Annotated in this window: 52 protein-coding genes, 1 tRNA gene, 1 rRNA gene and 1 riboswitch (1 of these 55 running past the window's edge); of the genes, 40 read left to right on the top strand and 14 right to left on the bottom strand. The window is 57.3% G+C overall.

The genetic code is table 11. From position 1 onward, the window contains the following. Positions 1–45, top strand: partial view of a S1 RNA-binding domain-containing protein gene (locus HIJ39_RS03885; protein WP_169096907.1) — the end only. Its footprint begins 381 nt before the window's first position; the window shows 45 of its 426 coding nt (coding positions 382–426); its start codon lies beyond the left edge, outside the window; its stop codon occupies positions 43–45. 12 nt (positions 46–57) lie between these two features. Beyond that, positions 58–146: transfer RNA gene (locus HIJ39_RS03880), tRNA-Leu, on the top strand. 185 nt (positions 147–331) lie between these two features. On the opposite strand, the gene HIJ39_RS25080 is transcribed toward HIJ39_RS03880, so the two are convergent. The 3 genes from HIJ39_RS25080 to HIJ39_RS03870 form a co-directional block, all read right to left on the bottom strand. Further along, a complete protein-coding gene (locus HIJ39_RS25080; protein ID WP_420824558.1) occupies positions 332–733 on the bottom strand; it encodes a DinB family protein in 402 nt (133 codons plus the stop codon). Positions 734–1500: 767 nt separating this feature from the next. Next, a complete protein-coding gene (locus HIJ39_RS03875) occupies positions 1501–1890 on the bottom strand; it encodes a hypothetical protein (RefSeq protein ID WP_169096905.1) in 390 nt (129 codons plus the stop codon). A gap of 1067 nt (positions 1891–2957) precedes the next feature. Next, positions 2958–3476: a hypothetical protein gene (locus HIJ39_RS03870; RefSeq protein WP_169096903.1), complete on the bottom strand. Its 519-nt coding sequence runs from the start codon at positions 3474–3476 to the stop codon at positions 2958–2960. Positions 3477–4177: 701 nt separating this feature from the next. Here HIJ39_RS03870 and HIJ39_RS03865 point away from each other — a divergent pair. Then, complete coding sequence (locus tag HIJ39_RS03865) at positions 4178–4981, top strand: SDR family NAD(P)-dependent oxidoreductase (RefSeq protein ID WP_169096901.1); 804 nt, start codon at positions 4178–4180, stop codon at positions 4979–4981. 255 nt (positions 4982–5236) lie between these two features. Here the strand turns inward: HIJ39_RS03865 and HIJ39_RS03860 are convergent, their stop codons facing one another. After that, on the bottom strand, positions 5237–6580 hold the full coding sequence (locus HIJ39_RS03860) for a protein O-GlcNAcase (RefSeq protein ID WP_243239326.1): 1344 nt from the start codon (positions 6578–6580) through the stop codon (positions 5237–5239). Positions 6581–7311: 731 nt separating this feature from the next. Between HIJ39_RS03860 and HIJ39_RS03855 the strand changes: the two genes are divergently transcribed. From HIJ39_RS03855 to HIJ39_RS03845, 3 genes are all read left to right on the top strand, one after another. Continuing rightward, entirely contained in the window at positions 7312–7893 is a 582-nt protein-coding gene (locus HIJ39_RS03855; RefSeq protein WP_169096897.1) for a GNAT family N-acetyltransferase, read from the top strand. Between the two features lie 315 nt (positions 7894–8208). Continuing rightward, the gene (locus HIJ39_RS03850; protein ID WP_169096895.1) at positions 8209–8691 is read left to right on the top strand and encodes an RNA polymerase sigma factor; all 483 of its coding nucleotides are present in this window, start codon (positions 8209–8211) and stop codon (positions 8689–8691) included. Between the two features lies 1 nt (position 8692). After that, entirely contained in the window at positions 8693–10039 is a 1347-nt protein-coding gene (locus HIJ39_RS03845) for a WD40/YVTN/BNR-like repeat-containing protein (RefSeq protein ID WP_169096893.1), read from the top strand. 236 nt (positions 10040–10275) lie between these two features. On the opposite strand, the gene HIJ39_RS03840 is transcribed toward HIJ39_RS03845, so the two are convergent. After that, complete coding sequence (locus tag HIJ39_RS03840) at positions 10276–11553, bottom strand: adenylosuccinate synthase (RefSeq protein WP_169096891.1); 1278 nt, start codon at positions 11551–11553, stop codon at positions 10276–10278. A 91-nt stretch (positions 11554–11644) separates the two neighbouring features. Between HIJ39_RS03840 and HIJ39_RS03835 the strand changes: the two genes are divergently transcribed. Continuing rightward, the gene (locus tag HIJ39_RS03835; protein ID WP_169096889.1) at positions 11645–12547 is read left to right on the top strand and encodes a LysR family transcriptional regulator; all 903 of its coding nucleotides are present in this window, start codon (positions 11645–11647) and stop codon (positions 12545–12547) included. 110 nt (positions 12548–12657) lie between these two features. On the opposite strand, the gene deoC is transcribed toward HIJ39_RS03835, so the two are convergent. Then, on the bottom strand, positions 12658–13329 hold the full coding sequence (deoC, locus tag HIJ39_RS03830) for a deoxyribose-phosphate aldolase (RefSeq protein WP_169096887.1): 672 nt from the start codon (positions 13327–13329) through the stop codon (positions 12658–12660). Positions 13330–13433: 104 nt separating this feature from the next. Between deoC and HIJ39_RS03825 the strand changes: the two genes are divergently transcribed. The 9 genes from HIJ39_RS03825 (at position 13434) to hutH (ending at position 26370) form a co-directional block, all read left to right on the top strand. After that, positions 13434–14609, top strand: coding sequence for a pyridoxal-phosphate-dependent aminotransferase family protein (locus tag HIJ39_RS03825; RefSeq protein ID WP_169096885.1), 1176 nt, complete (start codon positions 13434–13436; stop codon positions 14607–14609). 3 nt (positions 14610–14612) lie between these two features. Beyond that, positions 14613–15668 (top strand): mannose-1-phosphate guanylyltransferase, encoded by a 1056-nt coding sequence (locus tag HIJ39_RS03820; protein ID WP_169096883.1) that lies wholly within the window; start codon positions 14613–14615, stop codon positions 15666–15668. A gap of 37 nt (positions 15669–15705) precedes the next feature. Further along, positions 15706–16590 (top strand): UTP--glucose-1-phosphate uridylyltransferase GalU, encoded by an 885-nt coding sequence (gene galU / locus HIJ39_RS03815; protein WP_169096881.1) that lies wholly within the window; start codon positions 15706–15708, stop codon positions 16588–16590. Positions 16591–16755: 165 nt separating this feature from the next. Further along, on the top strand, positions 16756–18897 hold the full coding sequence (locus HIJ39_RS03810) for a SpoIIE family protein phosphatase (RefSeq protein ID WP_243239319.1): 2142 nt from the start codon (positions 16756–16758) through the stop codon (positions 18895–18897). A 31-nt stretch (positions 18898–18928) separates the two neighbouring features. Beyond that, positions 18929–20296 (top strand): tRNA lysidine(34) synthetase TilS, encoded by a 1368-nt coding sequence (gene tilS, locus HIJ39_RS03805; protein WP_169096879.1) that lies wholly within the window; start codon positions 18929–18931, stop codon positions 20294–20296. A gap of 80 nt (positions 20297–20376) precedes the next feature. Continuing rightward, complete coding sequence (ftsH, locus tag HIJ39_RS03800) at positions 20377–22194, top strand: ATP-dependent zinc metalloprotease FtsH (protein ID WP_169096877.1); 1818 nt, start codon at positions 20377–20379, stop codon at positions 22192–22194. A 44-nt stretch (positions 22195–22238) separates the two neighbouring features. After that, positions 22239–23537, top strand: a complete 1299-nt coding sequence (yfmF, locus tag HIJ39_RS03795; RefSeq protein WP_169096875.1) for an EF-P 5-aminopentanol modification-associated protein YfmF — start codon at positions 22239–22241, stop codon at positions 23535–23537. Further along, positions 23527–24825, top strand: a complete 1299-nt coding sequence (gene yfmH, locus HIJ39_RS03790) for an EF-P 5-aminopentanol modification-associated protein YfmH (RefSeq protein WP_169096873.1) — start codon at positions 23527–23529, stop codon at positions 24823–24825. Before yfmF ends, yfmH begins: the two co-directional genes overlap by 11 nt. 15 nt (positions 24826–24840) lie before the next feature. Then, positions 24841–26370, top strand: coding sequence for a histidine ammonia-lyase (hutH, locus tag HIJ39_RS03785; protein WP_169096871.1), 1530 nt, complete (start codon positions 24841–24843; stop codon positions 26368–26370). Here hutH and HIJ39_RS03780 read toward each other — a convergent pair. Next, positions 26340–27164, bottom strand: a complete 825-nt coding sequence (locus HIJ39_RS03780; protein WP_169096869.1) for an HAD family hydrolase — start codon at positions 27162–27164, stop codon at positions 26340–26342. The genes hutH and HIJ39_RS03780 overlap by 31 nt on opposite strands. 66 nt (positions 27165–27230) lie before the next feature. Between HIJ39_RS03780 and HIJ39_RS03775 the strand changes: the two genes are divergently transcribed. Next, entirely contained in the window at positions 27231–29612 is a 2382-nt protein-coding gene (locus tag HIJ39_RS03775) for a PD-(D/E)XK nuclease family protein (protein ID WP_169096867.1), read from the top strand. Further along, positions 29599–32022 carry a UvrD-helicase domain-containing protein gene (locus tag HIJ39_RS03770; RefSeq protein WP_243239318.1) on the top strand — a complete coding sequence of 808 codons (2424 nt, stop codon included), beginning with the start codon at positions 29599–29601 and terminating at the stop codon, positions 32020–32022. Before HIJ39_RS03775 ends, HIJ39_RS03770 begins: the two co-directional genes overlap by 14 nt. 16 nt (positions 32023–32038) lie before the next feature. On the opposite strand, the gene HIJ39_RS03765 is transcribed toward HIJ39_RS03770, so the two are convergent. Further along, positions 32039–32677, bottom strand: coding sequence for a deaminase (locus tag HIJ39_RS03765; protein ID WP_169096863.1), 639 nt, complete (start codon positions 32675–32677; stop codon positions 32039–32041). A 123-nt stretch (positions 32678–32800) separates the two neighbouring features. On the opposite strand from HIJ39_RS03765, the gene HIJ39_RS03760 reads away from it, so the two are divergent. The 6 genes from HIJ39_RS03760 (at position 32801) to HIJ39_RS03735 (ending at position 37597) form a co-directional block, all read left to right on the top strand. Beyond that, positions 32801–33838, top strand: coding sequence for a hypothetical protein (locus HIJ39_RS03760; protein WP_169096861.1), 1038 nt, complete (start codon positions 32801–32803; stop codon positions 33836–33838). 59 nt (positions 33839–33897) lie between these two features. Then, complete coding sequence (locus tag HIJ39_RS03755; protein ID WP_338055065.1) at positions 33898–35070, top strand: MFS transporter; 1173 nt, start codon at positions 33898–33900, stop codon at positions 35068–35070. 67 nt (positions 35071–35137) lie between these two features. Next, positions 35138–35983 (top strand): dihydropteroate synthase, encoded by an 846-nt coding sequence (gene folP / locus HIJ39_RS03750; protein WP_169096859.1) that lies wholly within the window; start codon positions 35138–35140, stop codon positions 35981–35983. Next, positions 35970–36329 carry a dihydroneopterin aldolase gene (gene folB, locus HIJ39_RS03745; RefSeq protein ID WP_169096857.1) on the top strand — a complete coding sequence of 120 codons (360 nt, stop codon included), beginning with the start codon at positions 35970–35972 and terminating at the stop codon, positions 36327–36329. Before folP ends, folB begins: the two co-directional genes overlap by 14 nt. Beyond that, positions 36319–36822 carry a 2-amino-4-hydroxy-6-hydroxymethyldihydropteridine diphosphokinase gene (folK, locus tag HIJ39_RS03740; RefSeq protein ID WP_169096855.1) on the top strand — a complete coding sequence of 168 codons (504 nt, stop codon included), beginning with the start codon at positions 36319–36321 and terminating at the stop codon, positions 36820–36822. Before folB ends, folK begins: the two co-directional genes overlap by 11 nt. Further along, positions 36791–37597, top strand: coding sequence for a biotin--[acetyl-CoA-carboxylase] ligase (locus HIJ39_RS03735; protein WP_169096853.1), 807 nt, complete (start codon positions 36791–36793; stop codon positions 37595–37597). The genes folK and HIJ39_RS03735 overlap by 32 nt, the downstream gene beginning before the upstream one ends. Here the strand turns inward: HIJ39_RS03735 and ribH are convergent. The 5 genes from ribH to HIJ39_RS03710 all read right to left on the bottom strand — a co-directional run bounded on the left by ribH (position 37576) and on the right by HIJ39_RS03710 (position 42493). Further along, positions 37576–38043 (bottom strand): 6,7-dimethyl-8-ribityllumazine synthase, encoded by a 468-nt coding sequence (gene ribH, locus HIJ39_RS03730; protein ID WP_169096851.1) that lies wholly within the window; start codon positions 38041–38043, stop codon positions 37576–37578. The genes HIJ39_RS03735 and ribH overlap by 22 nt on opposite strands. A gap of 19 nt (positions 38044–38062) precedes the next feature. Beyond that, positions 38063–39274, bottom strand: a complete 1212-nt coding sequence (locus tag HIJ39_RS03725; protein ID WP_169096849.1) for a bifunctional 3,4-dihydroxy-2-butanone-4-phosphate synthase/GTP cyclohydrolase II — start codon at positions 39272–39274, stop codon at positions 38063–38065. Next, a complete protein-coding gene (locus tag HIJ39_RS03720; protein WP_169096847.1) occupies positions 39271–39888 on the bottom strand; it encodes a riboflavin synthase in 618 nt (205 codons plus the stop codon). Before HIJ39_RS03720 ends, HIJ39_RS03725 begins: the two co-directional genes overlap by 4 nt. Next, positions 39869–40999 (bottom strand): bifunctional diaminohydroxyphosphoribosylaminopyrimidine deaminase/5-amino-6-(5-phosphoribosylamino)uracil reductase RibD, encoded by a 1131-nt coding sequence (gene ribD, locus HIJ39_RS03715; protein WP_169096845.1) that lies wholly within the window; start codon positions 40997–40999, stop codon positions 39869–39871. The genes HIJ39_RS03720 and ribD overlap by 20 nt, the downstream gene beginning before the upstream one ends. A 71-nt stretch (positions 41000–41070) precedes the next feature. Continuing rightward, positions 41071–41215, bottom strand: a riboswitch (FMN riboswitch). A gap of 42 nt (positions 41216–41257) precedes the next feature. Further along, on the bottom strand, positions 41258–42493 hold the full coding sequence (locus tag HIJ39_RS03710) for a molybdopterin molybdotransferase MoeA (protein ID WP_169096843.1): 1236 nt from the start codon (positions 42491–42493) through the stop codon (positions 41258–41260). Between the two features lie 131 nt (positions 42494–42624). Between HIJ39_RS03710 and HIJ39_RS03705 the strand changes: the two genes are divergently transcribed. Further along, positions 42625–43410, top strand: a complete 786-nt coding sequence (locus HIJ39_RS03705; RefSeq protein ID WP_169096841.1) for a type III pantothenate kinase — start codon at positions 42625–42627, stop codon at positions 43408–43410. Here HIJ39_RS03705 and HIJ39_RS03700 read toward each other — a convergent pair. Further along, complete coding sequence (locus HIJ39_RS03700; protein WP_169096839.1) at positions 43373–44233, bottom strand: GNAT family N-acetyltransferase; 861 nt, start codon at positions 44231–44233, stop codon at positions 43373–43375. The two genes, HIJ39_RS03705 and HIJ39_RS03700, sit on opposite strands and share 38 nt — an antisense overlap. Before the next feature lie 60 nt (positions 44234–44293). Between HIJ39_RS03700 and HIJ39_RS03695 the strand changes: the two genes are divergently transcribed. The 15 genes from HIJ39_RS03695 to HIJ39_RS03625 all read left to right on the top strand — a co-directional run. Further along, positions 44294–44989 (top strand): AIM24 family protein, encoded by a 696-nt coding sequence (locus tag HIJ39_RS03695; RefSeq protein ID WP_169096837.1) that lies wholly within the window; start codon positions 44294–44296, stop codon positions 44987–44989. A gap of 57 nt (positions 44990–45046) precedes the next feature. Further along, a complete protein-coding gene (locus tag HIJ39_RS03690; protein ID WP_169096835.1) occupies positions 45047–45898 on the top strand; it encodes a hypothetical protein in 852 nt (283 codons plus the stop codon). A 40-nt stretch (positions 45899–45938) separates the two neighbouring features. Next, positions 45939–46634 (top strand): ribose-5-phosphate isomerase RpiA, encoded by a 696-nt coding sequence (gene rpiA, locus HIJ39_RS03685; protein WP_169096833.1) that lies wholly within the window; start codon positions 45939–45941, stop codon positions 46632–46634. A 337-nt stretch (positions 46635–46971) separates the two neighbouring features. Continuing rightward, a complete protein-coding gene (locus HIJ39_RS03680; RefSeq protein WP_169096831.1) occupies positions 46972–47727 on the top strand; it encodes a nucleotidyltransferase domain-containing protein in 756 nt (251 codons plus the stop codon). Positions 47728–47804: 77 nt separating this feature from the next. Next, on the top strand, positions 47805–48593 hold the full coding sequence (locus tag HIJ39_RS03675; protein ID WP_169096829.1) for an enoyl-CoA hydratase/isomerase family protein: 789 nt from the start codon (positions 47805–47807) through the stop codon (positions 48591–48593). Between the two features lie 45 nt (positions 48594–48638). Next, positions 48639–49895, top strand: coding sequence for a hypothetical protein (locus HIJ39_RS03670; protein ID WP_169096826.1), 1257 nt, complete (start codon positions 48639–48641; stop codon positions 49893–49895). Between the two features lie 109 nt (positions 49896–50004). Beyond that, on the top strand, positions 50005–50991 hold the full coding sequence (gene dusB, locus HIJ39_RS03665) for a tRNA dihydrouridine synthase DusB (RefSeq protein WP_169096824.1): 987 nt from the start codon (positions 50005–50007) through the stop codon (positions 50989–50991). After that, entirely contained in the window at positions 50982–51551 is a 570-nt protein-coding gene (locus tag HIJ39_RS03660; RefSeq protein ID WP_169096822.1) for a helix-turn-helix domain-containing protein, read from the top strand. Before dusB ends, HIJ39_RS03660 begins: the two co-directional genes overlap by 10 nt. A gap of 74 nt (positions 51552–51625) precedes the next feature. Beyond that, positions 51626–52099 (top strand): transcription elongation factor GreA, encoded by a 474-nt coding sequence (gene greA, locus HIJ39_RS03655; RefSeq protein WP_169096820.1) that lies wholly within the window; start codon positions 51626–51628, stop codon positions 52097–52099. 19 nt (positions 52100–52118) lie between these two features. Beyond that, positions 52119–53591: a lysine--tRNA ligase gene (gene lysS / locus HIJ39_RS03650; protein ID WP_169096818.1), complete on the top strand. Its 1473-nt coding sequence runs from the start codon at positions 52119–52121 to the stop codon at positions 53589–53591. An 85-nt stretch (positions 53592–53676) separates the two neighbouring features. Next, positions 53677–54576: a quinate 5-dehydrogenase gene (locus tag HIJ39_RS03645; protein WP_169096816.1), complete on the top strand. Its 900-nt coding sequence runs from the start codon at positions 53677–53679 to the stop codon at positions 54574–54576. Between the two features lie 12 nt (positions 54577–54588). After that, complete coding sequence (locus HIJ39_RS03640) at positions 54589–54930, top strand: SCP2 sterol-binding domain-containing protein (protein ID WP_169096814.1); 342 nt, start codon at positions 54589–54591, stop codon at positions 54928–54930. A 3-nt stretch (positions 54931–54933) separates the two neighbouring features. Further along, entirely contained in the window at positions 54934–56286 is a 1353-nt protein-coding gene (locus tag HIJ39_RS03635) for an APC family permease (protein WP_169096812.1), read from the top strand. Positions 56287–56362: 76 nt separating this feature from the next. After that, complete coding sequence (locus HIJ39_RS03630; protein ID WP_169096810.1) at positions 56363–57454, top strand: glycosyl hydrolase family 18 protein; 1092 nt, start codon at positions 56363–56365, stop codon at positions 57452–57454. Positions 57455–57596: 142 nt separating this feature from the next. Then, positions 57597–57671 (top strand): 16S ribosomal RNA (locus HIJ39_RS03625); the annotation flags it as partial.

The raw sequence follows: 57671 nt of genomic DNA, 5'->3' as shown, positions 1-57671 counted from the left end.
CTTCGCCGCAATACCGATTCGAAGCGTGGAGGACGAGGGGCTTAATACTCATAACAAGCCGGGATGGCGGAATCGGCAGACGCAGAGGACTTAAAATCCTCCGATCCGGAAGGGTTGTGCGGGTTCAAGTCCCGCTCCCGGCACCATTTTTCAAAACCCACCTGATGGCGGGTTTTATTTTTTCCTCAAAATCGGCAATGCAACGCCCTTTTGCGGCGCTTGTGAACCGTTCCTATTGCTCCCCCAAACTTCCCGACATCCCAATTTTTCTCTGAACACTGGCCTTTACTTTCAAACCACGCCAATGAAAATATGGTTCCGCCTTCTGCCCTTAGGTCAGTGACCAGTCTTGTCGCCATGAAATGGGTAGCGGTATGCCTTGCTGTTTGAGGGCCACGTACCATTGCCCTTGATGGAGGCCCTCATGTTGTATGGCTGCGGCACAAATTTCGTCTGCACTCAGCCGATTTAGACCAAACTTCACAGATTCGTCACAGGCTCCTGCAAGCCTTTGAGCGAGTTGTTCGCGACTGCGTCGGAGTTCCGTAGCGACGTGAGCATTATCAGGTAGAAATCGTCCGGGAAAGGATAAAATGCCCGTTTCTAGGGCGTCACGGTAGACGTCTCGTACGCGAATCATGTGGAAAAACAAATTTGCTGGAGATCCCAGTTCGGCGATAAGACGGGTGGACCACTGAGACTCATGTATGACGTCCAATAATGCATCAGTCATTTCCGCTGCATATAGGAACCCTTTATGCCTCAACTCTGACTCCTCCAATTCCTGTGGTATTCTTCAGGGTTGCATTCTTGGTGTCCGCGTGGCATAACAATAACAGAAGAACTCTCGCTCTGCGTCAACAGAGCGGGAGGGATGGCAGCACTTCCGCGGTGAACGGAAGGAGACCCTGCCGAACGCCGATTTAGAGCGAAGATAACCATCTCCTCAGTGGAGGTGGTTATTTCTTACGATTTCGCGGAACCACCAGCACGACGAACATGGGAAGAATCCATAGTGTCCAGTGCATGGGCGTGCCCCCTTCCCGGCGCAAGATTTCGGCCGCTGCCGGGTCTCCACAGCAGAATCCGCGCCGGAAAGTCATCGGGTCGGGTGACATCCACCCCGATTATAGGAGACAAGTCCGGTGGCGTAGCGAATAATCGTTCGACATCACATCGGAGCAGGGGATGCCTCTGGAGGGTGAGCGTTGCAGTGTCAGGTTGACGTAGAGCGACGTGACAACGCGATCCAGACGCTCGCTTTGGGTGTTTTTGGCCTGATTTACGTCAGATCAGGCGAGCGTCACGGTCTCGGTCTCCGGGAGACCGCAATAAAACGTGCGCCATACGCTCAGCGTATCGGGGTCTCTCGTGCCCGTGTCCCGCTCCCGGCACCAATTTTGCAAAAACCCGCACCAAGCTCTTGATAGCGGGTTTTATTTTTCCCCAAAACGACTTTTGCGGTGGAGGATGGGAAACACCTCGGTCCAACCGCCAGCGTCAAAACATCGCCCCTTCGTCAGGGTTATCATCCAAAATGCTAGCAACGGCCGCCTCTACTTGAGCGTCCGTAGCCATTGTGGCCTTTTGCAAGACTTGGAGAGCCTGTCGCAAGTCCTTTTCGTCGGGGCGCTGTTGTGGCCATCCTGTCACGTTTCCCTTTGCCCACGCTATAGCCAACCTCTCCAAGAGGGGTATTTTCTTCCTTCTCCCCATACGCAAAAACTGTTCAATTGTTTGCTCGAACTTCTCATCTGACACGGGTTCAAGCTCGCGAAACAGCATCCCCACTGACCGCAATTCTGCTTCATCGACAAAATCGTACGGCCAATCGGGATGCATGCCTCGGATGTAAATCATCATGAAAGTTCCAAACGTAAAGAAATTCACTCCAGTCCCCCTTGGTCTGCTTGATGGCATGGTTCTGTTCACCTCAGATTTTGTTTGGTCGGTCTTCCCTGTCCAGGCATCGCCGCTTGCATTCTGCCGACCAGCATGGCATAACAATAACAGAAGCACTCCCGCCCTGCGCGAACAGAGCGGGAGGGATGGCAGCACTTCCGATGGTCACGGAAGGAGACCCTGCCGAACGCCGATGTTTTCGCTGATAACCATCTCCTCAGTGGAGGTGGTTATTTCTTGCCAATACGCGGAACCACCAGTACGACGAACACGGGGATGATCCACAATGTCCAGTGCATACGCATAGCCCCCTCTCCGGCGCAAGATTTCGACAGGCTGCCGGGTCTCCGCAGCAAAAGATCTGCGCTGGAAAGGTCATCGGGCGGGTGACATCCAACCTGATTATAGGAGACGACCCATATCGGGTGGGGAATAATCGCTCGACAGCACTCTAAGTCGGTTCGCGGGGGCTGTATGCGAGCGTAGCGCGTTCGTTTTTGCAAAACCAGATGCGTGGCCCCGGTTTATACGCTCGCTTTGGTTCACTTTGGCCGTTTTTACGTCCAGACGTCAATGGATCGGGCGAGCGTAGTACGACTCTTTGGCGCGAAAGAAAAGCGTGAGGGTTTCATACGCTCAGCGTATGGCGGGGCTTTCTATGCATGGCGGGCTCCCGGCACCAATATTTTTCGAACCAGCACAAGCTGTAAGATGGCGGGTTTGTGTTTTGCCCATAAACATCACGACGAAGGTCATTTGGACACAACGGATGATTATCCTCCTTCGGCGCGTCGGGTGGTATGATATCTTGCTGCTTCAACGCGACATACCTCGCCTTGATGGATTCCTTCGAAGTTCGAAAGTCAATCCACCGCCATACGCTGAGCGTATACGTGCGTTGCTTAATCGAATCGGGCTCCCAGCACCACTTTTCGTAACCCGCCAGATGGGGGGTTTTGTTTTTTGAATTTGGCGTGCCGGTGTGCAATTGAGGGAGATTGCTCATCGCTCAGCAAAGCCGTCTCCGCTCGTCCGGTCGATCACATCTGAACTCCTCAATCGAACCCTATGCGGGTAAGAATCTTTCGAATTTCCTCGGTGCGAGTCAGGACAAGGTCGTACACGGCCCGATACCTTGTGTTGCGAATGGCCATAAGAAGTGCGGTTGCTTCGCGCTCGCCCAGCAGATGCAAGAGAGCATCGTATTCTTCATAACAGACGGCAATGTGCCCATAAGTCGACTCCTCACTTCCTGCGCCGTCTGGAAATTCGATGGGCAGCGACGGGAATTCGGACCTCATAGCACTTATCAAGTCGGTTCCTCGAACCCGAGTGGTCACTTTCCAATGCATCTGCTCATGCAAATACGTGGGAAGAAGCGGTTCTGGAGCATGCCGACGAAGTGTATTCAGGGTTAACACAGGGTGGCTATGCGGAACAACGCCTTGTTCAATCCGAATGAGGCGGGTGAACGTATACGGGGACAAGTTGTATCGATAGATCAAGCCCAGAAGGCACTGGGACGTCTCCACCTCGCGGGGTGTTCCGTGAGCCAAGGTAATTTGAAGGTCCACTATGCCACCTCCACGCCGTCATTCTGTTCGCGGAAGATAAGATGATGGTCACCGTCTCATACTTAAAAAGTGTACTGAGGGGAGATGCACTTGCATTCTCTCAACCTCCGTGGCATAACAATAACAGAAGAACTCCCGCCCTGCGTGAACAGAGCGGGAGGGATGGCAGCACTTCCGCTGTGAACGGAAGGAGACCCTGCCGAACGCCGATGTTTTACCTGTGAGAATAACCATCTCCCGACGGAGGTGGTTATTTCTTACGATTTCGCGGAACCACCAGCACGAAGAACACGGGAAGAATCCACAGTGTCCAGTGCATAAGCGTGGCCCCCTTTGCGGCGCAAGATTTCGGTCGCTGCCGGGTCTCCACAGCAGAATCCGCGCCGGAAAGTCATCGGGTCGGGTGACATCCACCCCGATTATAGGAAACGAGCCAGGTGGGGTGGGGAATAATCGCTCGACATCACTCTGTATTCATGTTCGAAGGGCCGCTTGCGAAAGGGACGGCTAAGAGAATCGGCGGCCGCTGGCAATCGCAGAGGAGCCATTGATGGGACTCTTGGCCCCATTATCCGATCATTAACCTGGCGAGTCATCGCGGGAATGAGGGTTGACAGTCGAGGATATAATGGGCACAGCGATATACAAATGATCCTCACGAATAAGCGGTTGAGAGCCGTCTGTATTGGCTGGGGGTGTCTATGGACGTTCGGGAAAAGGTTGTTGTCGTGTCGGGTGCGTCCAGTGGTATCGGGCAAGCGATGGCGGTAATCCTGGCGGCTAAGGGATCGAAAGTCGTTATGTTAGCCAGGCGGACAGACAGACTCATGGCCATGGAAGCCGAATTGAAAGCGGCACATCACGAAGTGCTGGCGGTTCCAACAGACGTTACAAACCGCGACCAGGTCAACCGGGCGGTTGACCTGACCCGGGAGATATTTGGGAGAATCGATGTGGTCGTCAATAATGCGGGGATCGGGTACTTTGGCACCGTTGAAAAATTGCCCATCGAAGACTTCCGTCATTTGATTCAAACCAATGTGTATGGCATGTTGAACCTGATTCAATCCTCCATACCGTCCCTTAAGGAGACCCATGGAACGATTGTCAATGTCTCATCCGTCTTAAGCAAGCGGGCACTGCCGTTCCTGTCGGCCTATGCGAGTACCAAAAGTATGATGAACGCATTAGCGGATGGGTTGCGCCTGGAATTACGGACTTATGGGGTACACGTTCTCACCTATTGTGCACCTGAAACAGAAACGGAGTTTCATGCGACCACGAAACATGAAGCGGGTCTGGATCCAACCCCTGGCGGTTACCGTAGAAAGGCCTCGGCACGCGATGTTGCCGCACGAATCGTGCAGGCGCTGGTTGAAGATAAACGGGAAGTGGTCGAATCGAAAACCCTGGAAATCCTGAATTGGTTCGCTCCGAAATTTTTGGACGCCATTTTTTATAAAAGCATGGTTCAAAAGGTATTGAAGTCTCAGCCCCCTCTTTAAGGGGGTTGATTGGCAAACCTTGAAGCCCGGCAATGGGATGTTCCCATTGATCGCCGGTGGGTTGAACTGCGGAGGGTCGATTGAATACGCTCATATCCGAAAGCTAGACCGTGTTCGTGTCATTTCCCCGTAATGGGGCCAATTTCCAAAGACGGTGATTAGTCCAGGAGATGCCGCGCGTGCGCTTTTCGAGATGCTCGCGGCAGCCAACTCAGCTTGCACACGGTTTTGGACCACATATATGAGCTTAACGGCCTACCGACGACTCTTGGCCCACTGCATAAATGTGATAATGCTTCCTCCAATTTTGTACGGTGAGGCCTCCACAGTATGAATCTGTTGGGACAACCGGGCTCGATTGGTTGTGCTCGGATGCTGAAGCACGGCAATGGCATCGAGTCCCCCTTGTCCTTCTTCCCCGAGCTTGGTTAGCCATGGCTGAATTTCGTGAAGCAATGCTTTGTTCGTGATTGTGGGGGGCAATGTGCGTGGGAGCCGAGCGAGTCTTGCGAACTCCGTCTCAAGCGCTTTTGTTGCCGAATTTTTGGACGAGGTTGACGAAGCGTTTTCGTATGCCGATATCAGGGATCGCATTGGCGAGTAGCCGCTCGGATTCAAAATGCTAGCCGTGTTGAATGCAGCAAATGCCTCAAACAACTGCGGGTTGGTGACGCCTGGCATGTGTTGAATGGCGTTCTCCCAGGCAGTTTTGGGGTGATAGCCGGTGGGATCCTGCAGATAGTCGGCAATGGTCTGAAGCGCCAGTTGCGAGGCGTATGGCTGAATCATGGGATTACTGATATAACCCGCTATATTATTTTGGAGTGACCCGCTTCTCCCTTGTAGCGGGCCCATCATCAATTGAGGGCGTCTGCCCACATCATAGGTATAGTCGTTGACGGGGTAATTGTCCCAGAGAATGGGCTTTCGTCCAATCAGTTTGGTAACCGCCTTTGCTTGTGCGCTGTTAATGCTCTTGTTGAGGACCCATTTGCCCGTCCAGATAACTTTAATGGTCCGCTTCAAGGTTGACCGCAATGTTTGCCAATAGGGACCGTCGGTTAGGCCATAGTATGATGTCGGGGCCAGCCAAAGCTGGAAATTCGGATCATTGGCCCGTTCATCCGCGTCAATCTCATTGGCCAACTGCATTTGAGCCCTGGCGTAATCGTGCCCGTCAACCCTTTGGTCAGCAGGCTTTAAGGTGGTCTGGATGTCGTCAAATGACAGCATGAACGTGTTGACTCCAATCGATCGGAGCTGATTAATTTTTGCCTCCAATGCTTTGCGATCGGAGGGGGAACTATAGGTGATGGACTTCCGGACAGCAGCCGTTGATGTTCCCGTCATGCCAGGCGATATGGAATAAACGAATCGAATATGGTCTCGTTTAGCGTCGTTCACCAACGTCCTCATTTGGGCAAGTTTAGCTGGCGGATAGGGTAAGCGCCAATCCATTCGCTGATACGGGTCGCCTTTAGGGGCGTACACGTACGTATTCATATTTTCCTGTTGCATAAACCTAAATAAATTGATGCGTTCTGGATTGGTCCACGGATGTCCATAGAAACCTTCAATAACGCCGCGAATAGGGACCATAGATGTCGTTCGAGCGGACGAAGCCGATGTCGAGGCTGAACCGCTCGATGCAAGAGAGGCTTGTTTGGCATAAGCTTGCAGGTGTCCCGTCCAGCCACACCCAGCAATAGACGTGGATCCGAGTACGATTATGGCGACGATGCCGAGCGATTTGTCCATGATGTCCTCCTAAATGACCATATCAGGTCTCTGGTGGCCCAGCGCCATGAATCCCTAGCCTTACACGAGAATAACGCCAGCTTGCCCAAGAGGTCACGGACGCTGTTCCGGAACATTTTGGAGACCACGCGTAGGTGAAGGCGTACGCTGCCGAGGATGCCTTGGTCGTCGTTATCGCTATTCGGTGCGATATAGTGAAAGCGTGCGGGGGGCAACAACGCCAAGTTCGAGCTAAGCTTTCTCGAGATCCTTGGAGGCTGATGCGCTGTTTGCCAGCCTTTGGGGAGGCGCCATAGACGGAGTACCGGGGGCAAGCTGCTATACGGCCTTATTGCACGCCAGGGGCCAACGCGCTCGCGAACACGGGCATCCTTACGTCACCGTGGATGCAAGAACGATGCGTAGGCCGATCCTGTTGAAACAGGACGTCATGTGACTTGGCGTGGCCTTGGGCTGCCAATCGCCAGAATGATTGCCAACTGTAAACGGATCCAATCCATTGAGCGCAGACGGGTTTTGGGTTCACCTTGTTTGCGGTGTCGTTTCTTCCGAACGAAAGAGGTGACGGGCTTGTGTTGGACAAGACATTACCGTATTTCAACGTGATTATGAAACGTCGTGCGGGGTTGCCTATCGAAACGTGGGCCCTACCCCCCAACTTTTCCTTGAAATGGTTTGTCCCGGGAGACGAAGTTCGGTGGGCGACCATTGAGACGTCAGTCGGGGAGTTTTCCACACAAGAGGAAGCTCTTAAATACTTGCGTCAGACATATCTTCCGGATGGCGATGAACTCTCACGGCGATGCCTGTTGGTGTCCGCGGCCAACGGGGACGCGGTGGGTACGATTACAAGTTGGTGGAACATGACGGAAAAGCGGCGGGATCCGGCGATCCATTGGTTAGCGGTCCGACCCGAATTCCAGGGACTGGGTCTAGGCAAGGCGTTGGTGTCAGAATGCCTCAAGCGGTTGACGAGGTTGGAGGGCGACCGAGATATTTTTCTTCACACCCAGACATGGAGTCACCGGGCGATCGCAATTTATATAAAAGCGGGATTTGGGATCGTCAAGCGGGGCTCGTTTGGCAATTATCCCAATGATTACGACGAAGCCATGCCGGTGTTGAGAACGGTTTTGCCGTCCTTAATGAGCTAAGTGGTCGCTCTAATGGCCGTAGCGGGTTACGCCATCGGAGGCTGGCGACGGAATGGACCGCTTCCACCGATATACCACACGAATGCTCACAAAATTCGACCAGATGGTGCGAGGGTTTTTCGCTCAAGTCAAAGGTGTTCCCCGGACGGGGGCGTCTTCCGCCGGCGCCGGGTTGCACCGGAGCGGTGAAAGGCCTTGGCTCCCATGGCTTTCACCATTTACCCCTCGTCTCATCGGTTTTTCATGCCATTAAATTTTTTGTGGGTCATAACAAAAGCCGGGTTGGTGGAGTTCTTGGAGCGAGGGGGCAGCGCTATGGGGCAGCAATCGGAACCATCGGACGCCTCGCTTGAGTGGTGGGTGGACACATGGGGAGACCGATTGGTCCGGTATGCCTACGTCATGACCCGCGACCACCATTTGGCCCAGGACGTAGTACAGGAAACGTTTATTAAATTGATGGTCTTTCAGCGCCGTTATCCCGAGCGGGTTGTCGTACCCGGATGGCTGTTTACCACGGCCCGCCGAGTGGCCTTGACACTATTAAGAAGGCGGCCAGAAGTGGCGGCTGATGTCGTCGAATCGTCGGGCAGTGATGCGCATATTTGGATTCCGCCGGCGTTTCGCGAACTTGTCGATACGCTGCCTCTCCTCGAACGCGAGTGTGTCTGGTTGTTTTATTATGCGGACTGGCCTACGGAACAGATTGCCCGGCATCTGGGCTGCAAGCCGGGGGCCGTGCGCGGCCGGCTGTTTTCCGCCCGACAACACCTTCGGCAGTTATGGGAGGATGAGTAGCATGGCTAAACGGTGGACTGATGACGAGCTTCGGCATGCGTTTGACGAACTGCCCATGCCGACCCAACCCATTCTGAACTATCGCCCCGGCACTACCTCCTCAATTAGCCACTTGCATTCGGCGCGCCCCTCCCGTTGGTATCTCCCAGCGGCGGCAGTTCTGGCAATCGGGATGATTGGACTTCCGGCATGGATTCACCGGACCCAGGCGGTTGGCAAGCCGACCATAACGACAAAGTCCAGGCGAGAATCCACGCTTTTGCCATGGCGCCCTTTAGGGCTGGCCGGGTTCGATATGGTTACGCCAACCGACGGTTGGGGATTCGCTATGGAAGGCACCAACGTATATCGGACGGCATCGGGGGCGAACCGGTGGGTGCAGGTTGGCCGACTGAAACCCACCCCTGGGGGCCAAGTCACAGACGATGCACTGAACTCGCAACAGGCCATCGTTGTCAACGATTACATGCAGCATCACAAGGCCTATGTTCGGGTCGCATCGACCCAGGACGGGGGCCGGCTTTGGGCCTACCACAAGGTGGACGTTCCGGGCATCAACCTCATGAGCGGGACCGTGTTTGCCGGTTCCATGTCCAGTGCCTGGGCCAACATGCGCGATGGCAGTTTCCTCATATCCTCGGCACCCCGGACAGCAAAGGATCCATTGCCTCCGGGAAAACTCTATGTGACTCGAGACGGGGGAACCACCTGGTCGAGCGTTTCCCTCCCCCGGCCATTGCGAAAAACGTTTGGGCAACTAACCATGTCGACATCAAATCGGCTTTGGGTAACGACTAGACGAGAACTCTTTCGTTACAGTCTAAGCCACCATACTTGGACTCCGGTGAGCTTCGGAAGCGCTATGGTGATGGGACCTCCGAAATTCTGGAATGGAGGACAGGACGGCGCTGTCCTCACCAAGGGTGCTGTGGGGCTCAGCGTGCGTACCACCAAGGACGGTGGAACGCGCTGGTCCAAAGGGGTCACGATTCCCGGGATTTTTCACGGGAAGTTGTTCGTAGCTAACGGTAGGGATTGGTGGGTATGGAGTGTCTCCGAAGATCCCTCGGTGCACACATCCGGGAGGTTGTTGGCGACTAACGACGCAGGCCGGGTGTGGACCCCTTTGGGGGTTCCCAAGGGCCTCCCGATTAACTTGATCTTTTCAGGCGCCCAATTCCTGGGGTCACAATTCGGGGTGCTGGACTCGACCGTCTCAGCCTCTAACCCTCTACCCGTATACTATGTGACCCATGACGGAGGGCGGGACTGGTCCCAGCTCAAGCCCGAAGCCCGTCTTTCCGAAAAGCAAATGGTCACAACCAATGGTGTGTCGCTCGGGAATTAGGTTGGCGCCGATAAGCGATCAAAGAATAGCACCCAAGCCAGAGCTATGTCTAAGGCTCAAACCGGTATGGTGTTTAATGATTGGACCGGTAGCGAAACAGGTGGCGCAGGGCAATGAAGCCTAACACCACGATTCCTAGACCTAAAAATGCCAGAATAAAGAGCAACGACATCACCACGGTGAGGGTGCCACGTCCCTCGGCGTTCTATGCTACCTGCGGCAACAAGCTGGCCTTTCTATGGGCGACGGATCACCTGGTCGCGCTTGGGTCCCACGGAAATCCAGCGAATTGGGGTCTCCACAAGGGTCTCGAGCCGTTCGACATAGGTGCGCGCGGCGAGGGGCAAGTCTTCGTACCGGCGAACGCGTGTGATGTCGGTCTTCCACCCTTCCAGCGTTTCATAAATCGGTTCTGCTTGATCGAGATTGCGAGAGGGGAATGCCGTGGTTTGCTTGCCGTTAATCCGATAAGCGACGGCGACTGGGATGCGCTCCCAATGACTCAGGACGTCCAAGTTGGTAAGGGCCAGTTCCGTCGCGCCTTGAATTTTCGCACCATAGCGGGTGGCGACCGCGTCGAACCAGCCTACCCGCCGCGGCCGACCGGTAGTAGCGCCGTATTCGCCGGCATCCCCGCCGCGTTCTCGTAAGGCCTGAGCGGCTTCACCAAAAAGTTCGGTGACAAACGGCCCCGCTCCGACGCAGCTCGAGTAAGCCTTTGTCACCGCGATGATACAGTCGATAGCTTGCGGAGGTATACCTGCTCCAACGGTGGCATAGCCAGCTAGGGTCGAGGATGAGGTGGTGAAGGGGTAGATGCCATGGTCGGGATCGCGCAGGGCACCGAGTTGTCCCTCTAAAAGAATATGGCGTTCGTCGTCCAAGGCTCGCCGAAGAAGTTCCGTGGTATCTGTGACGTAGGGCTTCAACGCATGTGCCCATTGTTCCAAATCCCGTGCCACAAGGTCAGACTCTAGTGGGGGTTGACGGTACGCAAATTGCAGGAGGACGTTTTTCAGCTCAAGGGAGTGCGACAATTTGGCCCGCAATGAGATGGGGTCAAAGAGATCCGCCACGCGTATTCCAATTTTGAGTGCCTTATCCGCATAAAAGGGCGCAATGCCGGAGCGCGTCGATCCGAACTGTCGGGCTCCAAGCCGTTCTTCTTCCGCGGTGTCGAGTTGCACATGCGCTTCAAGCACCACCTGCGCTCGATCGGAAATAGCCAATTTCGGGGCGGCAAGACCTTGTTTGAGAAGATTGTCCAACTCAGCGACCAGAGCTTTCGGGTTTACGGCCACCCCCGGCCCAATAACATTGGTTACGTGGGGGTAAAAGACGCCTGATGGCAAGAGATGGAGAGCAAACTTGCCGTACGGATTTAAAATTGTATGTCCCGCATTGTTTCCGCCTTGAAACCGTACCACCACGTCGGCTGTTTCCGCCAAGTGGTCGGTCATCTTTCCCTTGCCTTCGTCGCCCCAATTCGCACCTACCACGGCCGTCGCGCTCATGATAATCCTCCTCGCAAATGAATCCGGAACCAGTATAAATTTCCCCGGTGTATAATTGAAATTAATAGATCTATGAGGAGGCATAAGTTGAATGAATATAAGCAGCCCTTTGGAGCGTTATCGGATTTTTGTTGTCGTGGCGGAAACCGGCAGCTTAACTCGGGCAGCCGAGCGCCTTTATCTTTCGCAGCCGGCAATCAGTCAGGCCATGAAGAAATTGGAGGATGAGGTGGGCAGCCCGCTTTTGCTTCGGGGATCGCGCGGGGTCCGGGTCACTCCGGAAGGAGCGGTGTTGCTGGATCATCTTCAACAAGCCTTTCAACTTATTGACACGGGGGAACGGCATGTGGCTGCCATGCAGCGGCTAAACCGGGGCGAGGTTCGCATCGGCGCTAGCGATAACCTTTGCCGGCACTACCTGCTTCCCGTCTTGTCGGACTTCCATCGTAACCATCCCGAGGTCCGTCTTCATGTGACTAACCGGACGTCCCTGGAAACCGTTGAATTGCTGCATGCAGGCCAAATCGAATTCGGGGTTGTCAACCTTCCCATTATGGATCCAAGGCTGGTCGTTCACTCGGGTCCCGCGCTGCATGATTGCTTTGTGGTGGGCGAACGGTATCGCCATTTGGCGCGCGCGATGATGCCTCTTTCGGAATTGGCGAAGCAGCCCGTGATGGTGCTGGACAAGGGGAGTGTGACCCGATCTCGGATCGAAACGTTCTTAGAAGAAAATGGTGTCTCTCTCCGTCCGGAAATCGAACTGGGGAGCATCGACTTGCTAGCCGCCTTTGCGCATGCGGGGTTTGGGGTAGCGGCGGTGGTCCGGGAGTTTGTGGAAAAGGAGCTGATAGAGCAACAGCTCTTTCAGCTCCACCTTGAGCCCGAAATGCCGATACACCACGTAGGGCTGGTTCGCCTCCCCGATGTTCCGTTATCCCGGGCCGCCGAAGCGTTGTTTAACAATCTTCAAGACGTTCGCTTTCCTACCTAGCAACGGCGCAGAAACGGCGCCTCCGCCCCTTTTGGGAATCTTGTCCGCTAGGCAATTAATGGTTGGCGGGTCGTTGCATTGGCGCGGGAACGAGCCGTTGGACGGTCGTATTAACTTTGCTGGGCTGGCGCTTCAGCTAAAACTTGGCCCGTCTTGGAGAGACCAATGCGGGTCGCTCCCGCTGCAATCATTAGAAGCGCATCGTTGTACGTGGAAACGCCGCCCGACGCCTTGACGCCAATATCGGGGCCTACGGCTTCTCGAAGAATGCGCACCGCCTCGACGGTGGCCCCGCCAAATCCAAATCCGGTGGAGGTTTTCACGGTCTTGGCCCCGGCTCCCACAGCTAGTTGAGCCCCTGTTCGCATTTGCTCCGGGGAAAGGCGCCCGGTTTCCAGAATCACTTTGACTGGAATGGCTTTGGCGGCATTCACGACCGCTTGAATATCCTTTTCCACCTCCTTATGGCGGCCTGAAAGGAAGAACCCCAGATTCCACACCAGATCAATCTCATCCGCACCAGCGGCGATCGCCTCCTCTGTTTCGGCAACCTTACATGCGGTCAGCGCCTGACCGAGAGGGAATCCGACGGTCGAGGCAATGTGTAAATCGGTGTGGTGTCCGCGTAGTTGGCTGACTAAGGGGACATAGGCGCTGTTGACGCACACCGCGTAGGTGTTCCATGTCAAGGCATCTGCAACCAGTTGCTCAATGTCGCGAACAGTCGCATCGGGCTTCAATAGCGTGTGGTCTAAAAAACGTGCCAGTTCTTGGCGTGTCACGGTCTCATCTCCTTAGTGTCATTATACCGATTTCGCCCTTACCTACGCCTCTTCGCGAGTCATGTTAAAATGGGGGCATTAATGGGTCGAAGGGAGATGGATGGATGGCAGGGGTGTTGCCGGAACGCCTGCTGTTGGCGCCGGGGCCCTCTCCGGTGTCCGAGGCGGTGCGCCAAGCGATGGCGCGCCCGGTGCTGGGCCATCTGGACCCCGCCTTTTTGGCGCTAGTCGACGGGGTGCAGGACAAACTGCGGCAGGTCTTTGGAACCACAAACCGGCTGACCTTTCCCGTATCAGGGACGGGCAGCGCTGGCATGCAGATGAGTTTGGTCAACTTTCTTGAGCCGGGCGATACGGTTATTGTGGTCGAACAAGGCATTTTTGGGCAGCGGCTAGCAGATGCCGCACGCCGCTTAGGCGCTGAGGTGGTGTCTCTCTCGGTCCCTTTCGGGGAAATCGTGTCGCGCGAACAGTTGCAAATTGCGTTGCAACAGCATCCGGAAACCCGCTTGGTAGCGGTGGTGAAAGCCGAAACCTCGACGGGAGTGCTGCAGCCCCTGGAAGGATGGGCGGACCTCGTCCATCATCACGGGGCGCTGCTGCTCGTGGATGCCGTGACCGCTCTTGGGGGGATTCCTGTCGAGGTTGATCGGATGGGCTTTGACATTGTCTTTTCCGGAACGCAAAAGTGTCTCGGAGCTCCGCCGGGGCTAGCTCCCATAACGGTCAATGACCAGGCTTTAGAGCGGCTCCAGGAGCGAACTATGCCAGTTCCCAGTTGGTATTTTGACCTGTCTGCGATTGCCCAGTACTTAGGTCGTGCCCGGGCATATCATCACACGGCGCCCATCAGCATGATCTATGCCCTGGATGCGGCGCTGGATCTCATTCTCGACGAAGGTTTGGATGCTGTCTTCAATCGACATCGGCGGGTGGCAGAGGCGCTTTGGGCGGGGCTCGAGGCTATGGGCTTGCAGCTGATGGTTCCTGTGTCCCATCGCTTGCCGACGGTGGCGACGGTTCGAGTCCCCGCTGGGGTGAATGAGGCCCAGGTGCGCCGGCGACTGCTTGAAGATCATGGGATTGAGATTGCGGGTGGGTTGGGCCCGTGGGCTGGAAAGATTTGGCGCGTTGGGGTTATGGGTCAGGGCGCACAGATTGCGCATATGATGACCCTATTGACCGCCCTCCGGTCGGTGCTGACCAGTGAAGGCCATGATGTGCCCTCCGGATTGGGAGCGCTTGAAGAGACATACCACCAGAAAGTAGGTCAGGCTTAAAGGATGGCGCGTTGGTTAGTGATTTTGGCAGGCGGCCGTGGTGAACGGTTTTGGCCTTTATCTCGTGTGATGCATCCCAAACAATTTCTGACCCTGGTTGGCGAGCGAAGCATGTTGCAGTCCACTCGCGATCGCATTGCCTCCGTCATTGATGACCAGCACACTTTTGTGGTCACAGGCATGGACTATGTAGAAAAGGTCTCGCAAAATCTCCCCGAGGTACCCCGAACGCAAATTCTCGGAGAACCCCGGGGATGCAATACAGCGCCCTCCATCGCGTGGGCGGCTGAGCTGATTTATCGCCAAGATCCCGAAGCCGTGATGCTGGTGTTGCCGTCAGACCATGTGATTCAAAGGGCGGACCGTTTCCGTGCTTTAGCGATGCGGGCGCTGGCGATGGCAGAAGAGCATGGCGGCTTCTATACCTTTGGCATCGTGCCCACTCATCCGGAAACCGGCTACGGCTATATTGAGCATAATGGCTCGGCTTTTAGTCAGCCTGACGTCATGAAGGTGGCCCGGTTTGTTGAGAAGCCGCCACGGGACGTGGCCGAGCGCATGGTGGAGAGCGGCCGGTTTTACTGGAATTCGGGGATGTTTGTCTTCCGCGCCGAAGAGTTTTTAGCCTCGGTACGCGAGTTTCTCCCCACCCTAGCGCAGGCGATTGAGGTGCTAGCTGACGAACCCGAAAGGCAAGGGGAGATTTTCGACGAATTGCCGGCCATCTCCGTGGACCACGGAATTATGGAGAAAGCCCATCAAGTGTACGTGTTGCCGGCAGAAATCGGTTGGGACGACGTGGGCACTTTCGCGTCCCTAGCGCGCTTGTTGCCGCGTGACGAAGAGCAAAATGCAGTTCGGGGCAATGCGGTGTTTGTTGAAACGGAAAATGTGACTGCTATTACAGATGGCCCATTGTTGTCGTTTGTGGGCGTCAAAGACTTGTACGTGGTTGCCACGCATGATGCGGTTCTTATTTTGGGGCCGGATCGAAGTCAGGATGTACGCAAGGTTGTTCAGGCGCTGCGCGATAACGGTAACCACGACCACTTGTTGTAAGCCCAGACATGACGATGGATGTGAAAAGGAGGATCCCATGACGCGTGTGCACAAAGCGGTGATTCCAGCGGCGGGGCTCGGGACTCGGTTTTTGCCGGCCACTAAAGCGCAACCGAAGGAAATGATCCCAATTATCGACACTCCGACCATCCAGCTGGTGGTGGAAGAAGCGGTGCAATCCGGCATCGACGACTTTCTGGTGGTGATTGGTCGGGACAAAGGTTCGATTGAAGATCATTTCGACCGGGCGCCGGAACTCGAAGAGTTCCTTCGTGAACGCGGCAAGGATGATCTCTTGCACGTTGTGCAGAAGGTGAGTGCCCTAGCCAACTTGCACTTCATTCGCCAAAAAGTGCCGATGGGTCTAGGCCATGCAGTGCTTGCAGCACGGCGCCATGTTGGTGATGAGCCGTTCGCGGTGCTTTTGGGGGATGACGTGATGGTGGGGCACCCGCCCATTTTGGCGCAGTTGTTGGCGCATTGGAAGCCTGGGCGTTCGGTCGTAGCGGTCCAGCGTGTTCCGCGTCAAGAAGCTTCGCGTTACGGGATTGTCTATGGCCAAGAGCAGACGGACGGTACAGTCAAGGTGAGCCATTTGGTCGAAAAACCGCCTGCCAGCGAAGCCCCCGACAACCCCCTGGCAATCATGGGCAGATATGTTTTGGATCCGGCCGTCTTTCATCTATTGGCCGACTTGCCGAAGGGGGCGGGAGGGGAAATTCAGCTGACCGATGCGCTGGATATTTTAGCCCGGGAACATCAGTTGATTGCGGTGCCCTATGTGGGCAAGCGCTATGATGTGGGAGAAAAACTCGGCTTTGTCAAAGCAACCATCGAAGCCGCATTGGACCGGGACGACATGCGGGACGATGTCTTACAATACCTCCGGGAACTCTTGGCCGATTCATTATTGCCCGAGTAACGACCGAGTCGATTCGGCCTCCTCGCATCCCTCGGCTTTGCGCCGAGGGTCTTTTCTTTGCGGCTGGTGTCGAGAACCTCTGGAAACGCTCTACACATTCTGCCAATTTCATCCGACCGTGATTGGTAAATTAAGGATGACTTTAGACAGCGCAGGAGGACGTCGATGGCGGGCGAGGTCGTGAGGATGAACGATAACCGGTGGATTAACCAGCAGTCGACAACTGGTGCGGCATCGCGATGGAAAGAGCGAATCGGCGTGGGAGTCGCCGGAGCCATCTTTGGACAAGCCATGCTCTATCATCATGCGGCACCATTTGTCGCAATTTTTTCCTTGATGGTTTGGCCCAAGCGGCGCCACTGGTATGCACCCTTAATGTTGGGTGGGCTGGCGGGCACGCTTTTGGCGGCAGGGTGGCTATCGGCCGTGGTGTTATTGGCATGGGGGTTGGTTGTGCCCTTGCCCTGGTACCGACCGGGATGGCAGTTTCTGCGATGGCCGCTGCTAGCGCTGGGGGCAGCAGGCCTGTTTTTGGCCGGCCATGCGGGGACATCCTACACGTTGATTGTTGCGGCGCTGGTTGCGGCCGGCTCTATACTGCTGTTTTTCTTGTTGTCCCGCGAGTTGGAGCGGGTTCTGGTCGGTGATGTCGATCGTCGCACGTTGGTGTTGGCATTGGCCTCGTTAGGGTGTCTCATCGCAGGATTAGCGGGTTATCAGATTTTTGATGTCAATCCTAGTCTTTTTTTTGGCGCGCTGGTGATGCTGTCGGCCACCGCCATTCAAGGTCCCGCCGGAGGAGCAGTGGCCGGCGCTACGCTTGGGGTGACGCTTGCGCTTCGCGGGGGTTCCGCAGACGTTATGGTCGGTATTTTGGTCGCCGGGGGGTTCCTGGCTGGGTGGCTAGGCACCAAGCACTGGCGTTGGGCCTCCGTGGGCCTTGTCGCTGGGGTCTTGCTTTACGCGGTCTTCATTCAGATGCCCAGCCCGCTGAAACCCTTTTGGGTATCAATGGCAGGGGCAGCCGCCGTTTTTCAGGCGGTGCCGGATAGCGTAATCGCAATCGCCCGGCGCTGGGCGGAGTCGTTCGCCGGGGTTAATGCCCGGGACCTATTGGGGGAGCGAATGACCAAAATCGCCGATGTCATGCGGGAAATGGCCCGTGCCTTTCGGGTGGATGAAGAGATTCAAGCGCCAGAAACGCAGTTGGTGCAGTCCGTGGTGGAGTCGGTTTGCAAAAAGTGCTCGTTATATCGCTCGTGCTGGGAAGATGAGTTCTATCGTTCATATCGCGGGCTCATGGACTTAAGTGCCAAGGCGGAGGACGCCGTGGTAACCGATGAGGACTTAGAGGGCGATTTGGCTCGGCGCTGCATACGCCCGGACGCCGTAGCCCATGCCACGAATTTGGCCATGAATCGGGAAAAGGAGCGGGCAAACTTTGCGTTGCGCATCAAGGAGAGTCGTGCATTGGCCGAACTCCAGCTCACAGGATTGGCGCAATTGGTGGCCGAAATGGCCCAGGACGTCCAAGCGACGCCCACAGTGAAGCGCCGCCGCTGGCGCGTCGAACCCTTGGGATATCGCGTGGGCGTTGCCAAAAGGCCCCGCCGTGGGGGGGTCATTAGCGGGGACAGTGAGCTCATCTGTGATTTGTCACCCACCCGAGTGGTGTTTGGCATTTCCGACGGAATGGGAGTGGGACCACGGGCCGCTTGGGAAAGCGGCGCGGCCATGTCGCTGTTAGAGCAGCTCTTGATGGCGGGGTTCTCCCAACCGCTGGCGGTGCGGGCGGTCAACAGCACGCTGTTGCTGCGATCGGTAGACGACCATTTTGCCACCTTAGATTTGTTGCTGCTCGACCAGGAAGCGCGTCAGATGGAGATCGTCAAGGTGGCTGCCTCCCCGACCTTCATTCGTCGGCGCGGCCACGTATTTGAAGTGCGCGGCCATAGTCTTCCGGTGGGAATCGTGCAAGATGTCGCCATCGATCCGATTACTCAACCGGTGGAACCCGGCGACGTGGTCGTGATGGTGACCGATGGGGTTATGGAGGACGATCAGAGGAGCGGGGAAGCGCGACTCAAACGCTTCTTAGAGCAAATGCCGGTGGGGGACCCGGAGATGATGGCTGAGGCTCTGTTGAGCTTCATGTTGGGGGATAGCCAGGATGGACGTGATGATGCCCTAGTCATGGTCATCGTTATTGGGGCGCCGTCGTCCGTCGCGCCATATGCCGAGCAGGCGGACAATGGGGCGGTGCCTGAGTGGCAGCGGATTACACCGATATCGCTTCGGCGTGGGTGAATTTGTGGGATAGATGGTCTATAGTCAAGCCATGATGAAACATCCCCTCGAACGCCAGTTTTTGCAAATTGCTCGAAGCCTATGGAGGCCCGGGATTCCGTTGGCGGTCGCTGTCAGCGGTGGCATTGATTCGCTCGCGCTTTTTACCCTCTTGGTGGCCATCCAGGAGGAGCACGATGTTGACCTTCGTCCTGTGCATGTAAACCACCAGTTGCGCCCGGAGTCTCAGGAGGATGCCCACTGGCTCAAGGACTTCCTGATGCATCGGTTCGGCTGCGGACTCACGGTGCTCGCGGTCGACGCCACCCCTCAACCAGGCGAAAGTATGGAGATGGCTGCCCGACGCGCTCGATACACCGCCCTGCTGAAGCATCTTGGAGAGTTGGGTGAGGATGCGCGCCTGGCCACCGCCCATCAACGCGATGACCAGGCGGAGACCGTATTGATGCGCGCTTTAGTAGGAACAGGCATCGGTGGGCTGGGAGGCATTCATCCTACCCGCGGGCCGATTGTGCGCCCCCTCCTCAATGTGCCCCGACAGCAATTGCAAGCCTACCTGCAGGACAACAATATTCCTTGGCGCGAGGATCCCACAAATTCGGATCCTGGCATGTTGAGAAATCGCATTCGGCATCATCTTATGCCCATTATTCGAACCGAGGTGAATCCGCGGGCCAGCGAGGCATTGGCACGGTTGGCAGAAGATGCTCGACGCCAGCAAGAGGGACTGGATGCGGCATTGGACCGGTGGTTGAGCGGGCAGGTATGGGAGGATTCAGAGCACCTGCTGGTAGATGTCGAATGGCGAAGCTGGCCAACGGCGTGGACCTTGCGGATTTTGGAGCGATTCGCAGAGCGGCAGGGGCTGCGACTGTCACACCAGCACCTGGAGGCAGCGCTGGCCGGATCAACCTCCTGGCCACGTGGTTGGCAAGTTGAGCACCGGAATGATGGGCGCCTCCAAGTCTCCTCGGGACAACCGACAACAACGGATGCATGGGGTCGGCCGATGCAGCTGTCGGCAGATACTGTGGCCAATTTCTCCGGATTTCGCATTCACACGCGGAAAGTGCCAGCAGAGAAAGCGCCGCCGGGATGGACCGCCATCTCCGGGGCGTGGCCCGACCTTTGGGTGCGCGCGTGGCGGCGCGGGGATCGGATGCAGCCTTTAGGGATGGGCGGCCATAGTAAAAAGTTGCATGATATGTTTGTGGACGCCAAAGTTCCTCGCGATTTGCGGCCCCGATGGCCGGTCTTGGTGGGCCATCCCGACAATGGCCCGATTCTCGCCGTGCCTGGCATTCGGGTGGCGGAAGCCGCCCGCTTTCGTCCCGGGGATACCATTTGGCTGGTGCGCGTGGATGCTCCCAGTGGCTTTCAGGTCAAGCGCTCGAGGTAGGGCGAGGTCTCGAAAAAAATTGCGTATGATATAATGTAGAGCGACATTTCTTTCGCCAAATTTGGGGTAAGGAGAGCCAGATGACCAATCGGTGGGTACGCGGTATTCTGACCGCGATTTTTGCCTTGTTGCTGATTTCCACGCTCTGGGAATTGACCAGCGCGCCGGGCCGTGGAGTTGCCCAAGTATCCTATTCCCGTCTTCTCTCGTTGGCCAGCACCGGTCAGGTGGCGAAGGCGGATATTAACCCCCAAACCCATGTGGTGACGGCGGTGACGACCGGTAATAAAAGCTTTCAGACGGTTTACGCGACGGGAGGAACGGCATCCTTGGCCGATGCCTTGGTTAAGGATCGCGTCGTCGTCAGTATTACGCACCCGGCCACGACATCGTTCTGGCTGTCTCTGCTCTCAAACTTTTTGCCGCTGCTGGCTATCCTGTTCATGCTGTACTTCTTCCTGAGTCAAACCCAAGGGGGCGGCGGCCGAGTCATGCAGTTTGGTCGGTCGCGGGCCCGACTACATAATGCGGATGAGCGCCGTCGGGTCACCTTTGACGACGTGGCGGGTGTGGAAGAAGAGAAGCAAGAGTTGGCCGAAGTGGTCGATTTTCTACGGTATCCGAAAAAGTATCTTGAATTGGGTGCCAAGATTCCCAAAGGGATATTGCTCTCGGGCGCTCCCGGAACGGGTAAAACCTTGTTGGCGCGGGCGGTGGCTGGTGAAGCGGGGGTGCCTTTCTTCTCCGACAGTGGTTCCGATTTTGTGGAAATGTTCGTTGGCGTTGGAGCTTCCCGCGTGCGCGACCTCTTTGACCAAGCCAAGAAGAATGCCCCATGCATCATCTTCATTGACGAAATTGACGCCGTCGGGCGGATGCGCGGAGCGGGATACGGCGGCGGCCACGACGAGCGTGAACAGACCTTGAACCAGTTGCTCGTGGAGATGGATGGCTTTGGGCCTAATGAGGGCATCATCGTTATTGCGGCGACCAACCGTCCCGATGTCTTGGATCCTGCGCTCCTCCGTCCCGGCCGCTTCGACCGGCAGATTGTGGTGCATCGTCCGGACGTCAAGGGACGGCTGGAAATCTTGAAAGTGCATACCCGTGGGAAGCCCTTGGATGCGGATGTCGACCTAGAGCTTATTGCCCGCCGCACCCCCGGTTATACCGGGGCTGACTTGGCCAATCTGGCCAATGAAGCGGCGTTATTAGCCGCGCGGGCCCACCAGCGCACCATTCACTTGAAGGATTTTGAGGAAGCCGCCGAGCGGGTGATGGCGGGGCCGCAAAAGAAGAGCCGGACCATTTCGGAAAAGGAAAAGCGTGCCGTGGCGTTCCACGAGTCGGGCCACACCTTGGTGGGGATGTTGGTAGAGCATGGCGACCCAGTGCACAAGGTGACGATTATTCCTCGCGGCATGGCCATGGGCTATACCTTGCCTTTGCCTATTGAGGATCGGTATTTGGTGACCCGCTCGCAGATTTTGGATCAGGTAGCCATGGCGCTTGGCGGTCGAGCTGCTGAGGAATTGGTGTTCGGCGAGGTTTCGACCGGCGCTCAGAATGACTTGGAAAAGTCGACCGCCATGGTGCGGCAAATGATTACTGAGTACGGTATGTCTGAGGAATTAGGACCGATGACCTATGGGCAGCGTCAGGACCAAGTGTTCTTGGGCCGGGATATTGCCCGCGAACCCGACTACAGCGAAGAGGTCGCATCCGCCATTGACCGCGAGGTGCGCGATATCGTGACGCAGCAATACCAGCGGGCACGGCAGATTCTCAGCACGCATCGCAGCACGCTCAATCGGTTGGCACTGGCCTTGATGGAAAAGGAAACGCTGTTGGCCGATGAGTTAAAGGCAATTGTCTGGGGCAGCGGTGTCACCGTGTAGTAAGACGGCGCCCTGGAGGGAAGAGTAGCCAAGGGGGCGATGATGTGGCCTGGTCAAAGACGGACCTGGATACCTTCATAGGTGAATGGAAGCAGGGCATGGGGTCCTACGTTTACCCCACTAAGCGTTTCAAGACAGTCACAATTTATGCCGCCTGGATTCGGGAGTTGGCCGTGTCCGATCGCGCCCAAGGCGCGATTTTGCCGCACATGCTCAGGCGTGGCACCCGCGCGTGGCCGACGCGTCGAATCATGGAGCAGCAGTTGGAATCGCTCTATGGCGCAAGTTTTCGTGCCGATGTAGGGAAGCTCGGTGACAAACAGCTGTTGTCCTTTCACATCACGGTCGTGGATGGCCAGTATTTGCCGGGAAAGCCCGACACCGTGATAAGCGCGCTAGACTTCCTGTCGGAAGTGATTGACCATCCTCGGTTGGTGGATGGCGCCTTTCCGACGGACGCGGTGGAGCAGGAAAAAGTTTTAGTGAAACGGCAGATATCTGCGCTGATTAACGACAAGGGCCAATATGCGCTATCTCGGCTCATTGAACTGGTTGCCGACGGCGAACGCTTCGGATTAAAGAAACTGGGCACTCCCGCCGAGGTGGATGCCGTGACCCCAGACCAGTTGGTGACGCTGCTGACGGAGAGCCGCGAGTCCAGCCCATTTGTATTCCTGGTGGTTGGAGACGTCGATGCCGACCGGATTCATCAACACATTACGCAGCGCTGGTCGCGTTCTTACCGCCGCGACGTGTCGACCATTCAGCCGTATCGGGGCCAGCACCAGGGCCATACCGTCATTGAGCGTCAGGATGTGCGTCAAGGCAAGCTTAATCTCGCCTATCGCACCCAGATTACGGCCAAAGATCCGGACTACCCGGCACTTGTGATGTACTCGGGCATTCTGGGCGGTTTTTCACATTCCAAACTTTTTATCAATGTGCGGGAAAGGGCCAGTCTGGCCTATTACGCGTATTCGCGGGTCGACCCCGCGTTGGCCTTGATGATCATCGGCGCCGGGATCGAGTTCCGTGACTACGAGGCGGCGCGCCGCATCATTGAGGAACAGGTTTCTGCCATGCGTTCAGGGCACATCAGCCAGGAAGAGATGAGTTTCACGCTTAAAGCTTATGAGAATGAAATCCTGTCGGAGGAGGATGGTCCGGGACAACTCATTGGGCGGCAATTGGAACAGATTCTGATTGGCGGAGGTCTGTCCGGACCGGAAATGATCCGGGCTCTCGGCCAGGTGAGGCCCGAGGATATTGTGCGGGTCGCCCAGCGGGTGGAGTTGGATACAGTCTACTTTCTGACCAGCGAGGAGGAGGGGCATGCAGAGTAGGGCGTTGACCTGGGCGGAAATTGGCGAGCGACCGGTACGTGAGCAATTGGATTCAGGGTTGACGATTTTCGTGTTGCCGAAGCCCGGTATGAAGAAGACGTACGCCACCTATGCCACCCATTATGGGTCGATCGATAGCCATTTCCGTCGCCCCGACACCGGCCAGGAGGTGCATGTGCCAGACGGCATTGCCCACTTTCTTGAGCACAAAATGTACGAGAAGCCGGAAGGTCGGGATGTATTCGAGCGCTTTGCCGAATTGGGTGCGTACACCAACGCCTATACCGAGTATACGTCGACTACATTTCTGTTTTCTGCCACCTCTGAAATCGATGCCTGTCTGGAAACGCTGGTACGATTGGTCGAAGAGCCCTATTTCACCCCCGAGAATGTGGAGAAGGAAAAGGGCATCATCGAGCAGGAGATTCGCATGTATCTTGATATGCCGGGCGATCGCCTGCATTCCAACCTGATGCAAGCGCTCTATCAAAAGAACCCGGTGCGGCTCGACATTGCGGGCAGCGTGGAATCCATCCGGACGATTACGCCCGATGACCTTTATGTCTGCTATCAGACCTTCTACCACCCGAGTAACATGGTATTCTTTGTTGCCGGCGACGTGGAGCCGCGCCACATTATCGATCATCTGGCACAACTGGAAGCATCGCGTCAGCTGAAACCGAGCGGTTCCATCGGACGCCTATTTCCGGAGGAGCCGCGTGCCGTTCAGGACAAGCGCATCGAGAAGAACATGCCAGTGGCTGCGCCGCTTTTTCTCATGGGATATAAGGATCCAGCCGGTCTTCGGGGAGCGGAGCTCTTGCGCCGGGATATCGTGATGGGGCTGATGTGGTCGCTCCTGTTGGGACCGAGTTCCCGACTCTTTAATGATTTATATCAGGCAGGACTCATCAATGAGCGCTTTTCTGCCCACTACAGCAGCGCGGAGGCGTATGCCATGAGTGCCTTGGGGGGCGAGACGCCCGATCCCGAAAAGCTAGAAGCGGTGTTGCTCGAACGCCTAGCCACGGAGCCGTTCAACGTTGACGACTTGGCTCGCTTAAAGCGCAAGGAGCTCGGTGAGTTTGTCGGACTGTTCGAGAATCTGGAAGATTTAGCGTACGCGTTCAATGCGTATTACTTCCGTGGCGTCGATTTAAGTCTTATCCCGGAGATGTTAGAGTCGGTAACCCTCGACGATATCGAGGCAGCGCGCCGGGACCACTTACGGGAGGAAAGTCGGGCGGTTTCCCTGGTAAAGCCATTAACACATCAAGGCGGGTCATAAGAGAGGGGATGCAGGGTGGAATTTGTTGCGTTAACGGGGGAACATCTCGCAATTGATGCGGTCTATCAAGTGGCCGTCCATCATCAACCGGTTAGCCTGACTCGAGAGGCCGCCACAAAGCTGGCGGCCTCTCGCTCTATGGTAACGCGTTATTTAGATGAAGGGCGTCGCATCTACGGCGTGACCACCGGCTTTGGCCGATTTAGTGATGTGGTCATCGAAGACGGGGATCGCGCTCAATTGCAGCTAAATTTAATCCGCAGCCATGCGGCTGGGGTGGGTCGTCCTTTTCCAGAGGATGTGGCCCGAGCCATGCTGCTGTTGCGAGCCAATGCTCTGGCACGGGGAAATTCCGGGGTTCGACCGGTAGTGGTGGAACGCTTGCTAGACTTCTTGAATCGTGGAGTGACGCCCATCATCCCGTCGCAGGGATCCGTGGGAGCGAGTGGCGACCTGGCGCCTCTGGCTCATTTGGCACTGGTACTGGTGGGCGAGGGGCAGGCCTGGTTCGACGGTCGGCAAATGGCGGGAGACGAAGCTCTTCGCGCGGCTGGGCTGACCCCCTTGGTTCTCGAGGCCAAAGAAGGACTGGCGCTGATTAACGGAACGCAGGCCATGGGCGCCATGGGTGCGCTGCTAGTCAAAAGGGCCCGAACTTTGGCAGACTGGGCTGATATTGCCGGCTCGTTGTCGTTGCAAGTCTTACGCGGCATCCCCAAGGCTTTCATGCCTCAGGTATTTGACGTGCGGCCGCATCCGGGATTGATCACGAGCGCCCAAAATCTCCGCCAGCTGCTGGAGGGGAGCCGCTTGACCACCGAGCCCGGGGAGCTTAGGGTTCAGGATGCCTACTCGCTTCGCTGTATGCCACAAGTGCATGGCGCCAGCCGAGAGGGCCTCACGCATGTGGGTGGGGTCGTGGAGCGAGAAATTAATAGTGCTACCGACAATCCGCTATTCTTTCCGGAGATAGACGAGGTCGTGTCGGCGGGCAATTTCCATGGCCAACCGCTGGCGGTGGTATTGGATTATCTGGGCATTTTATTGGCGGAATGGGCCAACATCAGCGAACGTCGCACGGAACGTATGGTTAACCCGGCGTTATCCGGTCTTCCGCCTTTTTTGGTGAATCAGGGTGGGCTCCATTCGGGTATGATGCTGGCTCAATATACGGCGGCCAGTTTGGTATCCGAGAACAAAGTGTGGGCCCATCCCAGCAGCGTGGACTCCATCCCGACATCCGCCAATCAGGAAGATCACGTGTCCATGGGTACCACGGCTGGGCGGAAAGCACTTGTCATCCTGGCCAACGTGCAGCATGTTCTAGCCATCGAGCTCATCGCAGGGGCGCAGGCCGCCGATTTGCTGGGACCCGAGTTGCTATCCCCGGCCGGCCAGGCCATCTATGGGTTTGTGCGGCAGTTTGTCGCGCCCTGGGATGAGGACCGCGTATTGGCTCCCGATATCGAGCGCATGGCGCAAGCGCTCTTAAGCGACGCCGGCATGGCCTTGACTCAGGCGCTGCTCAGCGGAAGCGACAGATAACGGGGAAGGGCCCATAAGAGGCCTTCCAACACGGGCTCAGGATTACCTCGGCTGGTGACAAAGTCGGCTTCGGCTTGGGCCAATGGATTGCCGTCTCCGATCGCCACTGCTCGACCAGCCCAAGCGAGCATGCGTACATCGTTGGCGCCATCGCCCAAAGCCAAGACATCGCGAGGGTTAATGTCCCATAGACGGCATAGCTCTTCCAGCGCCTCCACCTTGTCGACGCGTGGAGCGCAAATGTTGACTTCACGATATCCGACGTGAGGAAACACCGTAAGCTCGTAATCATCGCCCCGCATGCCAAATCGGGCAATGAACTGGTCGACCGCATCAAGACCCGACAGAAAAATTTCAAGAGGATCGGTACTTAAGCTGTCCGCCAAATTGGGGATCAGCCGATCTTCAGGTCTCATCCAACATAGTTGGTGCGCGAGATCGAACCGATTGTACACGACTGGCTGGTGAGCTCCGAGATAACAGCGCACCATCACCTGAACCTCATCCGCCCACGATACAAATTGGCGCGCTCGGGAAGCCGGCACTCCATGGCGATACCATTCTCGTTGTTGGGCGGAGTCATACCCATACGCGCCGTTATGGGTGATGATGGGACCGACCAGGCCTAGGGCGCGCTGAATGCGCAGCACGGTGCGCCAACTGCGGCCGCTTGCCAGGATCACCATCACGCCCTGACGGGACAACTCTACCAGGGCTTGCGCCGATTTGGGACGAATGCGGGCCTCGTGGTCCAACAACGTGCCGTCCAAATCACAGGTGATTGCTCGTATCATTTCGCCCACCTCCAAGGCAGGGAAATCCCGCCGAATTCGCGAATGGGTGCATGGAGGTTTCATTTCGTGCCATTGTTATGCTACCAAGGGTTATTGTCCAACGTGCATCAACATTTTTGGAACCGCATGCGGACTCTTCCCGAACCCATCGCCCGCGCCAGCGTGGTGCTGGTTCCTTCGCGGCCGCTCGCCGCGTCCTTGGGCTCGCGTGTCGGCGACGGACCGCCCATTAGGGCTTTAGACGATCGGCTGGAACAAGTCCTTCCTCAGCATATCATGCGCCTTCCCCAGGGAGCATGGGAAATGTTGTCGCACGCCATTCCCGACGATGTGCTTGACAGCCGACACCAAGCCGTACCTGGGTTGACGCGGACCGCGTTGACGGTTGTGCGACAGGGTCGACAGCAAGGTATGCCGCCCTTTCGCGCGCATCCGGACGATACGTTGCCGTGGGACGCCTTGTGGCGACATGTCGACGAGCGCCTTTCGGGGTCAGCCTGGGATGAACTCCGCATGTATGAGTATGCCGCTCGGAGTGCCAAAGTGCCTACGGCAGCCGATGGCATCGTTTTCCTATACGGGTTTAACCGAATTGCCCGACCGTTATGGGCATTAATCCGAGAATGGAGCCGACGCGTCCCGGTGGAATTGTGGGCGCTCAGCCCACTGTGGGATGGCATCAGTAATGAACGGGTCAAACGCTTTTCAGGACGGATCGAGATGCTGTCCCAACCAGGGCCCAAGCGGGCGTTTGAAATGGTGCCCGGGGATGCGTTTCGGGGCGTGGCTCGGGTCATGATCGAACGCGGGGTTGGGGTCGACGACGTGGTGGTCGCGGTAAGCGATGCCCGTGATATCCGTCCCATCGCCAGGGCTTTTGCTGAGGCCCATCTCATTGCCCAACCGGTTGCCCAACCGCCGGAAGCGAAAGCGCACTGGGAGCTTCTGCTACGCCTGTCGCTAGGACGGGCCACCGGCGGCGAACGCAACTATTGGGAAATGGTCGCCCCAGCACTTGGATGGGCTGTCGAACTCCCCACCGTTTTGGCCGATGAGCTTCTCCAATGCCGTGATTGGCAGCAGGTCATCCGGTGTATGGAAGACCTGGCGCGCCACGACAGCGCATGGACCTTTCTTGCTGAAGAGGCTAAGTGCCTGGCCCTGTACGACACATGGGGGGTACCCGTATCGGCCGAATCGCTTTTTGAGGCGCTTGGCCAGCTAGTATTTTCGCAGGCCCGAGACCTTCCGATTATGCCATTTGAGGAAGCGGTTTGGGTGCCGTCGGCTGTGCTGGCAATTGCGGGCCGTGGACCGGTCCCCAGACCCCGGCATCATAGCCCCTTTGACCATGAGAAAGCTCTTCGGGACTGGCTGCCTGACTCCTGGCCGGAGAGTGTTGACGCGCTGCTGCTGCAAGCGCTGAAAGAGGATTCCGGAATCCAGTGTTGGTGGATGGTAGGCCAGATGCCCGAGGACTCGGATTGGCGAGGACAACCCGATGATCGACGCGCTTCCGATCGGGTCAGGGCTTGGTACCGCGATTGGCGGGAAGAAGCCCGATTTACGGCCTACCAGGGGGTCGTGTCCGGTGACGCGGTTGCGGAATTGATTCCAACCCGTTTTTCGGCCTCGGCCCTCGAAGAGTTCGGACGTTGCCCAACCAGCTTTCTTTTGTCGCGGCTGATAGGGGCGCGGGCTCGTCAGGAGAGTGGGGTGGAGGTGGATCCGCGGCTCGCGGGCCAATGGGCGCACCGGGCGTTGGAAATTCTCGTCCGCCAACGCGGCGCGCTGACGCGGACCACCGTCGCTCAAGCGGTTCAGCAGGCCATGGACGACAATCCCGCTCCTCCAGGTGTGGCCGAGTTTCATCGCCGCTACCAGCGGGACCGCTTGGAGTCGGAACTCTATGAGGCCTTTCTGCGCGATGGATGGGATCCCACGGGCACGTCGGAGGTAGAGGTCACCTTGAACTGGGATTTGATTGTCCCCATGACGGGCCGTATTGATCGACTGGACTTTCTTCCCGATGGCAGCATGCGCGTGATTGACTACAAAACCGGCCATCTGGTCAATCCATCGCGTATCCATCCCGCTCACCTACAGTTGGCGCTTTACTGGCTGGCAGTCTATGAGCGGTATCAACGGCCTCTCAGAGCAGAACTGTTCGGCGTGAGCCAGATGGCGGGATATCAGCATCGGGTTTTAGAGGTGGATGACCCTGAGGCTCTCAAGGAAAAGGTAGAGCATCTCTTAAGCGGAATCCGCGATCGGATGCACCAGGGGCTCTTTCTCCCACTCCCCGATCCCCGGGGCAACCCTTGCCGTGGCTGCGATTTTCGGGACGTGTGTCCTGCATCAGTGGCCGAGTATGCGCGCCGAAAGGGCGCGACTGGCGCCCAAGAATATCGGTCGCTTTGGGAAGGGGATGAACATGGAAACGATTGATCGCCAGGAACGCGCCGCGGCCGTTGAAGCCACCTTTAATGTATTGGTGGAGGCCGGGGCGGGCACAGGCAAAACGTCGCTTCTCATCAACCGGGTCATGCATGCCATTGACCGACACGTGCCTCTTTCCCGCATGCTCTTAATTACCTTCATGGAAAAGGCAGCCGACGAGATGAGGAGCCGACTTCAAGCCCGGTTGCTGGCATTGGGAGAAGGAGCGGATCATCAGGATGCGGTTGAAAGGGCGGTCGAGAGCGCAGCCATCACCACCATCCATGGCTTCTGTTATCGTATTTTACAAGAGTTTGGCCCCGACTACGGGATACCGATTGGCTTTCAGGTCCTCGATGAAGTGGAAGCAGCGCGCCTCTGGGAGGAGACCTTTCAAGAGTGGGTGCAAGATTCCCAATTCAGCCCCAAGGTGCTGGATCTCTTGCATGCCGGTATCACATACCCGCAGCTGAAGTCCTGGGCCCGGCGAATCAGCCATTGGCGCGAAGTGCCCGTGGTGGAGGGCGAATTTCCCGAGTTGGCGAGCTTTGTGCGCCGATTTGCGGCCGAAGCGCGGGCATTTTATACCCGTGCGTTGGAGGACGCAGCCCCGGACGATGCAGGGCGGGGGCAAATTCTGGCTATTGCCCGGGAATTCGATTGGCTGGAGCAGGTGGACCGGCGGGAATGGCCGCGTATGCTGGCGCTTTGGACCCGGGGATTAGGTCCCAAGGGAAACCAGAAAAATTGGGCCCACCCAGAGTGGTTAAAGGAGCAAAAGCAATGGCTGAAAGAACTCAAAGAAGCGCTCGGCTTACTCCGCCAGCAAATGGCTGACGCATACCTCAAGATGTGGCTGGACTTGGTCGGGAGCCAGTTCATGCCGCTTTGGCGCCGAGCACGCTTTGAGAAATTGGCTTTAACGTATGACGACTTACTGATCGAGGCCGAGCGCATTACTCGCGAGCCTAAAGTGCAGGCAGCGCTGTCGCGACGGTTCTCCCTGGTCATGGTTGACGAGTTCCAGGACACCGATCCCTTGCAGGCCGCCATTGTCCGGCGACTGGTAACGCCGCCGGGTTCAACGGCTTTAAGCCCTCACGATCAGGGGCGCCTCTTTTTAGTGGGCGACCCGAAGCAATCGATCTATCGTTTTCGCGGGGCAGACGTTGAGACATATGCGGCAATGCGCCAGGAACTCTCAACCACCGGCGGGCGCATTATCCCTATTTGGCAAAACTTTCGATCCAACGCCGCTATCCTAGCTTTTGTCAACCGTTGGTTTTCTGATCGTTGGCCTTCCCAACCTGATTTGGAGCGGCCCTATGTTCCGCCGTTTCAGCCATTGGCAGAAACCTTTCCCGACGACGGGCGTGAACGAGTGCGGGTGATCCAGTGGCCTCAAGCACGCAATGCGCGCGACACACGTCGTATGGAAGCGCTTGATATTGCCGAGCGCGTTGCGATGGCGGTGGCGGAAGGATGGCCCGTGCGGACAAAAGACGGTCAGCGCCCGCTCACCTTTCGGGACATCGCACTGGTTGTGCCGCAAAGAACGGAGATTGACATTTACCGCCAAGCCCTCCGAGAACGGGGAATTCCCGTTTCCACCCAAAGCGGCCGTTCCTTCTTCCAACAAGATGAGGTGCGGGGGATGGCTCATCTCTTCCGGGCACTGGAAATGCCTCAGGATTCGCTCGCGGTGGTCGGGTGGCTGTTGTCGCCGTGGGTGGCCATGAGCCATGAGGAGCTGCTTCAGCATCGGCGCCTGGGTGGTTCATGGGACTATCGCGAGACTCGGGTCGGATCCCCGGAGGTGCGGGAATGGATGGCGCGCTTAAACGCCTGGCACCGCGAATTTTGGCGGGTTGATGCGGAAGACGTGATCATAAGGGCCCTTCATGCCAGCCCATTGGTCACGGTGCTCCGGGAGCGGGAGGACAAGGCGGCGTTGGCCAATCTGGACAAACTCCGAAGTCTGGCCCGCGATTTGGGTGATCGCTGGACCATTTTTGAGTTCACGCAATGGCTCTATGAGCAAGTCCACGAGGGAGTGCCGTTCGAGGAGGCGCCGGTGGCGCAAGACGATGACGCCGTGGCGATTTCCACCGTCCATCAAGCCAAAGGGTTGGAGTGGCCGCTGGTCATTGTGGCCAATTGGAAGCCCAAGGAAACCTATTTGGAGTCCGGCATTCATTATAATTCGCGTTTGGGCCGGGCGGCGCTTAAACAGGATCCCTGGCAGAGTCGGGACTGGGATCTCTTGGAGGCCGATCACCGGCTCCGTGAGGAGGCGGAAGGGGATCGCCTGCTCTATGTCGCCTTGACCCGGGCAAAAGATTATCTCTGGTTTTACGCGGCGTTTCTTGATCCCATCGGCGAGGGAGAGAAAGGGGTGTCCATTGGCGACCCGTCATGAAACGGATGCGCGCGGTTTAGAGGTTCGGATGGGCGGTGGCGACGGCGACCAGGAGAGCGTCAATCGAGGATGATTGGCGTGCCAGGGCATCCAGTGTCCCGTTCCGAAACCACTGGGTTCCCAATCGGACGGCGGGCCGGTCGTCCTGGGAAAAGGCGGCCAAGAAATTCTCCTGGCGATGGCCGCCGACGCGCAGAATGTGGGCGGTCATCAAAGTAAGGGAAATAGCTTGCACCACTGGCTCCGGACCTACGACGGTGATGCCCTTGCGGTGCATGTAGGCATTTTGGGTGAGCAATCCCAGTGATCCCGCCTCGCGGTCACGAGCGCCAAACATGACCCGACGAATACCGGACATCACCAGAGCTCCGGTACACATGGGGCACGGCTCAAGCGTAGTCATCAAGGTTCCCTCGGCCATTTCGGCATAGGCTTCGGGAGGTGCTTGGAGTAGCACATTTATCTCTGCATGGGCAAGCCGCGTCCCCACGATCCCTCCCGATGCGGTGTTGGACGTCTCGAAAATACGGTTGCGGCCGCGATATCGAATAGATCCGTTGCTGTCAACGAAGATTGCCCCGACGGGAACCGACCCCATGCGATAGGCTTCCCAGGCCAATTCCAAGCAGTCCTGCCAATGCCCCGAAATATCCACCGAGTGCCCTCCTTGCGACCATGGTACCATCGGCATCCCACCCCCGCGAAGCATTAAGACGGGACAGTCCCGCACGTCTAACCAAGGCCTGGCCGCATACCTTCTTGATGAGGAGGGATCGCCGTGCGAGGCCGCGTTCGCTTTCTTGCCGTTGGCGTGGCGCTGTTGGTTATTGTGGTTCTATTATCCGGATTCCGTCGAGTGACGGTCACGCAATTTGAGCCGGGTCCCCTGGCGGTGAAACTCCCCTTCGGCAGGACGCCGGATGCCGTGGGCCGCGCCGTCGGCATCGACGGGAGAGTCTACGGCCCCCTGACATTTGCCACCAATGGGCATCTGACGGTGATAGCGGATACCTATCGGCAGCGTTTGCTGCTCATCGAAAATGGGCGGATCACCGAGGTGCCCACGCTCAATCAACTGGTTGAAGATTTGCAGGTTAGCCGGGACGGCGATGTGCTGGTGGCGGACAATCGCCGGCTGGCAATTTGGATGCTAAGCCATGGACGCCGGAAAAAAGTGGTGGAGTTTACGCATTCCGATGGATACACAGAGGCGCTGTGGCATCTGGGCCTCGGCAGGGGGCAGAAACTCTATGTAGAAATGGTGCGCTTCGGGCACGGAACATTTGCAGCGCAATTGGATGAATATCTTTTGACCGGGCGCTTCGTGCGGCGCTTGGCTGAATCGAAAGGGGGACGTCAGGAACCACTCACCCCATTGTCTGATAGCCTGATTGGGGAACCAGTGCGAAACTTTCAGGTGGCCCCGGATGGCGATCTGTATGTGGAGCCAGCCTCGCTATCTTCGACCACCCGCACCATTACGGTGTACAACCCCGAGGGCCGATTTATTCGCAACGTGGCATTGCGAAGCCCGATTGCTATCACCCACAGCGATCTCTTAGGTGTTAGCCGACGGGGTTGGATTTATCTGGGGGTGAATTTAGCCAGCCGTAATCACGCCCAGGTGCTGGTGGCCAATGGTGACGGCCATATGGTGGCGGATTTGCATGTGCCGGCAGTGGACGTCTATGCTGCCACCTATGGGCGGGTCGTGCCGTCAGGCGTCTTGTATCTTGACCAAAGTACCAATAAACAGTATCGGTTGGCGACCTATCGTCCTGTGACGCGGCGGGTCTGGCGCTGGGGTGGCTTTTAACCTCCGGTGCTTCCTTGCGGTATGCTAAAAGGAGCAACATCTGCAAGGGAGGCTCATTGGTGTTGAAACATTTTCCGCCCGCGGTATGGGCGACCGCCTTTGCCACCTTTGTGGCCTTTATGGGCATTGGCGTCGTCGACCCCATCTTGCCCCTCATTGGTCGGGAGATGGGGGCCAGCCATGCTCAGGTGGAGTGGCTGTTCACAAGCTATATCGCCGTGATGGCGTTGGCGATGTTGGTTTCAGGCGTGGTCGGAACCCGCCTCGGCGGCAAAAAAACCATGTTGTTGGGGTTGGGTTTGGTGGTCGTTTTTGCCACCTTGTCCGGCCTATCGCCGTCAATTGGATTTTTAGCCACGGTGCGTGGCGGCTGGGGTCTGGGCAATGCGTTTTTTACCTCCACGGCGCTCTCGATTATTGTGGGGCTTTCGACGGGAGGGATGGGACCGGCGATTACCCTGTACGAAGCGGCGCTTGGACTCGGGATCGCCACGGGACCGTTATTAGGCGGACTGTTAGGGAGCTTCTCTTGGCGTTATCCTTTCTTTGGTACCGCAACATTGATGGCCATCGGGTTCGTGGCCACGCTGGCCCTGGTGCGCGAGCCGCCACGGCGCGAGGCGCCCCGTACCGCGCGCGACATTTTTCGCGCGCTAGCCTACCCAGCGGTCTTGGTGAACGCGTTGATCGGGCTCTCGTATAGTTACGCATTCTTTACCATTTTGGCCTACTCACCGTTGACACTGCCCCATTTGTCAGCGATTTCGCTAGGGCTCACCTATTTTGCCTGGGGCGTGCTGGTGGCTTTCTCGTCCGTTGTTGTGGTGAACTGGTTGCTCAGGCGAATGCATCCGCTGCGCGTCCTTGTGGGTAATTTGGCCTGCCTTACGCTCTTGCTGGTGCTGGCCGGATCACTACCCCGAAGCCATTTGCTGGTCATCATTGTGGTCACGGGCTTTTTCTGTGGCATTTCCAACGCGGTCTTCACGACACTGGCGATGGAAGTCTCCCCTTTCGCGCGGTCGATTTCATCGGGCGCGTATAACTTTCTTCGCTGGGCCGGCGCGGCCATTGCCCCAGCATTGTCCGGATGGGTAGGTCAGACCGTGGGGCTCACGATTCCTTTTTACATTGCTGCGGGGGTTCTTTTGATGGGGACCCTAGCGCTTATCCCGGCCATGCGCGTGCTTGGGCCGGCCTTGGAGCATCGGGAGCAGGAGGCGGTACCGTAAAAGACTGCATCGGTTACCGGCGGAGTGTCCGGCGCGCACTATGACATGTCATTGGGAGGGTTCACAATTGCAACGTCGATTTCATTTTCGCAGCGGTGAATGGATGCTTGGAGAGAAGGTCTATATTCTCGGCATTTTAAACGTCACTCCGGACTCGTTCTCCGACGGATCTCCCTGGCATGGCGATCCCGCCTATCAGGTGGACAAGGCCGAAAGACTTGTTGCCGACGGCGCCGACGGTCTTGATCTGGGGGCTGAGTCCACGCGTCCCGGCTATCAGTCCATCGCACCGGAGGAGGAGTGGGCACGGCTAAAACCGGTGCTTGCTGCCGTTCGTCAGGCCTTACCCACGGTTCCTCTGTCAATTGACACCCACAAAGCTTGGGTGGCGGAACGGGCGTTGGATGCAGGTGCCGACATCATCAACGACATTTGGGGGTTCAGCCGGGATGTCCGAATAGCGTCCGTAACGGCCCGATATGGAGCCGGGGCTGTGCTGATGTACAATGAGGACGCCAATCCCCGTCAACCGGTGGATGGGGAGCGGATCCGGCAGTTCTTCCTGGCCCAATCGGCCGTCGCCCGGGAGCAAGGCATCGGCGCCGAAGCGCTGCTCATGGATCCCGGGATTGGCTTTCGCATAGAGGGCGATGAGAGCTGGCGGGTTCTCCGTATGTTAGACCGCTTTCGGGGGATTGGCGCCGGTCTCTTGGTCGGTCATAGCCGCAAGCGATTCTTGGGACAAGCTGCCGGAATATCCCAGGCGTCGGACCGCGACGGGGTGACGGCCGTTTTGTCCGCCTTGTTGGCGGCTGATGGGCAGGTCGATGTGCTGCGGGTGCACAACGTCGCCCAAACGCGCCAGGCGATATCGATTGCTAAGCAATGGAGGCGCTTTCGTGGGGGCCATTAAATTGAAGCAGATGCGGTTTCACACGTGCCACGGGGCTTTGCCGCACGAGCAGCACGTAGCTCAAGAATTTTGGGTGGATGTGGCAGTAAACTTAGATTTGCGCCAGGCAGGCGAGACCGATCGCCTGCAGGACACGGTGAATTACGCGGCCATGGCCCGGGCCGTCGAAACCATCATGATGGGGCCGCCTGTGAAGCTGTTGGAGACCTTGGCCACACGCATCCATGCGGCCATTTCGGAGCAGGATCCGCGTATTCGGCGGGTAGAGGTGCGTGTCACCAAAGTCGACCCGCCGATCGGGGTACCCTCTGGCGGGGTTGAGGTGGTGGTGGGGGATGACGGTTAAGGCCTATGTAGGGATGGGATCCAATTGGGGAGACAGCGCCGCGCTTCTCGCTGCGGCCGAAAAAGCGGTAGCGCTGTTAGGTTGGGGCGCTCGCACCTCGTCTTGCTACCGGACAGCACCCGTCGGCGGTCCCAGCCAACCCCCCTACCTCAACGCGGTCATGGAACTTGAAACGGCATGGCCGCCGGACGAACTGCTTCGCCTGTTGCTCCGGATTGAAGAGCGCTTTGGACGGCATCGCCGGGTGCGCTGGGGACCGCGATATCTCGATTTAGACCTCATTCTCTATGACACATGGGTGATTGATACGCCGAACCTCCGCGTTCCCCATCCGCGCATGCATGACCGGCGGTTTGTTCTAGAGCCATTAGCAGAGCTGGCGCCCGAGCGCGTCATCCCGGGAAAAGGGACGGTGCGGGCGGCGCTTAAGGGAGTATTAAACCAGGAGGTGGACCAAGTCGATGGCTGTGTCTTCGCGTATGCAGGCGATTGAACGGGAACTCCCCACGGTGTGGATGGGACATCCCACCACCGTGTTGGCGTCGGTCGATTCGACCAACCGCTGGATGAGAGCGCAATGGAACCAGGGGACGGTCCAGGCGGGCGCGGCGGTCTGGGCTGACGAGCAAACCGCTGGTCGCGGCCGACTGGGGCGGGAGTGGGATTCCCCCGCAGGGCTTAATATCTACACGTCGATTTTGTGGACACCGGACAAAAACCGGCTAACCGGCATTATGAGCCTGGTGGCGGGCATTGCCTTGGTCCAGGCGGTTCGCAACCAGATGGGGCTGGATGCGCGCCTTAAATGGCCCAATGATGCGGTTGTCGGCGGCCGGAAGTTCGGGGGCATTTTGGTTGAAGCCGGACACGAACCTCAACCCTGGGCCATCGTGGGGTTGGGCATCAATGTCAACGGAGAACCCAATCCGCTCTTTTCCCACGCGACGACGCTGGAGAAGGCTCGGGGTCGGGGGATTGACCGGGAAAGTCTTTGGGTTCACGTGATGGGAGAATTGGAGAAAGCCTATACCGACTGGCAGGCTCGGGGCGAATCGTGGGTGCAGGCGACTTGGACAGCATGCAATGCCACATTGGGCCAAACGGTTCGCGTTGAGCGTCCCGGCCACCCCGCTTGGGTGGGGGTCGCCGAGGCGCTGGACACGGATGGTGGCCTTTGGGTCCAGGGGGACCAAGGCCGCCAAAAGGTCATTTCCGGCGAGGTGAGCGTACGGCTTGCCGATGGCCGTTATGCACCGGAGAGATTTTGATACAACGTAAGCATTTCGACCGCCGCCATGGCCGCATCGCTGCCCTTGTTGCCCGCTTTTCCCCCCGCCCGGGCTTCGGCTTCTTCCGGCGTGTTGCAGGTTAAAACACCGAAAATGACCGGCTTTTGCCCGCGGGCGGCAAGATGGTGGACCCCGTTGGCCACTGCTCCGGCGACGTAATCAAAATGCGGGGTCTCGCCGCGGATCACCGCTCCGAGCGTGATGAGGGCGTCATAACGATCGTGCAGGCGTGCTGCCGTTCCGGGGATTTCAAAAGCACCGGGAACCCATATGACGTCGATGGCACTTGGCGGAGCACCTAAACGCCTCAAGGTCTCCAAGGCGCCGTCCAACAGGTTCTGAGTAATGGTTTGGTTGAAACGCGCCACAATCACAGCGACACGCGCGTTTGGGGGAAACCCCCAGGTTCCTTCAAATGATGACATCATCGGCCTCCCAAAATGACTAGATGGTGGAAATCCAATGGCCCATCTTGTCTCTTTTCGTCTTCAAGTAGTGTTGGTTTTCGGGGTGTTCTCCCACCTCAATAGGGACGCGTTCGACGATGCGAAGGCCGTAGCCTTCCAGCGCGTAGTATTTGTCGGGGTTATTGGTGAGGAGCCTCAACTCACGAATGCCCAAGTCCCGAAGAATTTGGGCGCCAACCCCATAGTCGCGCATATCGGGCGGGAAGCCGAGGGCTAAATTAGCAGCCACGGTATCCATGCCGGTTTCCTGCAGCGCATAGGCCTTAATCTTATTGGCCAATCCAATACCACGGCCTTCCTGTCGCATATATAAGAGACAGCCACGGCCTTCCTCGGCAATCTGGCGGAGCGCCTGATCCAACTGCTCTCCACAATCGCATCGCAAGGAGCCAAAAACGTCGCCCGTCAAGCATTCCGAATGCACACGCGTTAATACCGGCGTCCCATCCGCTATGTTCCCCATGGTGAGAGCCAGGTGGGTCGCACCGTTTAGCTTTTCCGTATAGGCGACCGCCCGAAAAGTGCCATAGCGGGTCGGCAGGGTAGTCTCCGCGTCACGGACGTAGAGCGTCTCCTGGGCTAACCGGTACCGGATGAGATCTTGAATGCTAATCAACACCAGATGGTGGGTCGCGGCAAATTCCGTAAGATCCGCCAACCGCGCCATGGTGCCGTCCGGTTTCATAATTTCGCAGATCACCGCGACCGGTTCGAGACCGGCGAGAACGGCCAGATCCACGGCCGCCTCAGTGTGTCCGGGCCGGCGCAGCACCCCGCCGGGTTTCGCCCGGAGCGGGAACATGTGGCCCGGGCGTACTAAATCTTCTGGGCGTGACGTGGGATTGGCCAAAACCTGCACGGTCTGCGCGCGATCATGGGCGGAAATTCCCGTGGTGGTATGATGGCGTGCGTCCACGGAGACCGTGAAGGCAGTCTTCATGGAGTCTTCGGAGACCTCTACCATGGGAGGCAATTGGAGGCGGTCCAACCAGGCAGCATCCATGGGAACACAGATGAGTCCGCGGCCGTATTGCGCCATAAAATTAATAGCGTCCGCGGTGGCATGGCGGGCGGCGATAATAAGATCGCCCTCGTTTTCACGTGATTCGTCGTCGACCACAATAATCATTTGGCCCGCTTGAATGGCCCGAATGGCCTCCTCGATAGATTGGAAGGGATAATCGCTCATGGACGCTCCTCTTTTCTGCCGCTATAGGGGGCCAACAGATGTTCCACATATTTTCCCAGCACATCGAATTCGATGTTGACCGAGGCATTCACTATCCAATCACCAATGGTGGTGTGCTCCCAAGTGTGGGGGATAATGGTGACTTTCACCCAATCGTCGCTGCGCGCCACAATAGTCAGGCTCACCCCATCGAACGTGATGGATCCTTGGGGCAACACCCAGCCCGCATACCTCGGCGGATACGCCACCTCGATGTGGTGGGCGTCGCCTTCTTCGCGGATGGACCGTACAGTGCCCCGTGTATCCACATGCCCTAAGACCCAGTGCCCACCCAACCGCGTCGCCGGCGTGAGGGCACGCTCAAGGTTAACGCGGCTCCCCGGCGTGAGATGCCCCAGCGTGGTTAGATTCAAGGTGGTCGGGCTGACATCGACTTCGAAGGCCGTCTCATCTTGTTCAACCACGGTAAGACAGACGCCGTTGACGGCAATCGACTCGCCCAGATCCAGATGGGCGGCTAGAGACGTCTCAATGATCAAGCGCCGAGATATCCCATCATTTTGGACGGTGTTGGCGCGAAGGCGCCCAATGGATTCAATTAGTCCGGTAAACATCGGTATCCTCGTTTCTAACAGAATGAAATCGGGCCTCGTAAACGATATCGGGACCGAGACGACGTGTGTCCTCCATGGTGAGTCGCGGTGCCGTGCCCAAATCAAAGCCGGGACCCGCGACAGGACTCGGGGCCGACTGGCCACCCAGAATCAGGGGAGCCAGGTAACCCACCCATGCGTCGGCCAGTTGATGCTGAATGAAACTGGCATGAACGGTGGGGCCACCTTCCACTAACAGGGAGAGGATGTGGCGGTCGGCCAAATAGCCCAGCACCTCGCTCAGGTCTAGCAGGCCGTCCGGGTTGCGGCCCACCATGACTACCTCGCCTCCGGCGCTGAAGATGTCTCGTTCCCAAGAAGACGGCGCGTCTTCACTGGAAAATACCAGCGTCGGAGCATGGGACTGGTTCTGAAACACCTGGCTGGTAGCGGGGATGCGTCCACGACCGTCCAGCACCACCCGCACGGGATCATGCCCATTGCGGCTCCCGCGATATGTCAATGAGGGATTGTCAGCCAGCACGGTGGACGATCCCACTAAAATAGCGTCGTGGGTGCGCCGGAGCTCATGCGCATGCTGAAGGGCTGCCTCTGAGGTGAGGTACTTCGACTGACCGTTCACAGAGGCGACCTTGCCATCCAGCGTCATGGCCGCCTTGAGCGTCACCCAGGGGCGATGGCGTTGACTCCAGGTAAAAAAAGCTCGATTCAGTTCCCAAGCTTCCTCAGCGCCGTCGCCCACTAAGACCTCCACACCGGCCGCTTCAAGTCGCTCGACGCCGCCTCCAGCGACATACGGGTTGGGATCCACCGCCGCTACAACCACTCGCTGGACACCGGATTTGATAATGGCGTCCGTGCAGGGTGGGGTTCGCCCGGTATGGTTGCACGGTTCCAACGTGACATACAGGGTGGTGCCATGCGCTTTTTCGCCGGCCTTTTTAAGGGCAGCGGCTTCAGCATGGGCACTGCCAGCTTTTTTGTGATATCCTTCGGCCACAATTCGGCCCTGATTGTCAACCAGCACGGCGCCGACCATAGGATTGGGAGAAGTATGGCCCAATCCGCGCTTGGCTAAAGCCAGTGCTCGACGCATGTAAGAGCTGGTCATCACATCACCACCATCAAAAAAATCCCCCGTTCGGGGGATGGAAAGATGTTGAGACAGACTCCGACAGAGCCGCCTACCTTCTCCCATCCAGACTGTACTGTCGGCGCCGGAATCTCACCGGTCTCCTGCCTTTTCGGCTCGCGGGCTACTCGTTTCCGAGATTACCGCCGGTCGGGAATTGGCCCGTTTGGGCCTCACCACGCCCCGAAGGTATTGTTGTCACGTTTCATCTTATACTATGTCGACTCCCGCAAAACGTCAACGGGAACGAATATGGCTGACCGACAATAGCATGGCGTCGAGGGTTTCTCCCGCCCGATATGGGCCGGTGTTCTCGGGTACGATCATGAGTGCGTCCACGTCTTCCCATGAGCTTTGTACGGCCGAGCCTTGATTGGTGTGGGGCCACAGCATCAGATGGCCTCCTTGCATGATGAGACGGGAGCGAACGTACTGGCGTCTATCTTCCACATGGGGAAAATCGGTCGAAAGCGGCAATCTCACCACGGGTCGTTGCCAATGCGCATCACCCAGCATAGTGCGGATGAGGGGCCGGACAAACAGCTCAAACGTGACTAGTGCCGATACCGGGTTTCCGGGTAGACCAAGAATGGGTTTGCCCAAGACTTGGCCATAGGCTAAGGGTTTTCCGGGTTTTAGGTTAACGCGCCATAAGCTTAACTGCCCTAACGATTCAATCACAGGCTTGACGAAGTCAAAATCGCCGACGGACACACCGCCGGAACTCACCAGCACATCGCATTCCGTTGAAGCGCGTGTGAAGAGCTCCTTGATGGCCTGGGGATCGTCGGGTGCGCTGGGATATAAGAGCGGATGGCCACCAGCTTCTTGAATAGCCGCCATGATGGCGTAGCCATTGGAGTTGCGAATGGTTCCCGGAAACAAGGGCTCGGATGGCTCGCGAAGTTCGTCGCCTGTGGACAGAATGCCGACTTTGGGCGGGGCCGCTATCGGGACGCGGCTTTGGCCCACCGACGCTAAAATGCCCACGATCGGCGGGGTGATGAACATCCCCTTCTTAAGAACAACCGCTCCTGCCTGCATGTCCTCGCCTTGACGGCGAACATGGGCTCCCGATGGCGCGTCGCGAAGAATAACAACGCCATTGCCCCGGTCTTCCCGGGTCCACTCGATCGGTACCACAGCATCCGCCGTGGTCGGGACGGGCGCCCCGGTCATTATCTTATAGGCGGTGAGGGGTTCCAGCGGGGCGTTGACCGGGTGCCCCGCCCGAATCACATCCAGCACGCGAAGGCGCACAGGGTGTTCTGGCGAGGCATCTTGGACGTCTTGGCTTCGGACCGCATAGCCGTCCATGGAACTGTTGGTAAAGGGAGGAATATCATGATCAGCCCGCACGTCTTCACCCAATAGACATCCAAGAGCTTCGGAAAGCGTTCGCGTCTCCTTACGGTCAAGCGGACCTACACCCTCCAGAATATGTTTTTGCGCCTCTTCCACGGGCATAAGCATATGAGCCCCTCCTCCCGTTGTTGAATTCTATTTTATCAAAGGGAATCTGGAGTTGGCATTTCCAGCAAAAAGCGGGCGGCGGTGAAATGAAGTGTGATAGCATAAGGCTGACTTGATGGAGGAGGGGCAACGTGCCGCGCTTGCTTGCAATTGATATCGGCAATACCCATATCAAAATTGGGCTTTGGGACAACGGCCAATGGATTGAGGAATGGCGGTTGGCGACTGACTTGAAGCGTACACCGGATGAATACCGTCTATTCGTGCGGGGATTGTTGCTGGAGTCGAAGGTACAATGGGTTGATCGCGCCATTGTGGCGTCGGTCGTTCCCCTCCTGACGCCGTTTTTTCTTCGCGTGTTGGAAAGCGTCAGTCAAAGCGCGCCTGTGGAGGTTGTGCCACCGGGCTACGGGCTCGGCGTCGACTATCCGCCTCAGAATTTGGGCCCGGATCGCTTTGTCAACGCATTGGGGGCCTGGCGGCTGGCCCGACAGTCCGTTGTGGTGGTCGATGTCGGAACCACGGCTACGGTGGATGCGGTGGTTGACGGCGTCTTCGTTGGCGGTGCGATCGCGCCGGGGCCGCACTTTTTGGCCCAGGCTTTGGCTGAAGGGACGGCCCGCTTGCCTCACGTGACACCGGCCATCGAGCCCTGGATGATTGGCAAGAATACCGAGCAGGCCATTCGTGCCGGTGTGGGGCAGGGGTTTGCGGGCATGGTCAAATCGCTTATCGAAAATACCCGTCAGAGCATTGGCGCGGCAGCCCCCATCATTCTCACTGGGGGATGGGCGGCTCGACTTCAACCTCATCTTGGCTTGGCAGTGCGTCTCGAACCACGGTTGACGTTGGAGGGCTTGCGCTTTGCCAATGACTGGCTTACAGGCGGCGAAATTGAATCTGGTCCACATCGGTGACAGGCCGATAGCCGAGCCGTTGGTAGATGGAGTTGGAAGTCGGATTAGCAAGATCGGTGAACAAGAACACGTGATCGTAGCCCGCCTTGAGCAAGGTTTGGGTGAGTGAGCCGACGACTTGAGAGCCATACCCCCGAGCCCGGTGCGCTGGCGGCGTGTACACAGGACCCACACGGATGCCATGACCGGTAGGGCCGCCGAATCCGGCCAAACTAACCCACCGTCCGTCGACTTCCCACAACCAGTACCCCCCCTTGGGGAAGCCTTCCCGGATTTTCTTCTCGACAAGTGTTGGAGCCTCTTCGGGGTCACTTTCGGGCATGGCCTCTTCGATGAAGGCTCGAACACCAGGGACGAGGGCGTCGATGTCGGCTGCGGTCGCTAAGCGTGCCGCGCCCGCTGTCCTTTGTGGGGGGACAACGGTGTCGGCCTGATATATACGCTCGCGCATGGCGAGTTCCGCTTTGACCCCCGCTGCCCTGCTGATCCAGGTGTCGACAAATTCAGCCACGCTGTCCCGTGGGCCCAGGACGCCCGGCAGCAAGACCCCTGATTGAATCAAATGACGTGCGAGTACAGAAGCCGCCGACGGATGGAATCCGAAGGACAGAATGAGATTATGGGCGGGGTCGGTTTTTAAGGCGACAAGACAGATCCCATCTTGGTTCTCGACCCAGGCCATAATTTCCGGGGGGCAATCGACGTGACTTCGGCTCAAGAGGCCGAGAATAAGATTGTTGGCCGCCTCATGCGCACGCAAATAGGGGACGGCTCGTAGCTGGAATCGTGCCAGATCGGTTTCGCGGCGAACGAAATAAGGCATCCGCTTCCTCCTTTATCAGGATTATAGTTGAAATGAGGCCTCGGAAAGGATGGTTAAGCGATGGAATTTCGTGAATTGCCGGGCGAGCGTGGATTGCGTTCCCTAGATGATATTGAGTTCTCTGTGCGCGGGAGTCTTGCGCCTGCGGTCGAATGGATATTGGATGGTTCCTATACGCTCTTTTTTGAGCACTATGTGTTAATGTACCGCGACCCGAACGTGGCGATTTCGGGTTCCATTCCTAAGGGAGCCATGAAGCGGATGATCGGCAAGATGCCCATCATTTTGGCCCGCGCATCCGGACGGGGGCGAGTAGCCCTTGGGCGCGGCGCTGCGGGCGAAATTGTCGGCGTGCCCATTGCGCCCGGCCAAACCTTGGAAGTGCGTGAGCATCAATTCCTGGCCGCGACCGACACTTTATCCTACGGCTTTACCCGAGTCCGTGGATTGGCCAATCTGCTCTTTGGGGGGAACGGTTTCTTTGTGGACACCTTTCATGCCGGGCGCGAGGCGGGCGTGGTGTGGGTGCACGTACATGGCAATGCCATTGAGGTGGAGTTGGGGCCCGGCGAGCATCTGGACGTCGAGCCTAGTCGATGGTGCTATAAGGATCCGTCAGTAAAAATGACGACTGTACCTATCAACGTTTCGGCCGGATTGTTCGCTTCGTCCTCCTTTGCCCTCAACCGCTTCACAGGACCGGGTCGCGTGGGCCTTCAGACTATGGGAGTCTATCTTGAGACCGACTCCCCGTGAAACACAATCGGCAATGTGCCCGTTATGCCTGCTAACAAAAGTGGAGGGGCGCATGCCATGAGGGTGGGACTTTCGGTGATATTAGCGATGGGCATCAGCGTGCTGTCACTGGCCGCGCCAGGTCCGTCCGAAAAGCCCAGTGGCGGCGGATCCAAGACCGTGACCCTAGTTCTAAGGAATGCGCACGGGAACGCCGGCGTGAAACCTCATCCCATTTTCGGTGTTACCACCATCCAGGCTCCATTGTACCCACATAGCCGCATATCGCGCCAATCGTGGCCCCCGGGTATGGGACAATCGCTGTCTGTCTCTCCCTATGCCCGACAGGGTTCAACCCGCGTTTGGTCAGCGCCGAAATCGCCCAAAATGGTGATGCGGTGGTACCGGACATATTTTTCCGATCATGGCGACATGGCAATTTCCTACAGTAGGGCTGAGAATGGCCGCGGGGCGGAAGTTGAGGACATAACCTATGCCAAGAACGCGGACAGCGCGCTCACCTGGGATATCGCCTTTTATCCTGCCAGCCCCCATCAAACGCTCTACGTCATTACCGCCATCGATCAGGTGATCCCGCCTCGACCACGAAACACCCTCATTCCAAAGGACATCCGTCGCGTGGCGGGCATGATTCATGAAGGGGGACGAATGATACCGATCCGCACCGCCAAGCGTTCGAAGATCGCGGCGTTGGTGCGGGTGCTGAATCAGCCGCGTTCCCCCTATGCGCCGTTTAGCGCACCGTTCATTCGCGACCGCGCCTCGTTGAAACTATATCCAAGCCACGGTCGCGTCATCACGGTGTTGGTGGATAAAGGTTGGATTGTCTCCATCCAGGGCATCGCTCTCTCCAACCCGCACTCGGGACGTCTTTGGCAAGCTGTGGCGGCTCTGTCCTCGGGGGGATAAGTGCTACAATGGCGCCAAACGCGGCAATAGGGGGATAGCGATGGAGGATCCATGGCATCGTGCCAAAGAGGCATTGGGACGGTGGGCTGCTCAGCAAATTCAAGATGTGCGCATCCTAGGCATTGGGTCTGGCAGTACCGTGTCTGCCTTTATTCAGGCGCTGGCCCGTTATCGTCAAGAAGTTCCCATGCCGTTGACCATCACCGCCGCGTCCCATGCCAGTGAAGAGCAGGCGCGTCAGCTAGGACTTGATGTGGTGCCCTTAGAGAGTCTCGAGCACGTGGATCTCGCGGTGGATGGAGCCGATGCGGTTGACGCGCATGGTGCCCTGATTAAAGGTGGCGGGGCAGCATTAGTGCGCGAGCGCCTGGTTATCGCCGCCGCCCGTCACACCATGATTCTGGTCGATTCCTCGAAGGTGATGAATGCCTTCAAACGGGTGCGCCTGCCCATTGCCATCATTCCTTTTGGCTGGCGGCAGACGCTCTCGCGCCTGAACGGCTTGGGCGTCGGTACGGCTTCGTTAAGGCGAAAAGGAGAGGGTCCCGTCGTGACCGATGACGGTCTTTACATAGCCGACTTGGCGATCGGGAACATCGCAGTTCCCGACATGCTCCATCATGAATTAAAGCGGATTGACGGGGTGGTGGATACCGGCTTGTTTTTGGACTATCCCACCGCCATCTGGGTGAGCGACGGACTGACCGTTTGGCGGCACAATGAGACGGGGGACTGATCTTCCGCGGGGGCTATGGTACCATGAGATGGAAAAAATCTCCTAGGACGTGGGCGCGTGTCCTTCACCCTGTCACGAGGGCAACAACGGCTCGGGATGGGACGGGATGCGGTCTCGCTCCAGCGGTGACACCTATTTAGGGATGCTTGCTTTTTGTTTGCGGGGTCCTTGCATGGGGCGTTCAGGGCAACCCCGCCACGGGATCAATCCTGGTGACATGGAGGAAGCCTAGGATGCGCGTCCGTTGCACGAAATGGCTTTTTAGGCTGTGACCCAACGTTAGCGCCGGCAGGGATTCATGGGGAGCCTGTCGGTTAGCGATGCAAAGGGGAGTAACATGGAGCCAACACACCCCCCGGTTGTCGAGCATGTACAGCGAATTATGCTTGACGAGCTGGGAACGCACCTCATGGGTATTTTATGGACCGGGTCGCGGGCCTACGGCGACCCCTGGCCTAATAGCGACTGGGACTTCTTTGTGATTCACGATCAGTTGTGGCGTCAGCGTCGCTTGTTTCGCGTTGGGCACGACGAGATCGAGCTGTTTTTAAACCCGGTCGATCAAATTCGGCGTGAGTTGCACGATCAGGAGGCTGCCACCGTGGGCATGTTCGCTCGTGGAAAGGTGGTCTTTGACCGGATGGGAACCCTGGCCGGCTTGGTGCGCGACGCCGACGCCATGTGGCGCGGGCCGCGGCGGCCCTGGTCGGCTGCGGAACGCGACCAATGGCGCTACGAAACTTTGGACCTCATGAAAGATATTGAGGATTTGCTTAGCGAAGATCCGGATGCGGCCTCGTATTTGATGGGCCTCTTGATGCAACGGTTACTGGAAGGCTGGTACAAGGCGCATCGGTACTGGGAACCGAAGGCGAAATATTTGCTATCCGATCTGGCCCGTTTAAGTCCCCAATTGGCTTTTCAATGCCGAGGTGTGATTAGCCATCATCTTCCGGTGACGCGCCGTTTTGAGGCGTTGCGAGCCCTGGTCGAACTCGTGTACAAGCCTTATGGCGGGCCGCTGGAAACCTGGCAAACCGAGCGGGAGCCGGTGGCATCGTTTGGGGCAGACGATATAACATCACCGTCATAGAGGAATGTCCAGGGCGTGAGAAATCGTCGGCCGACGCTGACATAGAGGATTAATTCATTGTTAAGGAGAGGTATGCGATGGCGGAAACGTGGGTTCGCTCGGAACTTTGGGAACCGGGCATCTATGTGTTGCGCATCCAGCGCGAACACGCGCTCAACGCGTTGAATGAACAGGTGTTAGATCAGCTGGAGGAAACCCTTAATGCGTTGGAGTCCAAGGCCGATGCCCGGGTAGTGATTGTCACCGGAGCGGGTTCCAAGGCGTTCGTGGCCGGAGCGGACATCGGAGCTATTCACGGGATTCCCAACCATGCCGCGGCAGAGCAATTCGCCGAACGGGGTCAGCGGCTGTTTCAGCGCTTTCAGGATAGCCCTCTCATCTTTATTGCTGCGATTAACGGGTATGCGCTCGGTGGCGGAATGGAGTTAGCCATGGCTTTGGATATGCGAATTGCGTCAAAGACAGCTCGTCTAGGCCAACCCGAGATTAACCTCGGCATTATTCCCGGGTTCGGCGGCACCCAAAGATTGAGTCGCTTGGTTGGCCCGGGCCGGGCGCTGTGGATGGTCGCATCGGGGGAGCCGGTGACAGCCAACGATGCCCAAGCGTTGGGTTTGGTGGATGCCGTAGTGGAAGCCGACGAATTGATGGCGGAGTGTATGCGCCGGGCCCGGACGTTGGCCGCCAAGGCGCCGCTAGCGCTAAAAGCGGCTAAACAGATGGTCGCCGGCAGCCGCGATTGGACTCTCGCCGAGGGCTTAGCCCGTGAGGCAACCGCTTTTGCCCAACTAGCCGTGTCCGATGACGGTCGCGAAGGAACGGCTGCCTTTTTGGAAAAACGCCAACCTCAGTTTCGAGGTCAGTAGTGTCTGCTGCCGTTCGCGCATACCCTTATCCCGAGGAGGGAGAGCATGGGCGATACGGATGGAGCGGACAAGGGAAGGCTCGAGGCCAGTTTCTGGTCCTTGTTGGCGCACCGCTATCCTCTCACGCACTGGTGGTGGAATAGCGAGGGCAAGCCGCCGGCCAGCTTTTGGATTGAATGGTCGCGCACGGCGTTTGGACGGGAGGCGGAGGATTGGCGACGTCTGGCCAAGGACACCGTGGAACGGGATGAGCCTGAAGTGGTGCATTGGGGACGATTTGCCCGCAATACGGCCAACCGCATCTTGGCGGGGAGCTTCGCCGACGCTGCGGAGCCGCTTCGCTATGCCAATTTGGTTGTCACCATCACCGAACTTCTTGACCCCCAGGCTTCCCTGGTCAATCGGGATGTGCTCATCCAAGGGATGGCCGATTGGCTCGGCCAGGTCAGGGATGTCGCCGCGGCCAACTTTTGGCGTCGTACCCGCATGATGGGGGAAGCTTCCCGGTTGAAGCGCCAAGTGAAAAGCCTGCCCGTCGAAGAGACGCTCATAAGCCGCGTTGCTGACGCGCTTCAATCCTACGTGGAGGCCGCCCAGAGTGCGGCGGAGCAAGAGCCCATTCCGTGGGCGGTGAGCGCCCATGTGTCGGTGGAGGAATGGCGTGATCGACGAGAGGCGATGTCATTGGAAGCGCCTATTGCGGTGGGAAAGCCCATTCCCACGGCACACCTGCTAGGACGTTCGGAACCGCGCGCGCCGCAAATTCAAGAGGTGGTGGTGCCCGGTCTGGCACAATGGTGGCTGCGCCCGGGTGACGAGGCCGATATCTTATTTCATGGCGACCTCTATGATCCGTCGGTGGCATTGGGATCGGTGCTCTCCCTCTGGCGGCGCCAAAATGGCTCGGATCGCCTGAGCTGGGCTCTGACCCAACCGCCGCTGCTTGAAGGGGGGCTTATGGCAGTCGCTGATCTGGTGCGGGGATTATGGCCCGATTGGCTCCCGGCCAAAGAGCGCTATATTAGCCAATGGTTGCAAAGACGGCGCGCCATGGCGGTGGCCGACGCCTGGTTGTGGCTGGAGGCCGGAGATGCGGATGCTGTGCTCGCTTGGATGTCGCGTTTTTTGAATAAAAATGAGGCCTTGGCGGTGATTCCCTGGATGAAATCACATCCTGGCTACTATGTGATGAGTCATCGTGTATATGATGTGCTGAGCGAGACAGGCCCCACCCGGGATTGGGGCCACTGGGTGTTTTCCCATGGCCCGGAGGTGCCCGCACAGGCGTTCATGGCGCCCTAAACGGTATACTTACCGCTTTCGTAGCCGATGATATCGGACGACGTGCGCCATAGGCGATGTGACGTGTGTGGTACAATGTCTCAGTTAAATCGGAAGGAGGCTTCGTGAAGTGAAGATTGGCAACACTGTCATCGATCCACCGATTTTGTTGGCGCCCATGGCCGGCGTATCCAATCGCGCCTTTAGGGCCATTTCGCGGAGCCAGGGGGCCTCGTTGTGCACCACCGAGATGGTAAACGCCAATGCTTTGGCGCATCGCAGCGCCAAGAGCTACTGGCTCATGGAATTGGATCCTGGGGAGACGCCTGTCGGCATTCAAATTGCGGGCAGCGATCCCGAATTGATGGCCCAGGCGGCGGTAGAAGCGGAAGCGCATGGGGCAGACTTGGTCGACATTAATATGGGCTGCCCGGTCAAAAAAGTGGTGAACAATGGCGATGGATCGGCTCTGTTGAATGACGCCGATCGTGCTGTTAGTGTAGTGGAGGCGGTTGTGCAGGCGGTGAAAATTCCGGTCACGGTCAAAATGCGGGCTGGTTGGGACCACGATTCCATCACGGCCCCCGATCTGGCGCCTCTCTTTGAGAAAGTGGGGGCTCAGGCCATCGCCCTGCATGCGCGTACCCGCTCGGATCAATATGCAAGGCCGGCGAATTGGGACTTTATCCGCCAAGTTCGGGAGCGGGTGAGCATCCCCCTAATCGGCAATGGGGACGTGGAGACGCCGGAGGACGCACTGAGAATGCTAGAAACGACGGGGGCGGATGCCGTGATGATCGGACGAGCCTCCTTTGGCGATCCCTGGATTTTTCGGCGTGTGACCCACTATTTGGACAAAGGCGAGCACCTCCCCCCACCGTCGGCGGAAGAGCGTGCCCAAATGGCCCGCTGGCACTTAGATCGGATGGTGGAGATTAAGGGGGAATCGGTGGCCATTCCCGAAATGCGAAAGCAGTTGGCCTGGTATTTAAAGGGTACGCCGGGATCGGCGGAGTTTCGCAAGCGGACTCAGAAGCTTACGACCAAGGCAGAGGCTTCAGCGCTTATCAGCGAGTGGTTGGAGCACGCGCGTCATGAGGAACTGACATGGAACTAGTTCGTATTGGTGAGAAGTTGATTAGTGTCCAGAAAATACATAATATGGTCGAAGAGCTTTTGCAGGCGCGATCCCGAGGTTTGTCGCAATCGGAGGCCGCCACCCAGTTGGGCCTGGATCGGGCGTTTGTGTCGCGTCTGGAATCGCTGGGCGAGGTACGGCGCGGTCGTTCTATCGCTCTCATCGGATTTCCGGTGGCGAACAAAGACAGCCTCCAGGCCGTATGCCAGCGGTGGGGCGTCGATTTTGTCTGGCTGATGACGGATCGCGAGCGGCGGGAGTTCGCCGAGTCGCGTAGTGGGATTGAGCTCGTCAATGAAATTTTTCGCATCGCTCACGAGGTGCGCAGTTACGACACGGTCATTCTCATGGCCTCCAACATGCGGGTGCGGTTATTAACCGCTTTGTTGGACATGCACGCGGTGATCCCAATCATTTTGGGGGAAACGCCGTTGAACCGGGATGTTGAGGTGGACGTGGACGTGTTAGAATCCATCATTAAGGAAGTACAGGGTCAAGCAGGAGACGGGGATCCGCTGTCGAAGGGGGATTCCGTTTAGAGGCATAGTAAGGCCCCTGTTCACGTACCATCGAGATACTAAAGACGGTTTTATAGAGAGAGGGAGTACGACCCATGGCTGAAAAAGAGTTGCTGATATCGCCTGAAGGCCTGAAAAAACTGGAGGCTGAGCTGGAGCATTTGACCACCGTGAAGCGGCGCGAAGTTGCGGAGCGGATCAAGACAGCACGCGAATTCGGTGATATCTCGGAGAACTCCGAGTACGAGGATGCCAAAAATGAACAAGCCTTTATTGAAGGCCGCATTCAAACCCTAGAAAAAATGCTGCGTCAAGCGCGCGTGGTGGACGCGGAAACGCAAGATCCGACCATGGTGCACATCGGTTCTCACGTAACGGTGAAGGATCTCGAGGAAAACATCGAAGAAGAATATGTCATCGTCGGAGCCACCGAAGCTGATCCGATGAAAAATCGCATCTCCAACGAATCTCCCGTGGGCAAAGCGCTCATTGGGGCCAAAGTGGGCGATCAGGTGGAAGTGACTGCGCCGGTGGGCAAAATTCGTTTAGAAATTGTGAAAATCTCTTAACTGGTAGGTGGACGACGGCGTGGGCGATCAAGAAGGGCGATTTAATCCGCGGGAGGTACGGCTGGAGAAGCTGTCCCGAATGAGGGAGGCGGGCATCGATCCATTTCAGGCCACCCGATATGGCGTCGATGCGTTAAGCAGCACCATCAAGGCGTCCTACGCCGAGTTTGAAGGCCAGCGGGTGCATATCGCTGGACGGATTACGGCCATTCGCCGACATGGACGGGCAGCATTTGTTGACCTTTTGGACACTGGCGGCAGGATCCAAACCCATTGGCGGGAAGATGTCTTGGGAGAACCGAGCTTTGGGCTCTTGGACTTGTTGGACTTGGGCGACTTTGTCGGTGTTGCCGGCGAGGTGTTTAAGACCCGCCGTGAAGAGGTCACGGTCAAGGCGGATTCGGTCGAGGTGCTGTCCAAGAGTCTCCGCGATCTGCCAGAAAAGCATCATGGCTTGGCTAACGTGGACTTGCGCTACCGTCAGCGCTACCTTGACCTAATCGCCAATCCTGATGTCCGACGCGTCTTTGAAGTGCGCGCCGAAACCCTGGCGTTTATACGCGAATTTTTGCACGGCCGTCGCTTTATGGAAGTGGAGACGCCGGTCCTTCAGCCCATCGCCGGTGGGACGGAAGCCCGGCCCTTTGAAACCTACCATAATGCGTTAGGGATGCCGTTGTACCTGCGCATCGCGCTTGAATTGCATTTGAAGCGCTTGATCGTGGGCGGGATCGATCGGGTGTACGAGATTGGCCGCGTGTTTCGCAACGAGGGCATCTCGACCCGTCACAACCCGGAGTTCACCATGCTTGAGTTGTATCAAGCCTATACCGACTATCAAGGTATCATGGAATTGGTCGAGTCCATGCTGGGGGGCTTGACGCGCCATCTGTTCGGGACAAGCACCGTCACCTATCAAGGGCAGACGCTGAATTTCGCCCCGCCCTATCCGCGGGTGGACTTGGTGGAACGGCTGTATGAAAAAACCGGGGTCCGCTGGCAGGCGGTTGCCACGCGTGAAGATGCGCATGACTTTGCCCGCCGATTAGGCATCGAGGTCGACCCCAAATTTGACCGCGCCCAGGTCATGGACAAGATTGTAGGTACGGTCGTGGAGCCGGATTTGATTCAGCCGACCTTTCTTTGGCATCATCCCGTGGACATATCGCCGCTGGCCAAACGCGATCCGGCTCATCCTGAGCTGACCGAACGGTTTGAGCTGTTTGTGGCTGGACGGGAATTGGCCAACGCCTTTTCCGAGTTGAACGATCCCATTGACCAGCGTGAACGATTCACGATCCAACAACAGGCGAGGGCTGCCGGGAATGATGAGATGCCACCCCTCGATGAGGACTTCTTGTTGGCTTTGGAACACGGGATGCCGCCCACCGGGGGTTTGGGAGTTGGAATTGACCGGTTGATTATGTTGCTTACGGATAGTCCCTCGATTCGTGATGTCATCTTGTTTCCCACCATGCGGCCGCTCGCCTGAGCGGCCGCTTCTCAGGACTGGCCAGTCAATCGATGCTTCCCTATAATAGTGTGTACAAAATGGTGCACACTAAGGGAGGCCGCTGGTGAAGTCGGTTGTGAGTGTAAGCCTGGGCAGTCGTACTCGAGACCATCGAGCCGAGTTGACGATTTTAGGTGAGAGAGTACAGGTGTCCCGACGAGGAACAGATGGCGACTTGGACGCGGCCTGCGCCCTCATCGCATCGCTGGATGGGACAGTGGACGCTATTGGACTAGGGGGCATTGACCGGTTTCTCGTGGTGCGCGGCCAGCGATATGAAATTCAGGATGCGCGACGCTTGGCGAGTGCAGCTCAGAGCACGCCGGCGGTCGATGGCAGTGGAATAAAGAATACGCTGGAGCGGCGCATTGTGGAGCGTCTTGACGAGGAGGGACTCATCCATCCGGGACAAAAGGTGCTGATGGTGTCGGCTATGGATCGCTTTGGGATGGCGGAGGCTTTTGAACGATTAGGCTATGCGTTAGTGGCTGGCGATTTGATTTTCGCAAGCCGTATCAACTATCCCATCCATTCCGCGGACGAATTGGAAGAATTGGCCCGAAAGCTGCTCCCGGAATTGGCCAAGATGCCCTTTCATCAGCTGTACCCGGTAGGTGAGGCACAGACGCAGGCTGGGGATGCGCGTTATCAAAGCTATTTTGAAGACGCCGACATCATCGCCGGCGATTTTCATTATATTCGTCGCTATATGCCGGAAAGCTTACCGAATAAGGTGGTGGTTACGAACACGACCACGGTCGGTGATGTGTCGCTCCTGGCAGAGCGTGGCGTCCGTCTCTTGGTCACCACCACCCCGGTGCTGAATGGCCGCAGCTATGGCACGAACGTCATTGAAGCAGCCCTAACGGCCGTAACGGGCTTGACGGCTGACCATCCTGACTGGGGCGAAAAGGTCGACGCCAGCGGCTTGTCTGGCAGCACCCTGTTTCTAAATCCTTCGTAAAGGAAGAACGACATGACGTTAATGGAAGCGCTCGAGCAATTTGTTAGCCAATGCAACAACAATACCCGTCTTCGAGAGATGAACCGCGACTGGTCGCGGCGGATTCAACTGACGCCCAACGACACCCAAAACCTCCATTGGTTGGTAAGTGACGGTGGCCTGGTGTCCTGTGGTGCAGGTGCAGTAGAAAGTCCGGATATGCTCATCGAGGCGCAGGAATCCATTTTGACGGACATTTTCTCGGGACAAATGACGCCCACCGAGCCCTACAACAACGGGGATTTGCTCGTCAAGGGCCATCAAGACGACATGATGCGGCTCGACATTTTGACGCTCCTCATTTGGGGGGAGTAGCATATGCAGAATTCCCTTTCACGTGTTTTGCCTCTTCGCACCGCGGTCTCCACGAGCGCCGGATTAGCCTCTGCTGCTGTCAACTTTTTAGCTGCCGTGGAAGTCGCCGAGTATGCGGGAGGACAATCCGCATGGCTGGCCATTCTGGTGGCGGGTGTGCTGATTGTCTTTGCCGGCAGCAACTTTTCTGAGCTGAATGGGCTGTTTCCTTCGGCGGCCGCCATTCGGGTCTGGATTCGACGGGGTGTCAATGATCAGACGTCGTTGATGAGTTCCTTTGTCTACATGTTGACCGTGGTGTTTGTAATTGCAGCAGATGCATTTGTGTTAGGTCATACGTTTTCGACTGCGCTGCCGGCCATCCCGGCTCTGGCCTGGATCGCCGTCTTGCTAGGCATTGTGGTATGGAGCAATTCGCGCGGCATCAAGGTGGCGGGCGCCGTGCAGGACACCAATGCCTTTGTTCTGTTGGGCACCTTAATGGTGTTTTCTGTGGTGGTGTTGTTGAAAACGCCGCATTTGGGATCGTTCCATTTCTTTCACATGGGCAGCCAGTGGTATGAGGCGGTCGCATTGGGCGTGTTCATTTTCGTTGGATTTGAGTGGGTCACGCCCCTGGCGGAGGAGTTTCAAGATTTTCGAGCCATTCCCCGCGGAATGTACCTCGCCCTGGGGCTCATCGCCATCGCCTTCGGACTCTTTTCCTTGGCGATTACGGTGGCATTCCCTCATGTGCATGCGTTGGCTTCCAGCTTTGTGCCGCAGCTGTTGGTGGGGATGCGGGCCTTGGGGCCGTTCGGATTTTGGTGGATGGCGTTTATCACCTTAACGACCGCCATGACGACCTTCAACGGCGGCTTGTTGTCGGCCAGCCGTTTTGTTTACGCATTGGCCCGAGAAAAGGTCCTGCCCCGCTGGTTTTCGCGGTTAAACAAACGGCTGGTTCCCGAGAATGCGCTGTTGGCTTTGGCGCTTGTCTCTTTTGTACTGGCGGCGGCCGTCTATGCGACAGGGCAGTATTTGTTTTTAATCAATGCCGGGGCAGGGGTTGAATCGTTCATGTATGCGCTGTCGTCCGTGCTGGTGATTTCTCTGCGCCGCCGTGAACCGAATCGGTCCCGCCCGTTTCACGTCATGGGATATCCGGTAATCCCGGTGATTGTTGGCCTCATATTTTTGGGACTCGGTGTGGAGGCGCTTCTCACTCCGGTGACGAAGTCGGGATTTCCCTGGGCACTGGTGTTTGTCGGTGTGATTGTAGCGTTAACCATGGCCTACGTCCGTTGGGTGGTTCCGGGGCTTAAGGCGAAAAAGGCCATGCCCAATCCGGTGGTGGCGCGCAAGGAAAGAGTCTAGCGAAAGCGTTCCTGGCATATCCTGGATCGGAGGGATCCAGGTGGGCGTGTTCCGAAGTCAACAAACGAAGAGGCGCATGCGACTCACAATTTGGATGGGTTTGCTTCTTGTGGCCGTATCCATGATTGTTGGCCCGTGGGCTCGGGCAGTACGCGGCTGGGACCGCGCGTTACTTGGTGGCGTGGAAAAGTCAAAGGGGGCCGTAGCGATATCGTTGACAGCCCGTACCAGCCATGCGGCGGGCCCCGTCAACGGTCTTCCTCCGGGCATGGTGTTGGGCTACTTCTATGACCCGGGTAATGCGCCCGGAGCCACCGCCATGTTACAGCATTATCTTTCGGTGTTGACCGGCATTATTCCCTTTTGGTATCAAATTAGCGCCAATGGCATGATTAGCGGATCGACCGATCCCAGCGTATTAAAGTTGGCGGAACAGCACAACCTATGGACATTCGCCTTGGTTCAAAATATGGCCGGTCAGTCGGTGTTCGGCCGATTGTTGAATTCACCGACGGCGCGCGAGCGTGCCATTGACAATATGCTGACCCTGGTTGAGGCCAATGGATACAACGGGATTAATCTCGATTGGGAAGGAATTGCCCCTCAAGACCGGCATCAATTCACCACCTTCGTGGAGGCGTTGGCGACCACCTTTCATCGCCATGGATATTATGTAACCTTATCTTTGCCAGCGGAGACAGCCGATCAGCCGAACAACAGCTGGACCGGGGCGTACAACTATCGAGCGCTCGGCAAGGCGGCTGATTTATTGATGATTATGGCCTATGATCAACATTATGCGGGTGGGTCTCCGGGACCGATCGCGTCACCCAGCTGGGTCAAGAAGGTGTTGGATTACACCATCTCAGCGGTGCCGCCCTCTAAGGTTGTTTTGGGTATTCCGGGCTACGGGTATGATTGGTCGGGGAGCGGAACGGCGGCAGCATTGAGTTATAGTCAAGCGGAGAGCTTGGCCAAGCAATATGGAGCGTCATCGTCGTCCAATCACTTCGAGTATCTTCAAAACGGCCAAGTGCATTCCGTGTGGTTTGAGAACACCCAGTCGCTGTTAAACAAAATCAATCTGGTATCTGGTTATGAGCTGCGAGGCGTAGCATTGTGGCGCCTAGGCATCGAGGATCCGAAGATATGGAACTTTCTCCAATGAGTTTTAATTGTCGGATGCTTGATCTTGTCGACCGACGGTGATATCATAAATTTTGCTGTCGCGAGACAGTGCCGGTCCTTGAAAACTATATCATCATGCCACATGAACGAACGTAACAAACGACCAACGTCGTAACAGACGAGTCATGGAGAGTTTGATCCTGGCTCAGGACGAACGCTGGCGGCGTGCTTAATACATGCAAGTCGAGCGGTTCTTC

This window comes from Sulfobacillus harzensis (assembly GCF_012933365.1).
GTDB classification, from domain to species: domain Bacteria; phylum Bacillota; class Sulfobacillia; order Sulfobacillales; family Sulfobacillaceae; genus Sulfobacillus_B; species Sulfobacillus_B harzensis.
This window is presented reverse-complemented; position numbering and strand designations above follow the sequence as displayed.

Bases quoted from the DNA above. Each gene is read 5' to 3' on its own strand.
- HIJ39_RS25080 (WP_420824558.1), bottom strand. From the start codon at position 733: ATGACTGATGCATTATTGGACGTCATACATGAGTCTCAGTGGTCCACC.
- HIJ39_RS03865 (WP_169096901.1), top strand. From the start codon at position 4,178: ATGGACGTTCGGGAAAAGGTTGTTGTCGTGTCGGGTGCGTCCAGTGGT.
- HIJ39_RS03860 (WP_243239326.1), bottom strand. From the start codon at position 6,580: ATGGTCCCTATTCGCGGCGTTATTGAAGGTTTCTATGGACATCCGTGG.
- HIJ39_RS03850 (WP_169096895.1), top strand. From the start codon at position 8,209: ATGGGGCAGCAATCGGAACCATCGGACGCCTCGCTTGAGTGGTGGGTG.
- HIJ39_RS03845 (WP_169096893.1), top strand. From the start codon at position 8,693: ATGGCTAAACGGTGGACTGATGACGAGCTTCGGCATGCGTTTGACGAA.
- HIJ39_RS03840 (WP_169096891.1), bottom strand. From the start codon at position 11,553: ATGAGCGCGACGGCCGTGGTAGGTGCGAATTGGGGCGACGAAGGCAAG.
- HIJ39_RS03835 (WP_169096889.1), top strand. From the start codon at position 11,645: ATGAATATAAGCAGCCCTTTGGAGCGTTATCGGATTTTTGTTGTCGTG.
- HIJ39_RS03825 (WP_169096885.1), top strand. From the start codon at position 13,434: ATGGCAGGGGTGTTGCCGGAACGCCTGCTGTTGGCGCCGGGGCCCTCT.
- HIJ39_RS03820 (WP_169096883.1), top strand. From the start codon at position 14,613: ATGGCGCGTTGGTTAGTGATTTTGGCAGGCGGCCGTGGTGAACGGTTT.
- galU (WP_169096881.1), top strand. From the start codon at position 15,706: ATGACGCGTGTGCACAAAGCGGTGATTCCAGCGGCGGGGCTCGGGACT.
- HIJ39_RS03810 (WP_243239319.1), top strand. From the start codon at position 16,756: ATGGCGGGCGAGGTCGTGAGGATGAACGATAACCGGTGGATTAACCAG.
- tilS (WP_169096879.1), top strand. From the start codon at position 18,929: ATGATGAAACATCCCCTCGAACGCCAGTTTTTGCAAATTGCTCGAAGC.
- ftsH (WP_169096877.1), top strand. From the start codon at position 20,377: ATGACCAATCGGTGGGTACGCGGTATTCTGACCGCGATTTTTGCCTTG.
- yfmH (WP_169096873.1), top strand. From the start codon at position 23,527: ATGCAGAGTAGGGCGTTGACCTGGGCGGAAATTGGCGAGCGACCGGTA.
- HIJ39_RS03780 (WP_169096869.1), bottom strand. From the start codon at position 27,164: ATGATACGAGCAATCACCTGTGATTTGGACGGCACGTTGTTGGACCAC.
- HIJ39_RS03770 (WP_243239318.1), top strand. From the start codon at position 29,599: ATGGAAACGATTGATCGCCAGGAACGCGCCGCGGCCGTTGAAGCCACC.
- folK (WP_169096855.1), top strand. From the start codon at position 36,319: ATGACGGTTAAGGCCTATGTAGGGATGGGATCCAATTGGGGAGACAGC.
- HIJ39_RS03735 (WP_169096853.1), top strand. From the start codon at position 36,791: ATGGCTGTGTCTTCGCGTATGCAGGCGATTGAACGGGAACTCCCCACG.
- ribH (WP_169096851.1), bottom strand. From the start codon at position 38,043: ATGTCATCATTTGAAGGAACCTGGGGGTTTCCCCCAAACGCGCGTGTC.
- HIJ39_RS03725 (WP_169096849.1), bottom strand. From the start codon at position 39,274: ATGAGCGATTATCCCTTCCAATCTATCGAGGAGGCCATTCGGGCCATT.
- HIJ39_RS03720 (WP_169096847.1), bottom strand. From the start codon at position 39,888: ATGTTTACCGGACTAATTGAATCCATTGGGCGCCTTCGCGCCAACACC.
- ribD (WP_169096845.1), bottom strand. From the start codon at position 40,999: ATGACCAGCTCTTACATGCGTCGAGCACTGGCTTTAGCCAAGCGCGGA.
- HIJ39_RS03710 (WP_169096843.1), bottom strand. From the start codon at position 42,493: ATGCTTATGCCCGTGGAAGAGGCGCAAAAACATATTCTGGAGGGTGTA.
- HIJ39_RS03700 (WP_169096839.1), bottom strand. From the start codon at position 44,233: ATGCCTTATTTCGTTCGCCGCGAAACCGATCTGGCACGATTCCAGCTA.
- HIJ39_RS03695 (WP_169096837.1), top strand. From the start codon at position 44,294: ATGGAATTTCGTGAATTGCCGGGCGAGCGTGGATTGCGTTCCCTAGAT.
- HIJ39_RS03690 (WP_169096835.1), top strand. From the start codon at position 45,047: ATGAGGGTGGGACTTTCGGTGATATTAGCGATGGGCATCAGCGTGCTG.
- rpiA (WP_169096833.1), top strand. From the start codon at position 45,939: ATGGAGGATCCATGGCATCGTGCCAAAGAGGCATTGGGACGGTGGGCT.
- HIJ39_RS03680 (WP_169096831.1), top strand. From the start codon at position 46,972: ATGGAGCCAACACACCCCCCGGTTGTCGAGCATGTACAGCGAATTATG.
- HIJ39_RS03675 (WP_169096829.1), top strand. From the start codon at position 47,805: ATGGCGGAAACGTGGGTTCGCTCGGAACTTTGGGAACCGGGCATCTAT.
- HIJ39_RS03670 (WP_169096826.1), top strand. From the start codon at position 48,639: ATGGGCGATACGGATGGAGCGGACAAGGGAAGGCTCGAGGCCAGTTTC.
- HIJ39_RS03660 (WP_169096822.1), top strand. From the start codon at position 50,982: ATGGAACTAGTTCGTATTGGTGAGAAGTTGATTAGTGTCCAGAAAATA.
- greA (WP_169096820.1), top strand. From the start codon at position 51,626: ATGGCTGAAAAAGAGTTGCTGATATCGCCTGAAGGCCTGAAAAAACTG.
- HIJ39_RS03640 (WP_169096814.1), top strand. From the start codon at position 54,589: ATGACGTTAATGGAAGCGCTCGAGCAATTTGTTAGCCAATGCAACAAC.
- HIJ39_RS03635 (WP_169096812.1), top strand. From the start codon at position 54,934: ATGCAGAATTCCCTTTCACGTGTTTTGCCTCTTCGCACCGCGGTCTCC.
- HIJ39_RS03630 (WP_169096810.1), top strand. From the start codon at position 56,363: ATGCGACTCACAATTTGGATGGGTTTGCTTCTTGTGGCCGTATCCATG.